The organism is Streptomyces sp. NPDC054765 (genome assembly GCF_053612065.1).
On sequence record NZ_JBSHBP010000016.1, the window covers coordinates 57,679 to 113,270 of the forward strand.

At 71.0% G+C, this 55,592-nt stretch carries 56 protein-coding genes, 2 pseudogenes and 1 riboswitch (1 of these 59 running past the window's edge); of the genes and pseudogenes, 33 read left to right on the forward strand and 25 right to left on the reverse strand.

The window, feature by feature from the left end; all coding sequences use genetic code 11:
* Positions 1–381: 381 nt before the first annotated feature.
* Positions 382–915, reverse strand: coding sequence for a hypothetical protein (locus ACWGJY_RS13205; protein WP_453260885.1), 534 nt, complete (start codon positions 913–915; stop codon positions 382–384).
* Between the two features lie 345 nt (positions 916–1,260).
* Positions 1,261–2,487: an acyl-CoA dehydrogenase family protein gene (locus tag ACWGJY_RS13210; RefSeq protein ID WP_453260886.1), complete on the reverse strand. Its 1,227-nt coding sequence runs from the start codon at positions 2,485–2,487 to the stop codon at positions 1,261–1,263.
* Between the two features lie 162 nt (positions 2,488–2,649).
* Here ACWGJY_RS13210 and ACWGJY_RS13215 point away from each other — a divergent pair, with 162 nt between their 5' ends.
* Complete coding sequence (locus ACWGJY_RS13215) at positions 2,650–3,297, forward strand: TetR family transcriptional regulator (RefSeq protein ID WP_453260887.1); 648 nt, start codon at positions 2,650–2,652, stop codon at positions 3,295–3,297.
* Positions 3,298–3,333: 36 nt separating this feature from the next.
* On the opposite strand, the gene def is transcribed toward ACWGJY_RS13215, so the two are convergent.
* Complete coding sequence (def, locus tag ACWGJY_RS13220; protein WP_453260888.1) at positions 3,334–3,891, reverse strand: peptide deformylase; 558 nt, start codon at positions 3,889–3,891, stop codon at positions 3,334–3,336.
* A gap of 184 nt (positions 3,892–4,075) precedes the next feature.
* Here def and ACWGJY_RS13225 point away from each other — a divergent pair, with 184 nt between their 5' ends.
* The 5 genes from ACWGJY_RS13225 to ACWGJY_RS13245 all read left to right on the forward strand — a co-directional run bounded on the left by ACWGJY_RS13225 (position 4,076) and on the right by ACWGJY_RS13245 (position 8,630).
* Positions 4,076–5,314, forward strand: coding sequence for a MurT ligase domain-containing protein (locus tag ACWGJY_RS13225; RefSeq protein WP_453260889.1), 1,239 nt, complete (start codon positions 4,076–4,078; stop codon positions 5,312–5,314).
* A gap of 38 nt (positions 5,315–5,352) precedes the next feature.
* A complete protein-coding gene (locus ACWGJY_RS13230) occupies positions 5,353–6,081 on the forward strand; it encodes a type 1 glutamine amidotransferase (protein ID WP_453260890.1) in 729 nt (242 codons plus the stop codon).
* Positions 6,082–6,273: 192 nt separating this feature from the next.
* Positions 6,274–7,299: a 6-phosphofructokinase gene (locus ACWGJY_RS13235; protein WP_453260891.1), complete on the forward strand. Its 1,026-nt coding sequence runs from the start codon at positions 6,274–6,276 to the stop codon at positions 7,297–7,299.
* Between the two features lie 107 nt (positions 7,300–7,406).
* The gene (locus ACWGJY_RS13240; RefSeq protein ID WP_453260892.1) at positions 7,407–8,366 is read left to right on the forward strand and encodes a cytochrome c oxidase assembly protein; all 960 of its coding nucleotides are present in this window, start codon (positions 7,407–7,409) and stop codon (positions 8,364–8,366) included.
* Positions 8,367–8,471: 105 nt separating this feature from the next.
* Positions 8,472–8,630, forward strand: coding sequence for a hypothetical protein (locus ACWGJY_RS13245; protein WP_453260893.1), 159 nt, complete (start codon positions 8,472–8,474; stop codon positions 8,628–8,630).
* A gap of 97 nt (positions 8,631–8,727) precedes the next feature.
* Here ACWGJY_RS13245 and ACWGJY_RS13250 read toward each other — a convergent pair whose 3' ends face one another.
* Entirely contained in the window at positions 8,728–9,117 is a 390-nt protein-coding gene (locus ACWGJY_RS13250) for an SSI family serine proteinase inhibitor (protein WP_453260894.1), read from the reverse strand.
* 246 nt (positions 9,118–9,363) lie between these two features.
* Positions 9,364–10,053, reverse strand: coding sequence for a hypothetical protein (locus tag ACWGJY_RS13255; protein WP_453260895.1), 690 nt, complete (start codon positions 10,051–10,053; stop codon positions 9,364–9,366).
* A 155-nt stretch (positions 10,054–10,208) separates the two neighbouring features.
* On the opposite strand from ACWGJY_RS13255, the gene ACWGJY_RS13260 reads away from it, so the two are divergent.
* Complete coding sequence (locus ACWGJY_RS13260; RefSeq protein ID WP_453260896.1) at positions 10,209–10,964, forward strand: type 1 glutamine amidotransferase domain-containing protein; 756 nt, start codon at positions 10,209–10,211, stop codon at positions 10,962–10,964.
* A gap of 261 nt (positions 10,965–11,225) precedes the next feature.
* Positions 11,226–11,957 (forward strand): lysophospholipid acyltransferase family protein, encoded by a 732-nt coding sequence (locus tag ACWGJY_RS13265; RefSeq protein ID WP_453260897.1) that lies wholly within the window; start codon positions 11,226–11,228, stop codon positions 11,955–11,957.
* 496 nt (positions 11,958–12,453) lie between these two features.
* Here ACWGJY_RS13265 and ACWGJY_RS13270 read toward each other — a convergent pair whose 3' ends face one another.
* The gene (locus ACWGJY_RS13270; RefSeq protein WP_453260898.1) at positions 12,454–14,091 is read right to left on the reverse strand and encodes an alpha/beta hydrolase; all 1,638 of its coding nucleotides are present in this window, start codon (positions 14,089–14,091) and stop codon (positions 12,454–12,456) included.
* Between the two features lie 489 nt (positions 14,092–14,580).
* Between ACWGJY_RS13270 and ACWGJY_RS13275 the strand changes: the two genes are divergently transcribed.
* The 4 genes from ACWGJY_RS13275 to ACWGJY_RS13290 all read left to right on the forward strand — a co-directional run bounded on the left by ACWGJY_RS13275 (position 14,581) and on the right by ACWGJY_RS13290 (position 16,841).
* The gene (locus tag ACWGJY_RS13275) at positions 14,581–14,964 is read left to right on the forward strand and encodes a hypothetical protein (protein WP_453260899.1); all 384 of its coding nucleotides are present in this window, start codon (positions 14,581–14,583) and stop codon (positions 14,962–14,964) included.
* Between the two features lie 43 nt (positions 14,965–15,007).
* Positions 15,008–15,856, forward strand: coding sequence for a hypothetical protein (locus ACWGJY_RS13280; protein WP_453260900.1), 849 nt, complete (start codon positions 15,008–15,010; stop codon positions 15,854–15,856).
* A 70-nt stretch (positions 15,857–15,926) separates the two neighbouring features.
* Entirely contained in the window at positions 15,927–16,307 is a 381-nt protein-coding gene (locus tag ACWGJY_RS13285) for a roadblock/LC7 domain-containing protein (protein ID WP_453260901.1), read from the forward strand.
* Between the two features lie 159 nt (positions 16,308–16,466).
* Complete coding sequence (locus ACWGJY_RS13290; protein WP_453260902.1) at positions 16,467–16,841, forward strand: hypothetical protein; 375 nt, start codon at positions 16,467–16,469, stop codon at positions 16,839–16,841.
* 16 nt (positions 16,842–16,857) lie between these two features.
* On the opposite strand, the pseudogene ACWGJY_RS13295 reads toward ACWGJY_RS13290, so the two are convergent.
* Positions 16,858–17,843, reverse strand: a pseudogene (locus ACWGJY_RS13295) (urease subunit gamma).
* Positions 17,844–18,388: 545 nt separating this feature from the next.
* Between ACWGJY_RS13295 and ACWGJY_RS13300 the strand changes: the two are divergent.
* Positions 18,389–19,333 (forward strand): M28 family metallopeptidase, encoded by a 945-nt coding sequence (locus ACWGJY_RS13300; protein ID WP_453260903.1) that lies wholly within the window; start codon positions 18,389–18,391, stop codon positions 19,331–19,333.
* A 39-nt stretch (positions 19,334–19,372) separates the two neighbouring features.
* Here the strand turns inward: ACWGJY_RS13300 and ACWGJY_RS13305 are convergent, their stop codons facing one another.
* Positions 19,373–19,687 carry a type II toxin-antitoxin system Phd/YefM family antitoxin gene (locus tag ACWGJY_RS13305; protein ID WP_453260904.1) on the reverse strand — a complete coding sequence of 105 codons (315 nt, stop codon included), beginning with the start codon at positions 19,685–19,687 and terminating at the stop codon, positions 19,373–19,375.
* Between the two features lie 58 nt (positions 19,688–19,745).
* On the opposite strand from ACWGJY_RS13305, the gene ACWGJY_RS13310 reads away from it, so the two are divergent.
* The 3 genes from ACWGJY_RS13310 (at position 19,746) to ACWGJY_RS13320 (ending at position 21,651) form a co-directional block, all read left to right on the forward strand.
* On the forward strand, positions 19,746–20,381 hold the full coding sequence (locus tag ACWGJY_RS13310; protein WP_453260905.1) for an ATP-dependent Clp protease proteolytic subunit: 636 nt from the start codon (positions 19,746–19,748) through the stop codon (positions 20,379–20,381).
* 5 nt (positions 20,382–20,386) lie between these two features.
* Positions 20,387–20,695 carry a hypothetical protein gene (locus ACWGJY_RS13315; RefSeq protein WP_453260906.1) on the forward strand — a complete coding sequence of 103 codons (309 nt, stop codon included), beginning with the start codon at positions 20,387–20,389 and terminating at the stop codon, positions 20,693–20,695.
* A 291-nt stretch (positions 20,696–20,986) separates the two neighbouring features.
* Positions 20,987–21,173, forward strand: a riboswitch (cyclic di-AMP (ydaO/yuaA leader).
* 4 nt (positions 21,174–21,177) lie between these two features.
* On the forward strand, positions 21,178–21,651 hold the full coding sequence (locus ACWGJY_RS13320; protein WP_453260907.1) for a C40 family peptidase: 474 nt from the start codon (positions 21,178–21,180) through the stop codon (positions 21,649–21,651).
* Positions 21,652–21,687: 36 nt separating this feature from the next.
* On the opposite strand, the gene ACWGJY_RS13325 is transcribed toward ACWGJY_RS13320, so the two are convergent.
* On the reverse strand, positions 21,688–22,437 hold the full coding sequence (locus ACWGJY_RS13325) for a LysE family translocator (protein WP_453260908.1): 750 nt from the start codon (positions 22,435–22,437) through the stop codon (positions 21,688–21,690).
* Between the two features lie 71 nt (positions 22,438–22,508).
* On the opposite strand from ACWGJY_RS13325, the gene ACWGJY_RS13330 reads away from it, so the two are divergent.
* Positions 22,509–23,423, forward strand: a complete 915-nt coding sequence (locus ACWGJY_RS13330) for a LysR family transcriptional regulator (RefSeq protein ID WP_453260909.1) — start codon at positions 22,509–22,511, stop codon at positions 23,421–23,423.
* A gap of 172 nt (positions 23,424–23,595) precedes the next feature.
* On the opposite strand, the gene ACWGJY_RS13335 is transcribed toward ACWGJY_RS13330, so the two are convergent.
* Positions 23,596–24,822: an 8-amino-7-oxononanoate synthase gene (locus ACWGJY_RS13335; protein ID WP_453260910.1), complete on the reverse strand. Its 1,227-nt coding sequence runs from the start codon at positions 24,820–24,822 to the stop codon at positions 23,596–23,598.
* 156 nt (positions 24,823–24,978) lie between these two features.
* Here ACWGJY_RS13335 and bioB point away from each other — a divergent pair, with 156 nt between their 5' ends.
* From bioB to ACWGJY_RS13355, 4 genes are all read left to right on the forward strand, one after another.
* A complete protein-coding gene (gene bioB, locus ACWGJY_RS13340) occupies positions 24,979–26,130 on the forward strand; it encodes a biotin synthase BioB (protein ID WP_453260911.1) in 1,152 nt (383 codons plus the stop codon).
* On the forward strand, positions 26,123–27,427 hold the full coding sequence (locus ACWGJY_RS13345) for an adenosylmethionine--8-amino-7-oxononanoate transaminase (protein ID WP_453260912.1): 1,305 nt from the start codon (positions 26,123–26,125) through the stop codon (positions 27,425–27,427). Before bioB ends, ACWGJY_RS13345 begins: the two co-directional genes overlap by 8 nt.
* Before the next feature lie 212 nt (positions 27,428–27,639).
* Positions 27,640–28,341, forward strand: a complete 702-nt coding sequence (bioD, locus tag ACWGJY_RS13350; RefSeq protein WP_453260913.1) for a dethiobiotin synthase — start codon at positions 27,640–27,642, stop codon at positions 28,339–28,341.
* 321 nt (positions 28,342–28,662) lie between these two features.
* Positions 28,663–29,334 carry a class I SAM-dependent methyltransferase gene (locus ACWGJY_RS13355; protein ID WP_453260914.1) on the forward strand — a complete coding sequence of 224 codons (672 nt, stop codon included), beginning with the start codon at positions 28,663–28,665 and terminating at the stop codon, positions 29,332–29,334.
* 43 nt (positions 29,335–29,377) lie between these two features.
* On the opposite strand, the gene ACWGJY_RS13360 is transcribed toward ACWGJY_RS13355, so the two are convergent.
* Both ACWGJY_RS13360 and ACWGJY_RS13365 read right to left on the reverse strand, forming a co-directional pair.
* Positions 29,378–29,749, reverse strand: coding sequence for a fic family toxin-antitoxin system, toxin component (locus ACWGJY_RS13360; protein WP_453260915.1), 372 nt, complete (start codon positions 29,747–29,749; stop codon positions 29,378–29,380).
* Positions 29,746–30,018, reverse strand: a complete 273-nt coding sequence (locus ACWGJY_RS13365; RefSeq protein WP_453260916.1) for a toxin-antitoxin system HicB family antitoxin — start codon at positions 30,016–30,018, stop codon at positions 29,746–29,748. The genes ACWGJY_RS13360 and ACWGJY_RS13365 overlap by 4 nt, the downstream gene beginning before the upstream one ends.
* Positions 30,019–30,519: 501 nt before the next feature.
* Between ACWGJY_RS13365 and ACWGJY_RS13370 the strand changes: the two genes are divergently transcribed.
* From ACWGJY_RS13370 to ACWGJY_RS13425, 12 genes and pseudogenes are all read left to right on the forward strand, one after another.
* Positions 30,520–31,950 (forward strand): MFS transporter, encoded by a 1,431-nt coding sequence (locus ACWGJY_RS13370; protein WP_453260917.1) that lies wholly within the window; start codon positions 30,520–30,522, stop codon positions 31,948–31,950.
* Positions 31,951–32,096: 146 nt separating this feature from the next.
* Positions 32,097–33,674: an FGGY family carbohydrate kinase gene (locus tag ACWGJY_RS13375; RefSeq protein ID WP_453260918.1), complete on the forward strand. Its 1,578-nt coding sequence runs from the start codon at positions 32,097–32,099 to the stop codon at positions 33,672–33,674.
* Positions 33,675–33,749: 75 nt separating this feature from the next.
* Positions 33,750–35,423: an FAD-dependent oxidoreductase gene (locus ACWGJY_RS13380; protein ID WP_453260919.1), complete on the forward strand. Its 1,674-nt coding sequence runs from the start codon at positions 33,750–33,752 to the stop codon at positions 35,421–35,423.
* Complete coding sequence (locus ACWGJY_RS13385) at positions 35,420–36,973, forward strand: FAD-binding oxidoreductase (protein ID WP_453260920.1); 1,554 nt, start codon at positions 35,420–35,422, stop codon at positions 36,971–36,973. Before ACWGJY_RS13380 ends, ACWGJY_RS13385 begins: the two co-directional genes overlap by 4 nt.
* 42 nt (positions 36,974–37,015) lie before the next feature.
* On the forward strand, positions 37,016–37,678 hold the full coding sequence (locus tag ACWGJY_RS13390) for a glycerol-3-phosphate responsive antiterminator (protein WP_453260921.1): 663 nt from the start codon (positions 37,016–37,018) through the stop codon (positions 37,676–37,678).
* Positions 37,679–37,684: 6 nt separating this feature from the next.
* Positions 37,685–37,987, forward strand: a complete 303-nt coding sequence (locus tag ACWGJY_RS13395) for a putative quinol monooxygenase (RefSeq protein WP_453260922.1) — start codon at positions 37,685–37,687, stop codon at positions 37,985–37,987.
* On the forward strand, positions 37,984–39,123 hold the full coding sequence (locus ACWGJY_RS13400; protein WP_453260923.1) for a zinc-binding dehydrogenase: 1,140 nt from the start codon (positions 37,984–37,986) through the stop codon (positions 39,121–39,123). Before ACWGJY_RS13395 ends, ACWGJY_RS13400 begins: the two co-directional genes overlap by 4 nt.
* Before the next feature lie 178 nt (positions 39,124–39,301).
* Positions 39,302–39,727: a GNAT family N-acetyltransferase gene (locus tag ACWGJY_RS13405; RefSeq protein ID WP_453260966.1), complete on the forward strand. Its 426-nt coding sequence runs from the start codon at positions 39,302–39,304 to the stop codon at positions 39,725–39,727.
* A 213-nt stretch (positions 39,728–39,940) separates the two neighbouring features.
* Positions 39,941–41,284 (forward strand): hemolysin family protein, encoded by a 1,344-nt coding sequence (locus ACWGJY_RS13410; protein ID WP_453260924.1) that lies wholly within the window; start codon positions 39,941–39,943, stop codon positions 41,282–41,284.
* Complete coding sequence (locus ACWGJY_RS13415; RefSeq protein ID WP_453260925.1) at positions 41,281–42,300, forward strand: hemolysin family protein; 1,020 nt, start codon at positions 41,281–41,283, stop codon at positions 42,298–42,300. The genes ACWGJY_RS13410 and ACWGJY_RS13415 overlap by 4 nt, the downstream gene beginning before the upstream one ends.
* Before the next feature lie 248 nt (positions 42,301–42,548).
* Positions 42,549–43,319 (forward strand): SGNH/GDSL hydrolase family protein, encoded by a 771-nt coding sequence (locus ACWGJY_RS13420; RefSeq protein WP_453260926.1) that lies wholly within the window; start codon positions 42,549–42,551, stop codon positions 43,317–43,319.
* A 188-nt stretch (positions 43,320–43,507) separates the two neighbouring features.
* Positions 43,508–43,709, forward strand: a pseudogene (locus ACWGJY_RS13425) (DUF397 domain-containing protein).
* Between the two features lie 91 nt (positions 43,710–43,800).
* Here the strand turns inward: ACWGJY_RS13425 and ACWGJY_RS13430 are convergent.
* From ACWGJY_RS13430 to ACWGJY_RS13490, 13 genes are all read right to left on the reverse strand, one after another.
* A complete protein-coding gene (locus tag ACWGJY_RS13430; protein WP_453260927.1) occupies positions 43,801–45,168 on the reverse strand; it encodes a hypothetical protein in 1,368 nt (455 codons plus the stop codon).
* Positions 45,165–46,223, reverse strand: coding sequence for a tRNA pseudouridine(13) synthase TruD (gene truD, locus ACWGJY_RS13435; protein WP_453260928.1), 1,059 nt, complete (start codon positions 46,221–46,223; stop codon positions 45,165–45,167). The genes ACWGJY_RS13430 and truD overlap by 4 nt, the downstream gene beginning before the upstream one ends.
* A gap of 4 nt (positions 46,224–46,227) precedes the next feature.
* The gene (locus tag ACWGJY_RS13440) at positions 46,228–46,944 is read right to left on the reverse strand and encodes a class I SAM-dependent methyltransferase (protein WP_453260929.1); all 717 of its coding nucleotides are present in this window, start codon (positions 46,942–46,944) and stop codon (positions 46,228–46,230) included.
* A 175-nt stretch (positions 46,945–47,119) separates the two neighbouring features.
* Positions 47,120–48,004 (reverse strand): hypothetical protein, encoded by an 885-nt coding sequence (locus tag ACWGJY_RS13445; protein WP_453260930.1) that lies wholly within the window; start codon positions 48,002–48,004, stop codon positions 47,120–47,122.
* Between the two features lies 1 nt (position 48,005).
* Positions 48,006–48,866: a tyrosine-protein phosphatase gene (locus ACWGJY_RS13450; RefSeq protein ID WP_453260931.1), complete on the reverse strand. Its 861-nt coding sequence runs from the start codon at positions 48,864–48,866 to the stop codon at positions 48,006–48,008.
* Entirely contained in the window at positions 48,863–49,825 is a 963-nt protein-coding gene (locus tag ACWGJY_RS13455; protein ID WP_453260932.1) for an ABC transporter ATP-binding protein, read from the reverse strand. Before ACWGJY_RS13455 ends, ACWGJY_RS13450 begins: the two co-directional genes overlap by 4 nt.
* A complete protein-coding gene (locus ACWGJY_RS13460; protein ID WP_453260933.1) occupies positions 49,826–50,629 on the reverse strand; it encodes an ABC transporter permease in 804 nt (267 codons plus the stop codon). It abuts the gene before it with no gap.
* A gap of 3 nt (positions 50,630–50,632) precedes the next feature.
* On the reverse strand, positions 50,633–51,457 hold the full coding sequence (locus ACWGJY_RS13465) for an ABC transporter permease (protein ID WP_453260934.1): 825 nt from the start codon (positions 51,455–51,457) through the stop codon (positions 50,633–50,635).
* Positions 51,438–53,024 carry a hypothetical protein gene (locus ACWGJY_RS13470; RefSeq protein WP_453260935.1) on the reverse strand — a complete coding sequence of 529 codons (1,587 nt, stop codon included), beginning with the start codon at positions 53,022–53,024 and terminating at the stop codon, positions 51,438–51,440. The genes ACWGJY_RS13465 and ACWGJY_RS13470 overlap by 20 nt, the downstream gene beginning before the upstream one ends.
* Complete coding sequence (locus ACWGJY_RS13475) at positions 53,014–53,607, reverse strand: adenylate kinase (RefSeq protein WP_453260936.1); 594 nt, start codon at positions 53,605–53,607, stop codon at positions 53,014–53,016. The genes ACWGJY_RS13470 and ACWGJY_RS13475 overlap by 11 nt, the downstream gene beginning before the upstream one ends.
* Position 53,608: 1 nt before the next feature.
* Entirely contained in the window at positions 53,609–54,274 is a 666-nt protein-coding gene (locus ACWGJY_RS13480) for a 2OG-Fe(II) oxygenase (protein ID WP_453260937.1), read from the reverse strand.
* A gap of 1 nt (position 54,275) precedes the next feature.
* On the reverse strand, positions 54,276–55,394 hold the full coding sequence (locus ACWGJY_RS13485; RefSeq protein ID WP_453260938.1) for an aminotransferase class I/II-fold pyridoxal phosphate-dependent enzyme: 1,119 nt from the start codon (positions 55,392–55,394) through the stop codon (positions 54,276–54,278).
* On the reverse strand, positions 55,391–55,592 hold the 3' portion of the coding sequence (locus tag ACWGJY_RS13490) for a B12-binding domain-containing radical SAM protein (RefSeq protein WP_453260939.1). Its footprint extends 1,178 nt past the window's final position; 202 of the gene's 1,380 nt are visible here — the last part of the coding sequence; the start codon falls outside the window, past its right edge; it ends in the stop codon at positions 55,391–55,393. Before ACWGJY_RS13490 ends, ACWGJY_RS13485 begins: the two co-directional genes overlap by 4 nt.

The window sequence follows — 55,592 nt, forward strand, 5'->3', positions numbered from 1 at the left end:
GCCGATCGGCTTACCGGTCGTCGTCGGCCTCCGGATCCCGCAGGGGCCGCAGGCCACCGGGCAGATCGGGGGCTGGAAGGAGTACCGGCCTTGCCATGGAAGATCTTCCGTGCGCGCGCGTGGCGGCCCTCCTGGAGGTTGGCCTGCACCTTGATCTTCCGTCGGTAGGCCGGTGGCAGGACACCGGCTGGAGCCTTCTCCCGCACGGACAACGACTCCTCGCCCCCGCCGCCGAGCGCATCTGTCACCACCGGACCAATGGACCACCGGACCACCGGACCACCGGACCAATGGACCACCGGACCACCGGACCACCGGACCACCGACGCCAAGAACAACGTCCCTTGGTCGCCTGCGGCCGTTGAAAACAGACTCATTCCGCTACGGGTGGTAGATCTCCTGCATGGCAGTGATCTGGCTCTGGCCGTTGACGCGGTAATAGAAGTGCGGGCTGTTGGCGAGCTTGTGGTTCACCAGCCACTTCGGGGTGACCTTCACGGTCGTGGTGTCGCTGAGGACCTTGACGGAGGCACCTGACGCGAAGACGAACGACCGGGCCGCTCCACTCGGGGCGTAGACGACGTCCTCGTCGTTCTGCGTGTTCACCTTGCACGTCTCCGGGGTGACGCGCACGACGGTGTTGCCGTGGACGTTCTTGGCGGAGTCCAGCTTGAAGAAGTGCTGGTACCCCGCGGGCAGGTGGCACGGTTCCCAGGCCGTGGCCCCCGTGGTCCTGGCCTGTGCGTGGGTGGCGGTGACCGCACTCGGACCGCGGGTGGCCGAACCGGCCTTGGTGGACACGGCCGTGGTGCTTCCTGCCGCGTTCGGGCTGGCGCTGGAAGACCCGCACGCGGTGCCGAGGAGCGCGGCGGCGGAGGCGAGGACGACGGCGGCCGAGACGTAACGATGATTCATGAACATCCTCTGCTACGAAGGTCTGCTGACGCCAAGAGAGATACCGGACCGCAGGCAGGGGTTTCACCGACCGCCGGCTGTGACAAGACGGTGACAGCCGCGATCCTGGGCCGGCTCGGTGCCTGGGCCGGCTCGGTGCCTGGGCCGGCTCGGTGCCTGGGCCGGCTCGGTGCCTGGGCCGGGGCCAGGGCCGGAGCCCGGCCGGCACCTCGCCCCGCCGGTCAGCAACTCGACGGGGCGAATTGACCAACGGCATCCTTCTCGGGTGGGGTCTACCGCTATGGGCCGAGCTTGGGCCGGCCCGAGGTGTGTCGGCGGCCAATGGGTTCCTGAATCGCTGCCGTCCTAGCGGATCGGCATCCCCGAAACCGTGCGGGCGATCACCAGTCGCTGGATCTCGCTGGTGCCCTCGAAAATGGTGTAAATGGCGGCGTCACGGTGCATCCGCTCGACCGGGTATTCGCGGGTGAAGCCGTTGCCGCCGAGGATCTGTACGGCCTGGGCGGTGACCTTTTTGGCGACCTCGCTGGCGAAGAGCTTCGACATGGAACCCTCGGCGGAGGTGAACGGCTTGCCGGCCACCGCCATCCAGGAGGCGCGCCAGACCAGCAGGCGGGCGGCGTCGATCTGGGTGCGCATATCGGCGAGCTGGAAGGCCACGCCCTGGTTGTCGATGATCGGGCGGCCGAACTGGGAGCGGGTTTTGGCGTACTCCAGGGCCTCTTCATAGGCCGCGCGGGCGGTGCCGACGGCCATCGCGCCGACGGCGGGGCGGGAGGCCTCGAAGGTGGCCATGGCTGCGTTCTTCACGCGCTCGCCACCGCTCCTGGCCTTCTCGCGGGCGCGGGCGAGGCGCTCGTCGAGCTTCTCCTTGCCGCCGAGCAGGCAGTGGCCGGGCACCCGGACGTTTTCCAGGACGACCTCGGCGGTGTGCGAGGCGCGGATGCCGTGCTTCTTGAACTTCTGTCCCTGGGAGAGGCCCGGAGTGCCCGGGGGGACGATGAAGGAGGCATGGCCCTTGGAGCCGAGGCCGGGGTCGACGGCCGCGACGACGACATGGACATTGGCGATGCCGCCGTTGGTGGCCCAGGTCTTGGTGCCGTTGAGCACCCATTCGTCCTTGGCCTCGTCGTAGACGGCGCGGGTACGCATCGCCGCGACATCCGAGCCGGCGTCCGGCTCCGACGAACAGAAGGCGGCGACCTTGACATCGTGGGCGTCGCCGTACATCTGCGGGATCCAGGTGCCGATCTGTTCCTCGGTACCGTTCGCGAGCACGCCGACGGCGGCGAGCCCGGTGCCCACGATCGACAGGCCGATACCGGCGTCGCCCCAGAAGAGTTCCTCCATGGACATGGGGATGCCGAGGCCCGTGGGGTCGAAGAACTGCTGGGCGTAGAAATCCAGCGAGTACAGACCGATCTTGGCGGCTTCCTGGATGACCGGCCAGGGAGTCTCCTCGCGCTCGTCCCATTCGGCAGCGGCGGGGCGCATGACGTCCGCGGCGAAGCCGTGAACCCAGTCACGGACTTCCTTCTGCTCGTCGTTGAGCTCCATGGTGAACTCGGCCACGTCCCCTCCAGTGCTGCGCGCATGACGATGTTACTAGCGGTAACGTGCAGTGTGTTACTCGCCAGTAAGGGATGTCAACTCCCCCGGGGGGCGAATTCATCGCGGAGTACGGGTGTTACGTTGCGCGAGCGCCACAGATTCACAAGGGTGGGGAGCACGACCATGGAAAGCACGGAACACCGAGACCGCCAGCAGACGGCGACCGAGCGCAGACGGCGGGAGCTGCTGGAGGCCGCCGAGCGGATTGTGCTGCGCGACGGCCCGGACGCCTCGATGAACGCCATCGCCGCCGAGGCCGGCATCACCAAGCCGATCCTCTACCGGCACTTCGGCGACAAGGGCGGGCTGTACCGCGCGCTCGCCGTACGGCACACCGATGCCTTGCTGGCGAATCTGGCGACCGCGCTGGACGCGCCGGTCCTGCGCCGGGACCGCGTCGAGGCCACCCTCGACGCCTACCTGCTCGCGATCGAGGCCCGGCCGCAGGTGTACCGCTTCCTGATGCACCCGTCGGACGAGGACAACGCGTCCGAGTCCGGATTCGACGTCGGACGGCACTCCGCGCCGCTGCTGCGCCGGCTCGGTGAGGAGCTGGCCAAGGTGATCACCGACCGGCTCGACCTGGGGCCGGGCGGCGAGCTGAGAGCCCGCGTCTGGGGACACGGCATTGTCGGCATGATGCATGGCGCCGGTGACTGGTGGCTGCGGGAACGCCCTTGTTCGCGCGAGGAGTTGGTCACACAGCTGGCCGATCTGCTCTGGGGCCGGCTGGTCGTGCTCGAGGACCGCGCGGACGGCCCCGGCTTCTGAGCGCCGGAGCCTTCGGCGGCGGGCGGCGCCCGCCGCTCAGCGGCCGGACACCGCCGTCGCGGCCCACGGGGCCTTTGCCGCCGCGCGCAGTGCCCGGCGCCGGCGCAGCCCGGTGAGGTGGTCGATGTACAGCCCGCCGTCGAGGTGATCGCACTCGTGCTGGAGACAGCGGGCGAAGAAACCGGTGCCGGTCACCGTCCTGGGCTCGCCGGTGACACTGACCCCGGTCACGACGGTGTGGTCGTGGCGCGGGGTGCCGGCCTCGATGCCGGGGAGCGAGAGACAGCCCTCGGGCCCGCGGATGACCGGGCCGTCGGCCTCGACGAGCCGGGGGTTGACGAGATGCCCGAGATGACGGCGGTCCTCGTCATCGGGGCAGTCGTAGACGAACACCCGCAGCGGGACGCCGATCTGGTTGGCGGCCAGGCCCACACCGTCCGCGGCGTACATCGTCGCGTACATGTCCTCGACCAGCCGGGCCAGGTCCGCATCGAAGACGGTGACCTCCTGGCAGGACTCGGTCAGGGCCGGATCGCCCAGCAGGCGCAGCGGGCGGACACGGCCGGAAGTGCCGGGGATGGTGCGGGGAGACATGGCCGTAAGCGTACGGTCCGGCGCGCCCCGGATGTCCCGGATGGGTGGCGGGGTTCGGGCCCGGGGCCGGATCTCGATAGGCTGATCCCCGACCGAAGCCTCGGCCGGTCATCGGCTGCGGAGGAAGCGTTCCACCGGCAGCCTCAGGGCAGGCGGGCGCCGGATGCAAGGAGGATCAAAGACCATGGCAGGCAACACGGAGCCGCTGTCGCCGCGGGCCAAGCTGGCCGTGACGGCGGGCAAGGCCGCGGCGGCGGTGTCGCGCGCGGCGGGCCGCGGCAGCGGATCGGTGATCGGTGGCCGGGTGGCGCTCAAGCTCGACCCCGACCTGCTGGCGCGGCTGGCCCGGCACCTGGACGTCATTTTGGTGTCGGCGACCAACGGCAAGACGACCACGACACGGCTGATCGCGGAGGCGCTGCGGGCCAGCGGTCCGGTGGTCTCCAACGCGCTCGGCGCCAACATGCCCGCGGGCATCACTTCCGCGCTGGCCGGTGGATCGGATGCCCGCTTCGGCGTCATCGAGGTCGACGAGAAGTACCTCGCCGGTGTGGCCCGCGATGTGACACCGAAGGCCATAGCGCTGTTGAACCTCTCGCGCGACCAGCTCGACCGCGCCGCGGAGACGCGGATGCTGGCCGAGCACTGGCGCGAGGGTCTGGCGGGTTCCAAGGCGCTGATCATCGCCAACGCGGACGATCCGCTGATCGTGTGGGCGGCCTCGTCGTCCGCGAATGTGGTGTGGGTCGCGGCCGGGCAGGAGTGGAAGGACGACGCCTGGTCCTGCCCCTCGTGCGGTGGTGTGATGCAGCGGCCGGGCGAGGACTGGTTCTGCGCCGAGTGCGGCTTCCGCCGTCCCACGCCCAGCTGGGCACTGTCCGGCGATCATGTTCTCGACCCGCACGGCAGTGCCTGGCCGATCAAGCTGCAGCTGCCGGGGCGCGCCAACAAGGCCAACGCCACCACGTCCGCCGCGGTCGCCGCCGCCTTCGGGGTGCCACCGCAGGTGGCCCTGGAGCGGATGTTCTCGGTGCAGGCGGTGGCCGGCCGCTATGACGTGGTCACCTTCATGGAGCGGGAGCTGCGGCTGCTGCTGGCGAAGAACCCGGCCGGCTGGCTGGAGACGTTCTCGCTGATCGACCCGCCGCCGACCCCGGTGATCATGTCGGTGAACGCACGCGGCGCGGACGGCACGGACACCTCCTGGCTGTGGGACGTCGACTACACCCGGCTCGCCGGGCACCCGATCTTCGTGCTCGGCGACCGCAAGCTGGACCTGGCGGTGCGCCTGGAGGTCGCGGGCCTGGACTTCCATGTCTGCGAGAGCCTCGACGAGGCGGTGGGGATGGCCCCGCCCGGACGGATCGAGGTCATCGCCAACTACACGGCCTTCCAGGACCTGCGCCGGCGTGTGGGCAACTGAGTGTGGTCCAGCGACGTTACGGACAAGGACGAGCAAGCATGAGTGACAACAGCCTGCGCCTGGTGTGGATCTATCCGGACCTGCTGAGCACGTACGGCGACCAGGGCAATGCCCTGGTGGTGGAGCGGCGGGCGCGCCAGCGCGGTCTGGACGTCCAGCGCCTGGACGTACGGTCCGACCAGCAGATCCCCACCTCCGGTGACATCTATCTGATCGGCGGCGGTGAGGACCGCCCGCAGCGGCTGGCCTCCGAGCGGCTGATCCGGGACGGCGGACTGAACCGCGCGGTGTCCAACGGCGCGATCGTCTTCTCGGTCTGCGCCGGCTACCAGATCCTGGGCCATGAGTTCATCAATGACCTCGGGGAGCGGCAGCAGGGCATGGGTCTGCTGGACGTGGTGAGCACCCGCGGCGAGGCCGAGCGCTGTGTCGGCGACGTACTCGCCGATATCGACCCGCAGTTGGGGCTGCCGCCGCTGACCGGATTCGAGAACCACCAGGGCGTGACACATCTGGGCAAGACCGCCCGGCCGTTCGCCAAGGTGCGGTTCGGCAAGGGCAACGGCGTCGGGGACGGCTACGAGGGCGCCTGGAACGACACCGTCTTCGGTACGTACATGCACGGCCCGGTCATGGCGCGCAATCCGCATATCGCCGATCTGCTGATCAAGCTGGCGCTGGATGTCAATGCGCTGCCGCCGGTGGAAGAGCGCTGGTACGAGGCGCTGCGCCAGGAGCGGATCGCCGCGGCGACACAGCCCGCTTGATACCGCACCCGCCCGGATTCAGGTGGTTCGTCGATTTCTGACGTACGCCGGAGTTCACCCCTTTTCGTACGCCCGCAGTCCCGCACTGCGGGCGTACGTGTGCCCGTTGGCCCCGCGCTTGTAGGGTGAGCGGAATCCAACCGGACGACGGGGTCCGGGCCCCCGGTTGAGTTGCAGAGGGTTTTTCGAGCAATGCGTATTGGTGTACTCACCTCCGGCGGCGACTGCCCCGGTCTGAACGCCGTCATCCGCTCCGTCGTCCACCGCGCCACCGCTGATCACGGCGATGAGGTGATCGGCTTCCGCGATGGCTGGAAGGGCCTGCTGGAGTGCGATTACCGCAAGCTCGACCTCGACGCCGTCGGCGGCATCCTGGCGCGCGGCGGCACCATCCTCGGGTCCTCGCGGGTGCAGCCCGCCCATCTGCGGGACGGCGTGGAGCGGGCCCGCGGCCATGTCGCCGAGCTGGGCCTGGACGCGATCATCCCGATCGGCGGCGAGGGCACGCTGAAGGCGGCGCGGCTGCTGTCGGACGCGGGCCTGCCGATCGTCGGCGTACCGAAGACCATCGACAACGACATCGCGGTCACGGACGTGACCTTCGGCTTCGACACCGCGGTGGGCGTGGCCACCGAGGCGCTGGACCGGCTCAAGACCACCGCGGAGTCCCACCAGCGGGTGATGATCGTCGAGGTGATGGGGCGGCACACCGGCTGGATCGCGCTGCACTCGGGCATGGCGGCCGGTGCGCACGCGATTGTGGTGCCGGAGCGGCCCTTCGACATCGACGAGCTCACCGCGCGGGTCGCCGAGCGGTTCGAGGCCGGCAAGAAGTTCGCGATCGTGGTGGTCGCCGAGGGCGCCAAGCCGCGCGAGGGCACCATGTCCTTCGATGCCGGCGGCAAGGACATGTACGGCCATGAGCGGTTCGCCGGAGTCGCCCGGCAGCTGTCCCTGGAGCTGGAGAGCCGCCTCGGCACGGAGGCCCGTCCGGTGATCCTCGGGCATGTCCAGCGCGGCGGTACCCCGACCGCGTACGACCGGGTGCTCGCCACCCGCTTCGGCTGGCACGCCGTCGAGGCCGCGCACCGCGGCGACTTCGGGATGATGACGGCGCTGCGCGGCACCGACATCACCCTGGTGCCGCTGGCCCAGGCCGTGGAAACGCTCAAGACGGTGCCCGTGGAGCGCTACGACGAGGCCGAGTGCGTGCTGTGACCGCGGCACGTTAGTTTGTGCGGCGCGAACCGCCCCCGGCCGATGCCCCGGCCGGGGGCGGTTCTAGTCTTGTCGCCGGAGCATTGGTACGAATCAGGAGCGAGCGGATGGATCACAGCGGGCACGGCATGGACGGCATGAACATGGATCTGCCGCCGTTCACGCTCGCGCGAGGCCTGGAGATCGGTGGTGATCCGTTCTTTCTCGTCGGCTGCCTGCTGGGACTCGGGCTGTACGGCTGGGGGGTGATCCGGCTGCGGCGGCGCGGTGATGCCTGGCCGGTGGGCCGGACCGTCGCCTGGGCCGTGGGCGTACTGACGGTGGCACTGGTGATGTGCACCAAGCTGAACGACTACGGCATGGCGATGTTCAGTGTGCACATGGTCCAGCACATGATCATCAGCATGCTCTCGCCGATCCTGCTGCTCCTCGGGGCGCCGGTGACGCTGGCGCTGCGCGCGCTGCCGGCCGCCGGGCAGGGCCGCAAGGGACCGCGTGAACTGCTGGTGGCACTGCTGCACAGCCGGTACATGCGGATCATCACGCACCCGGCGTTCACCATCCCGCTGTTCATCGCGAGCCTCTATGCGCTCTACTTCTCGCCGCTGTTCGACTTCCTGATGGAGTCGCGGGCCGGGCACATCGGGATGATGGTGCACTTCCTCGCGGTCGGCCTGGTGTTCTTCTGGCCGATCATGGGCGTCGACCCGGGGCCGCACCGGCCCGGTTATGTGATGCGGATGCTGGAGCTGTTCGCGGGCATGCCGTTCCACGCCTTCTTCGGTATCGCGCTGATGATGGCCACCGAGCCGATGGTCAACACCTTCGTGCACCCGCCGGCCTCGCTCGGGATCGAGGCGCTGGCCGACCAGTCGGCCGCCGGCGGCATCGCCTGGGCCTTCAGCGAGATCCCCTCCGTGGTGGTGCTGATCGCCCTGGTCTTCCAGTGGTACAAGTCCGAGGAGCGTCAGTCGCAGCGCACGGACCGGGCCGCCGACCGCAACGGCGACAAGGATCTGGCCGACTACAACGCCTATCTCGCCTCGCTCCACGCACGGGGGCGGTGACGGCAGGCCGCCACTCTGGCGGTACGGGCCGCGGCCGGGGACGATGGTCCCATGGCCGCGGCCCGTGACGTGGGCGTTCCGGGCCGCCGTGAGGAGGTTGCGGGTATGCCCGGATCTGCTAGGACGATGGCCGTGTGCACGGTGGGCGGGCTGGTGATGGCGACCGCGTACACCGCGGCGATGGGCGCCAATGGCTGGCTCTGGTTCTCCTGGGTGGTGCTGGCGCTGGTGACGCTCGGCGTGGTGACGGCGCGGCCGGTCTGAGCGCGCCGGTGCGACGCACGGTGGCGGTGCGCCGCACCGGAAGGCACCGTGGAGGAATGCGCCGCCCCGGTGGGCGCCACCCCCGCAAGGCGCCGCCTCAGAAGCGGAAGAGCGGCCCCGTCGCGGAGTCCATCGTGCAGGCGTTGGGGAACTCCCGGTGCCAGTTCACCGGGATACCGCGCCAGGTGCCGGTCGCACTGGCGGTGACCGGGTCGAACTCCCTGGTGCAGGTGTGCGGCTCGCCGGGCAGCGCGTCGAAGTCGCCGCGCGCCCAGGCCAGCGCGGCGCAGGCGGCGATCGCGTGCGGATGCCTGCCGTGGATGTCCGGGCAGCTGAGCCGCACCCCGCGGGTCCAGGTGTTGCCGGCACCGGACACGGTGAGCAGCAGGCCCTGGTCGGCGGTCGGCGGCTCGTCGGCGTGGGACGGGCCGGCGGAGAGGGTGCCGAGCAGGGCCGCGGACAAGGCGGCAAGCACGCTCACGGTCATGGCGGGGCGGGTCGATCGGCGTCGACGGCTCACGGGCATCGATGTCTCCTGGGAACGCTCGGTGGGATCGCATGCGGGAGCCTGACAAGGACGCGCGGCGCCCGGCGGCCCCAGGCCACCTCGCCGGGCCCCCGCGGGCAAGCGACCACGCCGTGAGGTCGCCCGTACGGCCTGCGACCGCCACCCCGGAGACAAGGGTGGCCGGCAGCGGAGGAGGCGGCTCCGCTGCCGGCCACCGGACCGGGATTACCCCACGCGCTCGATCCGGGCGTGACGGATGAGGAACTTCCCCTCCTCACGTACCTGTTCGAACGCCGCGTTGTTGAGCAGCGCGCAGCTACCCGACGTCGACGTCACGGAGACGGTCGTCGACTTGTTGTTGTCCAGGTTGGTCACCTTCAGTTCGGTGCCGGTGGGGAACTGGTTGCTGGAAGCCGCCTGGGCGCCGCCCTCGCCGGAGAGGGTCACCGTCGAGCCGGCGCAGACCACTTCGCCGCCGGCGGCGGGCGGGTTGTCCGATGCGGGCGGGGCTGCGGAGGCGGAGGGGTCATCGGACGCGGGCGGGGCGTTCGATGCGGGCGGTTCCGCCGATCCGGACGGGGCGCCGGCGGCGGGTGGCTCATCGGCCGCCGGTGGAGCGCCCGCGGCGGCGCCCCCGCCCTCTCCGGGGGAGCAGCCGGCGGCCTTCTGCTTGACCTGGATCTCCTTGATCACGGCCTCGCGGTTGGCGATCCGTGCGGCTGACCGGTCGTCCGGATGGGCCTTCTGGCCGGCGATGAACTTCTCGTTGTTGCTCAGGGCGGAGGCCAGTCCGTCGCACGCCACCGATGCCTGACTGGTGCCCGTGGTGGCGATGGCGATACCGCCGACCAGCGCGGCGGCACTGACGCAGATGATGATCTTCTGGCGCCGGCCGACTCTCTTCTTCCGGGACATCTCTGCACTCCTGTCCTCGGCCTGGACCCTGCGGGCAGGCTCGGTTGCCGGGCAGTACGCCGAGCCAACCCGCCCGCGTTCAAGGCGAGTGGAAAATTATCCGCGGATGTCAAAGCGGATACCGGAAGCAGGCACGGGCCTGAGACGATGTTCCGGTGCGCGTGCTGATGCCGGTCCCCGACCGCGACTTCGATGTCACCGAGGTGGCGGTGCCCTGGCGGCTGCTCACCGACGCCGGCCACCGCGTCGTCTTCGCCACCGAACGGGCCGGCACCCGGCCGGCATGCGACCCGCGGCTGCTGACCGGTGTCCTCTTCGGACAGCTCGGCGCCGCGGAGGAGCCCAGGCGGTTCTACGAAGAGCTCACCCGGAGCGAGGAGTTCACCGCGACCGTCGGCTGGGCGGAGCTGGTACCGGAGGAGTACGACGGGCTGATCCTGCCGGGCGGGCATGCGCCCGGCATGCGGCAGTACCTGGGCTCGCAGGTGCTGCAGCAGCAGGTCGGCAGGTTCTGGGCGCTGGACCGGCCGGTCGGGGCGATCTGCCACGGGGTGCTGGTGGCGGCGCGGGCCCGGGAGGCGTCCACGGGCCGCAGCCTGCTGGCGGACCGGCGGACGACCTGTCTGCCCAAGTACCTGGAACGGACCGCTTATCTGGCCACCGCATGGCGGCTCGGCCGCTACTACCGTACGTATCCGGCGTATGTGGAGGACGAGGTCAGGGCCGCCCTGGAGGACCCGGGTGCCCGTTTCGAGCGGGGACCGAGGGTCCTGGCCACGCGGGGCACCGCGAGCGACGACTCCGCGGCGTTCGCCGTGCAGGACGGCCGCTATCTCTCGGCGCGCTGGCCGGGCGACGCCTATCTCTTCGGGCGCCGCTTTTGCACACTCCTGGAAGCCCCTTCACCCTGACGCCACCATGGGCACCCGGGCCTCTGAGGTGTCCACCGGGTCCCTGCGGCGCGGCGGCCGGTGGTACACACCCTCGCCGCCGTCCCGGCAACCGTGCGGGCACCGGCACCGGCACCGGCACCAAAAGAGTCAGCATCGATCCGGCCGAGGGTGGTTACCCGTGACGGCGCTTGCCCATAAACTCACTGGCCGTCCCGGGGGACCCCGGTGGCCTGGAACGACGTAGCCGACCGGGTGCGCCGACGGAAGGGGAGCTGCCCTGTGCTGTACCAGGTGCTGAAGTACCTGCTTCTCGGGCCGTTGCTGCGGCTGGTGTTCCGGCCGCGGATCGAGGGGCTCGATCATGTGCCGGAGGAGGGCGCGGCGATCATCGCGGGCAATCATCTGTCCTTCGCCGATCACTTCGTGATGCCGGCGATCGTGCCGCGCCGGGTGACCTTCCTGGCCAAGGCGGAGTACTTCACCGGTCCCGGCCTGAAGGGACGGCTGACCGCGGCGTTCTTCCGGGGCGTCGGGCAGATTCCGGTGGACCGCTCCGGGGGCCGCGCCTCGCAGGCGGCGATCTCCTCGGGGCTCTCGGTCCTGCGCAAGGGACGGCTGCTGGGCATCTATCCGGAGGGCACCCGCTCGCATGACGGACGGCTCTACAAGGGGCGTACCGGCGTCGCCTCGATGGCCATCAGAGCCGGGGTGCCGGTGGTGCCGTGCGCGATGATCGGCACGTTCGAGGCGCAGCCGACGGGCCGGCGGCTGCCGCGCGTCATGCGGATCACCATCCGCTTCGGCGCCCCGCTGGAGTTCTCGCGCTATGCGGGGCTGGCGGACGAACGCCTCGCCTTGCGCGCCGTCACCGACGAGATCATGTACGCGATCCTCGCCCTGTCCGGGCAGGAGTACGTCGACACCTACGCGGGCGAGGCCAAGGCCGCGGCGCAGGCCGCGGCGCGGGCACACGGGCGGCGCGGGCCCGGGAAGGGGCCGTCCACGGGCTGAGCGGCCGTGGACTGAGCGGCCAAGCGGACTTCGCGCCCGGCGAGGTCCGCCCGGTGGCGGTGAACCGGGAGGACGATGCGGCGCCGGCCGGGCTGATCGGCGAGGGCTGTGACGTGGTGCTGGACTGTGTGGCGTACGGAGCCGCGCACGCGGCTCAGTTGACCGCGTTGGCGGACCGGATCGGTTCGGCCGTGGTGATCTCCAGTGGCGCGGTGTACGAGGACGACCGCGGGCGCAGTTTCGCCACCCAGGGCGAGCCCGACGGCGCCCCGGCGTATCCGCTGCCGCTGCCGGAGTCCCGGCCGGCCGTGCCGCCCGGCCGGACCGTGCACCGGGGCAGGTGCCGGCGGACCGTGCGGGGAGCGGGGAGCCGCGGGTCGCGCCGATCGCGGGCTGACGACGACAGAGGCGGCCGGGAGGATTTCCGGCCGCCCCTTCATGCCGTCAGCTACGTGTTCATGCCGGTCAGCTACCTGCCGGTTCGTTCACGGCGTCGCTACGGGGCGGCCGGGAGGTCCGAGGCACCCGTGGCGGCGGCCTTGACCGTCGACGTTTTCGGCTGGGGCGTGGCGTGCGGGGCGCAGGTCACGTCCTTGGCATCGGTCTTCCCTTCCAGGAAGTACGCGTCGACCCGGCTGTTGATGCAAGGGTTGACCTGACCGGTGACACCGTGCGAGCCGGCGTCCCGCTCGGTGATCAGGCGCGAGCCCTTGAAGCGGTGGTGCAGTTCGACCGCGCCGGCGTACGGCGTGGCCCCGTCACGGGTGCTCTGCACGATCAGAACGCTCGGCAGGCCCTTGCCGGTCTTGACCTCGACCGGCCGCTGCTGTTTGACCGGCCAGGTGGCGCAGGGGAGGTTCATCCAGGCATTGGACCAGGTCATGAACGGTGCCTGCCGGTGGATGCGGGAGTTGTCGCGGTCCCACTTCTTCCAGCTGGTCGGCCACTTGGTGTCGGTGCACTCGACGGCCGTGTAGACGGCGTTGCCGTTCTCCGCGGTGATGTTGCCGGCGGTGTCCGCCAGGTTCGGCCCGGCGTTCTCGACCAGCGGCTTGGTGTCACCGGAGAGGTACGCGCTCCAGACCTCGGCGACCGAGGCCCACATGGAGTCGTAGTACGGCGCGTTCTGGAAGAAGCCGGTCAGCTCGGCGGGGCCCACGACGCCGCCGATGGGGTTCTTCTTGGCGGTCGCCCGCAGCTTCTCCCACGCCGCCTGGACCTTCTCGGGGGTGGCACCGATGTGGTAGGTGGCGTCGTTCTTGGCCACCCACTTCCGCCAGTCGCCCCAGCGGGTCTCGAAGGCGACATCCTGGTCGAGGTTGGCCTGGTACCAGATGTTCTCGCGGGCCGGGTTGACGACGCTGTCGACGAGCATCCGGCGGACGTGGTCAGGAAAGAGCGTCCCGTAGACGGCGCCGAGGTAGGTGCCGTAGGAAACGCCCAGGTAGTTGAGCTTCTTCTCGCCGAGCGCGGCGCGGATCACATCGAGGTCGCGGGCCGTGTTCGCGGTCGTCATGTACGGCAGGAGACGGCCGCTGCGCTCGGCGCAGCCGTCGGCGTACTCCTTGGCGAGCTTGCGCTGGGCGCGCTTGTCGGCCTCGCTGTCCGGCACCGGGTCGGCCTTCGGGGCCTTGACGAACGCCTGCGGGTCCATGCAGGAGATCGGCGCGGAGTGGCCCACGCCCCGGGGGTCGAAGCCGACGAAGTCGTACGCCGTGGCGGTCTTGGCCCAGAGGGGGTTCTTGGTGGTGATGCGGGTCGGGAACCTCATGCCCGAAGCGCCGGGGCCACCGGGGTTGTAGACGAGGGAGCCCTGTCGCTCCTTCTTGCTGCCGGTGCTGACCGCCCGGTCCACGGCGAGCTTGATCGTACGGCCGTCGGGCCGGGCGTAGTCCACCGGGACGGTGACGTAGCCGCACTGGATGGGCGACTTGAAGCCCCAGTCAGCGGGGCAGTCCTGCCAGTTGATGCCCTTCTTGGCCGCGCGCGCGGCGGCGGTCGCCGCACCGCGCGCTTCGGCCGGACCGCGCTGGTGCTTCTCGCCCGCGCTGGCGGGCGTGGCGGATATCGCTCCGGCGAGGAGCACTCCGGTCACCAGGGTGCCGGCGGCGCCGAGCGCTGCTGTTTTTCTCACGTGATTGATTCCCCCTGCATGGTGTGCCGCTTGTGGCGGCGTTGATCACAGGTCTACGGGGGGATCCTGACGTGTGCCGTCCCCTGTTGAACAGGTTTGGCCCACACTTCTTTACCAACCTGTAGGTTTCCGGCCAATGCCACCGGTCGGCGGCGCCCGGTCCCGCGGCACGCCCGTCGCGCCCCTCGGATCCTCAACTTCGGCCGTATCGAGTGCAGTTGACGAGGTGACAGGACAGTTCACGCCAGGTTCGGACCGTTCGGCCAAGAGGTTCCGGCCATCGCCGACCTGGTGGAGTGCGGTGCGGCGCGATGGCTCCCGGAGGGGCGCGCAGGGGCGAGAATACGTCAATTGCCGTAGACCTGCCCTTCAGGCATGTGCCAGCCGCACAGCTTCAGTAACCTTCCGTGAAGGCTCTCCCACTCACCGCCACAAGGGAGGGCTTCGGCGTTTTCGCGCCCCGTCCGACCGTCGCGAAGGAGATCCGAAGTGCCGGGTATCGATCAGGTGTTGTCCCAAGCGATGGGGATCCCCGGCGTCCGGTGCGCCGGACTGATCGACTGGACCAGTGGTCTGACACTCGGCACGGCAGGGCAGGCACCCCACGGCGATCACGACGCGGCGGCCGCGGACACCGCCGAGGTGGTGCAGGCCGTGACCCGCAACGCCACCTTCGACACCACGGGCGGCGCCGGCCCGGCTCTCGAAGACCTCATCATCACGGCTGCGGGCAGCTACCACCTCATCCGCTTTGTGCACACGGCCTTCGACAGCCAGACCTATCTCTACCTCTGGCTGGACCGCGCACAGGCCAATCTCGCCCTCGCCCGGCTACGGCTGCGCGATCTGGCGGCGGAGCTGGTCGCGCCCTGACGGCGCGCTCCGCCACACCGCACGAACGGTAAGGGAACCAGCCATGGGCCTGCCCATATCTCCTCACCCGCCCGCCCCGGCCGGGCTGCTCGACCGCTTTGCCGCCGAACGCGTCACCGGCGCCCTCAGCGGTCCGCACGGCTGCTTCTACCTTCTCGACGGTGCGGTCTACTGCATCGAGGGCACCGCCGCCCCGGGGCTCGACATACGCCTCACCGCGGCCGGCAAACTGCCGCCGCAGGGCTGGCAGTACGCCGCCGAAACGGCGGGGCCGCAGCAGAGCGGCGGTCAATTCCTGGTCAGCGAGGGCTGGTTGACCCAGGGCGAACTGGAGATATGCCATCTCGCCGCCCTGCTCGACGCCGCGTTCTTCGCCTTGCCGCTGACGCCCGAGACCACCTCCTTCACCCCCGGCACCGGGCATTGGCTGGGTGTCATACGTCCCATCAGCGCCCTCGCCCTCCAGCAGGCGACGGCCCGCCGCCGGCTACTGCTCGACCGGCTGCGCCCCTGGGCGGCGGTCGACTCCTCCCCCGTCGTGCCGGTCCGCCCGCCCGCCCCGGCCCCCACCACCCGCCGCCAACGGCGGCTGCTCGACCGCGCCGACGGCCGCCACACACCTCATGAACTGGCCCGGGTGCTGGGCCAGTCCGCGTTCGGCACGCTCCTGGACATCCGGCGCCTCGCCGCCGCCGGCCTGGTCCATGTCCCCCTGGCACCGGCGCCGCTCCCCCGGCGGCGGCCCGGCGCCTGTCTGAGCGACCCCACCCCCGTCGCCGCAGGAGACCCCGCCGCGACCTGGCAACTACCGGTACCGGACGTCCTCGACCCCACCGATCCGGACATTGCCCTCCTTGTCCGACTGCGTACGGCGTTGGAGGAAAACCTGTGAGCCCTTGCCCACGAAGACCGTGCACCCCATGAGGCGCGTCATCAGAAGGCACGCCGTGAAAAGGAGACTGATGACGATTGAACCCCGGATACGGGAGGAACTGCATACGCTGCGCGATCAAGTGCGCCATTTCCAGGGCGGGATGGTGGCGAGCGTGGACGGCATGGTGATCGCCCATGATCTGCCGGATATCGAACCGGACGGCCTGGCCGCCCTGACCGCCGCGGCGATCGGCGTCGCCAAACGTCTCACCGACGCGACCGGACAGGGCGCCTTCGAGGAATCCCTGACGCGCGGCGCCGACGGCTATATCGCGGCCTACTCGGCCGGACGCCGCGCCGTCCTGACCGCCGTGGCCAGCCCCGACACCAATGTGGGGCGGCTTCATCTACAGGCCAGAAAGGCCGCGGCCCGCATCGGGGACCTCGTGGACGCACACCCCCATCGGTAGGAGAACGTCCCCCACACACCCGCAGCAATGCGGAAACCGGAAAGCCGGGAGACCGGAACGAAGCCGGAAACCCGGGAGACCGGGAGACCGGGAGACCGGGAGACCGGAACCCGGAAACCAAGAAGAACCGTCAAGTAATCCGAAAGGTCTGAACCCCTCATGGCTCAACTGGAATCCGCTCTCGCCAACGCGATGTCGACCATCGAGGGCGCGGTCGGCGTCGCCCTGGTCGACTACACCAGCGGTATGGCCCTGGCCACTCTGGGCGACAACCAGGCTCTGGACCTCAATGTGGCGGCGGCCGGCAACACGGATGTCGTACGCGCCAAGATGCGCACCATGGAGATGCTGGAACTCCAGGGCTCCATCGAGGACATGCTCATCACCCTGACCGCGCAGTACCACATCATCCGCCCGGTCACAGGAAAGAGCGGCAGCGGCCTCTTCCTCTATCTGGTGCTGGACCGCAAGCGCGCCAATCTTGCGCTGGCCCGCCACCGCCTTGCCGCGTTGGAAGCCGATCTGGAGGTGTGAGAGGGCGGCGGCGCGCTCACTCGGCCACGGCCCCCAGGGCGGCGGCCTCCTCCAGAAGCCGCCGCAGCCGTAGCGCGTCCGGGGCCACGGCCGTGGCCAGGGCCCCGGGACCCGCGAGCGGTGCCAGGACGCCCTGCCCCGCCCCGTCGTCCGGCCGCCCGGCCGCCCGGCCGCCGCGCCGCCGAGCAGCCGCACCTCGGCCGGCGCCGCCTCGAACTCCGGCCCGATGAGCAGGAATTGACCGAGGGCGCGGTGCCCGCCCAGGACGGCCGGGGTGTCCCAGCCGGGGACGCCGGGCCCGTACGCCGTCTCCTGGTCGAGCAGGGTCCGGCCGGCCCGGCGGACGGTGAGCCGGCTGCGCAGCGCGCCGGTGTGCTCGCCGCTGCGTCCCAGGACCTGTTCCTCGCGGAGTACCAGGCATGCGGTGGGGGCCAGTTCGACGGTGGTGGTCATCCGCAGGTCGCTGCCCGCCGCGGAGATCAGCGGTTCGGGCAGCCAGTCGAGCCGCGCCCCGTCGCCCACCGTCAACCGCACGTCGTAGCGGGCCTGCTCGCCCGTACGGCCGGGCAGCGCGACGGTCGCGGCGGCGGCCGTGAGGTGCAGCGCGCTGCCCGCCTCGGCGGTGGCCTCGAGGGCCAGCCGGTCGCCGCCGAGCGGGGCGCTCATGGCGCCCACGACGCAGACCCGGGCCTGGTCACCGTGCCCGCGGACGCGGCGCAACGCGAGCGGGCCGTCGCCGTCGGGGAAGGTGGCCTCGACCTGCACGTCGTGGATCATCTCGGGGACGCCGTCCATGACGTCGTCGCGGGTGAGCACCTTGCGGCCGGAGGACATGAGCTCGGCGACGGTCCGGCCGTCCCGCGCGCCTTCGAGGATGTGCACGGTCAGCAGGGCAATCGATTCCGGGTGGTTCAGCTTCACCCCCCGGGAGCGTCGCTTTTCGGCCACATCTGCCGCCACATGAATCATCAAGCGTTCCTGTTCATGCGGGGTCAGTTGCATACGTGCCACCTCACAGTCTTCCCGCCCGGACACATTCACCCAGGTCACAGGCGCGGACACACCCGTGACGATAGATGCACCATGCAGTAATTAAAGGAGGAGCGAACCGGCTTCCAGCACTTGGCCATCAACAACCCCGTCCCGAGGCCAGGTCGGCGGGATTTCGTCGGCGTGACAGCCAGGGACACCTTCGCGTCCCCTCATACACCTGAGGTAACGCGGCCTCATGACCGTCCGTTACGGCACGGCAACCGACTCCCGGGACGGCCTCACCCCCGCGTTCCCGCGGAAGCGCACGGAATCCGATGGCGAAATACGCACCGCGGAGACCGGCGGCACCCAGGGAACGGAGACCTCCCCACGCCGTCAACCACCATGATCACCGCAAAACAGACGCGCCCCCGCTCAGCGAACTCGACTGTCCGATATGCGCTCTTGACGGTTTCCGGAGTGATCGCAATTCTCTTGGGCGCATCAACATGTGCGCGTCAAGCATGTGCGCACCGAAGCAGCTCCGCCCCCCACACAAGTATCGGAGCCACACCGTGACTCGTTCCACACGAATACGCCGGGCCGTGCTGGCCGCGGGCGCCGTCACCGCCCTGGCCGCCACCGTCTTCACCGCGGCCGGCGCCTACGCCGATCCCGCACCGGCGGCCGCCCCGGACATCGACGTCAAGGCCGTCAAGGCGGATCTGGACCAACTGCAGTCCATCGCCGACGCCAACGGCGGCAACCGGGCCCATGGAAAGCCGGGCCACAAGGCTTCCATCGACTTCCTCAAGGAGAAGCTGGACAAGGCCGGATTCACCACCAAGGTCCAGGAGTTCGACAACGGCGGCGCCAAGGGCTACAACCTCGTCGCCGACTGGCCGGGCGGCGACGAGAGCAAGACCGTGATGTCCGGCGCCCACGTGGACTCGGTCCCGGCGGGCCCCGGCATCAATGACGACGGCTCCGGTTCGGCCGGCATCCTCGAGGTGGCGCTCGCCGTCGCCAAGTCGGGCTTCAAGCCCGCCAAGCACCTGCGGTTCGCCTGGTTCGGCGACGAAGAGGACGGCATGGTCGGCTCGCAGCACTACGTCGACAGCCTCGGCGCCGACAAGTCGAAGATCGACTCGTATCTGAACTTCGACATGATCGGATCGCCGAACCCGGGCTACTTCGTCTATGACGACGACACCCGCCTGGAGAAGGTCTTCAAGGACTGGTTCGCCACGAAGAACATCGCCACCGAGAAGGAGACCGAGGGCGACGGGCGCTCCGACCACGCCTCGTTCAAGGACGCGGGCATCCCGGTGGGCGGCCTCTTCTCCGGCGCGGACTACATCAAGACCGACGCACAGGCGAAGGCCTGGGGCGGCACGGCAGGCAAGGCCTTCGACGCCTGCTACCACCAGGCCTGCGACACCTCGAAGAACATCGACGACAAGGCGCTCGACAACAACAGCGACGCCATCGCCCACGCGGTGTGGGAACTCAGCTCCTGAGCCACCCGCCCCACCGCACGGTCAGCGCCTGCTGAACCGTCAGCGCTCGCGACCCGGCCGCCGGCCCCCGGCAGCCGGGTCGCGGTGTTCCGCGGCGATACCGAACCGCCGTCGTTCGCCCGCAGCGGACGGAAGCTGCCGCACGGTGGAGACCGTGCTGATCACCTGCTCGTCCTCCGCGTCCTGTTCGCGCCGCCCCAGCTCTTCAAGTAGCTGCAGGTCAGCGGCGGATACCAGCGCCACCAGCGGTTTGCCGTGGCGGGTGACGACCACCCGCTCACCGCCGTAGACGACTCGGTTGATCAGATCCGCCAGCTCCGCACGAGCTTGCGTCACCGGAATTTCGTAGGCCATGCTCCCATTCTAACGGGATGTACGTCCTGTACATTTCTTACGGAGGAGAGGAGCAGACATGCTGCGACCGACGGCCCGCCATGTCCTTCCGGAGTTCACCGAGCGCACCGCACAGGGGACGCGCACGATGGACCCGTATTCCAAGCTGCTCGGCGAGCGCATCGTCTTCCTGGGCACCCCGATCGACGACGCCTCCGCCAATGACGTGATGGCGCAGTTCATCCACCTCGAACATGCCGCGCCCGAGCAGGACATCTCGCTCTACATCAACTCCCCCGGCGGCTCGTTCACCGCGATGACCGCCATCTACGACACGATGCACTTCGTGTCGTGCGACGTGGAGACCGTCTGCCTGGGCCAGGCCGCCTCCTCCGCCGCGGTGCTGCTGGCCGCCGGCGCGCCAGGGAAGCGGCTGGCACTGCCCGGGGCCCGGATCCTCATCCACCAGCCGTCGTTCAGCGAACCCGTCCAGGGGCAGGCCACCGATCTGCAGATCCAGGCGGCGGAAATGCTGCGCACCCGCGACATGCTGGAGGAGATGCTCGCCCGGCACACCGGACAGACCCGTGAGCGGATCGCCGCCGACATCGAGCGCGACAAGATCTTCGATGCCCACGCCGCCCAGGAGTACGGCCTGATCGACGGGCTCACCCGCAGCCGCAAGCAGTCGGCGCTCCGGCCCGCGGCGCGGTGAGCCCGGTGCTGCCGCCCGAACCGTCGCCGCTGCCCGCGCTGACCCGCGCCGAGGGCGAGCTGATCGACAGCTATCTGGAGGTGATCGACCTGCTGGGCCGGATCAACCCGGGCCGCTGCGGCGGCACCTACAGCGGGCTGCGCGCCGCCCAGGCACTGGTGGGCAAGGCCACCCGCCTACGGGACGCGCTGACGCTGATGCACAGCCGGGGCGAGAGCGAGCTGCACCGCGCGACGCTGACCCGGGCGCTGCGGGTGCTGGACGGTGAACGCCGGGCCGGGCTCGTGACGCTGCCGCCGCCCGGGGAGAACTGACCCGACACACACGCCGGCGCCTGCACATACGGCGTAGCGTCCGCGCCTGTTGCAAGGAGGCGACGAATTGCGCGGGGCGGACACATTCCTCCGACCCCCGATGTTTCGCCCCTGGTCCGCGGGGTGCGACACCCCGGGCCACGGCACCCGAGGGAACAAAACTAACCATTCGGGTCAATTGTGACCCATGTCACACAGGCCCGTTTCAGCTCGGAATTCGGGTCCCGGGTAAGTGACGATCCCTTCGACGACAAGACCCCGCCACAGCGACGGGGCGGTCCGGACGGGCGCCTAATCCCGCCGCCGTGCCGGACGTCCGGTCGACGATGTGGACCGGCGGGAGCGGAGGACCCGAGCAGGACGGGGTCCCGGCCTTCACGGCCGAGGGCTCCTTGGGGTGAAGCCGTACGCACGGCCGGGCATCTTCGCCTGCCCGAACCCGACAGGTCTTCCTTCGCAGGCGGCTGACGAAGGGTTTGCGCATGACCATGCGCATGCATACGCCGAATCTGCTGGTGCGCGCCGGCACCGTCACCGCTCTGACGCTGGTCACCCTCGGCGGGACCACGATCGCCCCGGGGGCGGCCGGGAACGCCGAAGCCGCATCCGTGTCCGCCCATGCGCTGCGGATCGCGGCTTCCAAGAGGGGGGCTCCCTACAAGTACGGCGCCCAAGGGCCGCATGCCTTCGACTGTTCGGGGCTGATGCTGTACTCGTTCAAGCACGCCGGACGGGTCCTGCCACGCACCGCCGCCGCGCAGTACGGCCGTACCCGGCATGTCCCGGCCTCCGCGCGCCGGCGCGGCGACCTGGTCTTCTTCCATTCGCGCAGCGGCATCTACCACGTCGGCATCTACGCGGGCCAGGGCCGGATGTGGCATGCGCCCAAGGCCGGGAGCGTGGTGCGGCTGGAGCGGATCTGGAGCCGCACGGTCTGGTACGGGCGCGTGGGCTGAGCTGCGGACCGGAGGACGCCGTGGGTGCGGCCACCGTCAGGCGAGTACCAGTTCGGCCAGCAGGATGCCTCCCAGGGCCGTGAGCAACGCTCCCGTGGTGACCTCCAGGGCTCGGGCCACCTGCGGGCGGCGCAGCCAGCCGCCCAGCCGGTCGACGAGCAGCGCGACGGCGGGGAACCACACCAGTGCCATGGCCACGACCATGGTCGCGAGCAGCAGCGTACGGGGCAGCGCGGGCCGGCCGGCCGGGACGAACTGCGGGAGCAGGCTGAGGAAGAGTACGGGTGCCTTGGGGTTGAGCGCATTGGTCAGAAAGCCCTGACGCAGGCTCTGCGCGGTGCCCAGGAGAGCGGCGGGCCGACGGCCGCCGGCCGGTGCAGTGCCGGCACGTCCGGCCGTGCGGTCCGGGGTGGCCGTACGGTCCGGAGTGGCCGTGCGGTCCGGGGTGTCCGGGGTGGCCGTGCGGTCCGGGGGCGCCGTACGGTCCGGGCCGGCCACCGGGCGGCGCACGGCCGCGGTCAGGGCGCGGACGCCCAGGTACAACAGGTAGGCACCGCCGAGGAGTTGGACGGCCCCGAAGAGTGCGGGTACGGCGACCAGTACCGCCGCGAGCCCGGCCACCGCCAGGGCGGTGTGCACCAGCAGCCCGCCCGAGACTCCGACGGCGGTCGCCACCCCCGCCCGGCGCGAGTCGAGCGCATTGCGCACCACGACCGCGAAATCCGCGCCCGGCATGGCGACCATGCCCGCGGCGATTCCGGTGAAGGCGATCAGCTGTCCGTCCATGAGAGCAGCTTCGCCCGTCCGAGGCTTTAATAGGTATTGGCAATGTTCTTGGAGAGCCTGAAGAGATCCTTATGTACGACCCCACACGCCTGGCCGCCCTGGTAGCGGTGGCGGAGGCCGGTTCGATCACCCGGGCCGCCACCCGGCTGGGCTACACCGCGCCCGCGCTCTCCCAGCAGCTCGCCAAGCTGGAGCGGGAGGCCGGGACGGCGCTGCTGGTGCGCCACCATCGCGGGGCGCGGCTGACGGCGGCCGGTGAGCTGCTGCTCGTACGGGCCCGGCGGGTCCTCGACGAGCTGGATCAGGCGCGGCACGAGCTGTCCCGGCTGGCGGGGCTGTCCGGCGGCCGGCTGCGGGTCGGCACGTTCATGACCGCCGGCACCCATCTGCTGCCGCCCGCGCTCAGCGCATTCCGGCGGGCGCACCCCGATGTGGAGCTGAGCGTGACGGAGTACGTACCGCCGCAGGCGACCGCGGCGGTGGCGCTGGGCGAGGTCGATCTGGCGCTGACGCATGAGTATGTGCCGGGCGAGGCGATGCCGGCGCCGGAGGGCGTGCGTCTGGAGCCGCTGCTGACCGAGGAGCTGGTGCTCGTCACCGCGCCCGGCCATGCCCTCTCGGCGGGCTCCGGACGACTGCCGCTGGCCGGCCTGGCCGGCCAGCCGCTGGTCAGTATGGCGCCCGCCGACCCCAACCGGCGCGGGGTGGAGGCGGCACTTGCGGCCGCCGGGGCGAGTGAGGCGGTGCGCTGCGAGTCGCCGGGCTATGCGGTGGTGTGTGCGCTGGTGAGCGCGGGGCTCGGGGTGGCGGTGGTCCCGCAGATGGTGGCGGAGGGATCGGTGACCCCGCTGGGGGTCCGCCGGCTGGACCCGCCGGAGCTGCACCGCCGGATCTCGGTGGCCTACCGCCCCGGCGCCACCCCGGCCGCGGAGACGTTCCGGGCCCTGCTGCGCGGAGCCTTCACCCGCCACTCCGCCGCGCCATGACGACGGGGACGGCCGGAGCCGACGGCACCCGCGGCTATCACGGCGACACCTGGCAGCCTCAGCGGCCGGCGGCCGAGGGTGCGCCGGGGACGGTCAGGGCCGACGGCGCCTTCCCCGGACGGCGGCCGGCCACTGGGGGCGGCCGCCCTGCCCGTATGCACAAGGGTCCGCTTCAGGCCGCCGGTGCGGTGGCCACGATCGTGCCGACCGCCCAGTCGAGCTGAGCACCCGTCAGATCCGCGCGGGCGGTGAGCCGCAGCCGGGAGATCCCGTCGGGCACGGACGGCGGCCGGAAGCAGCCGACCGCGAGTCCGGCCGCACGGCAGTCGGCGGCCCAGCGGAGCGCCGCTTCCGGCGAGGGGGCACGGACGGAGACCACCGCCGCGTCCGGGCTTACCGCCGCCAGGCCCGCCGCGCTGAGGCGGTCGTGCAGCCCCCGGGCGATCCGGACGGCCCGGTCGGCGCGCTGTGGTTCGCGGCGCAGCAGCCGGAGCGCGGCGAGGGCACCGCCGGCTGCCGCCGGGGCGAGACCGGTGTCGAAGATGAACGACCGTGCGGTGTTGACCAGATGCTCGATGACCCGGGCCGGGCCGAGCACCGCACCGCCCTGGGAGCCGAGCGACTTGGACAGCGTCACGGTGGTCACCACATCACCGTCCCCGGCGAGCCCGGCCGCCGACAGCGCGCCACGGCCCCCGTCGCCCAACACCCCTAGGCCGTGGGCGTCGTCGACCAGGAGGCCGGCGCCCCGTGCCCGGCAGACCCCGGCCAGCGCGCGGAGCGGCGCGGCGTCCCCGTCGACCGAGAACACCGAGTCGGTCACGGCGAGCGCCCGGCCGTCGTGACCGGTCAGTGCGGCGAGTACGGCCTCCGGATCGGCGTGCGGGACCACTTCGGTACGGGCCCGGGAGAGCCGGCAGCCGTCGATGAGGGAGGCATGGTTGCCCGCGTCGGAGACGATCAGGGTGCCGGGGGCGGTGAGCGCGGTGACGGCGCCGAGATTCGCGGCATACCCGGAGGAGAGCACCAAAGCGGCCTCGAAGCCGCAGAATGCGGCGAGTTCCGTCTCCAGCAGGGCGTGCAGCTCGGTGCTGCCGCTGACCAGCCGGGAGCCGGTCGCGCCGGCGCCCCAGCGGTGTGCGGCCTCGGCCGCACCGCGGGTGACCTCGGGGTGCCGGGCGAGTCCGAGGTAGTCGTTGCCGGCCAGATCGAGCAGCCGGGAGTCGGCCGGGCGCGGACGCAGGGTGCGGACGAGGCCGGCGTGCCGGCGCGCGGCACAGGCGGCATCGAGCCAGTCGAAGGCCGCGTCGTACGCCGGACGGGCGGGCTCGGCGGAGGACTCGGCAGGCCTCGCCGGGGAGGTGTCGCGAAGCGGCGACGGGGCGGAGTCCTGCGGCATCGGCGTCCTTCGTCTGTCGGCCTCGATTGTGGGCTGTCGATAGACGTTAGCGGTCGTTCCGCAGGCTCACGGTGTGGCGATACACACACCTCGATCGCGGCTCGTTGTGGGAATCCTCCTTGGCCGGGGGCGGTGACGTACGCCAGGATCAACGCCATGGACCTGCTGAACACACTGGTGGACAAGGGACTGCGGCGCGAGTTGCCGACCCGCGAAGAGGCGCTGGCCGTACTGGCCACCTCCGATGACGAACTGCTCGATGTCGTGGCCGCGGCCGGAAAGGTACGCCGCCAGTGGTTCGGGCGGCGGGTCAAACTCAACTATCTCGTCAACCTCAAGTCGGGCCTGTGCCCCGAGGACTGCTCCTACTGCTCGCAGCGGCTGGGGTCGAAGGCCGAGATCCTCAAGTACACCTGGCTCAAGCCGGACGACGCCTCCCAGGCCGCCGCCGCCGGGGTGGCCGGCGGTGCCAAGCGCGTCTGTCTGGTGGCCAGCGGCCGCGGCCCCACGGACAAGGACGTGGACCGCGTGTCGGAGACCATCTCCGCCATCAAGGAGCAGAACGAGGGCGTGGAGGTGTGCGCCTGCCTCGGTCTGCTCTCCGACGGCCAGGCCGGCCGGCTGCGCGCGGCGGGCGCCGATGCGTACAACCACAACCTCAACACCTCGGAAGCCACCTACGGCGACATCTGCACCACGCACGACTTCTCGGACCGGGTCTCCACGGTCCAGCAGGCCCAGGCGGCCGGTATGTCCGCCTGCTCCGGGCTGATCGCGGGTATGGGGGAGAGCGACGCCGATCTCGTCGATGTGGTCTTCGCGCTGCGCGAGCTGGACCCGGACTCCGTCCCGGTGAACTTTCTGATTCCGTTCGAGGGCACCCCGCTCGCCAAGGAGTGGAACCTCACCCCGCAGCGCGCGCTGCGCATCCTGGCGATGGTGCGGCTGGTCTGCCCGGACATCGAGGTACGGCTGGCCGGCGGCCGTGAGGTGCATCTGCGCAGCATGCAGCCGCTCGCCCTGCACCTGGTCAACTCCATCTTCCTCGGCGACTATCTGACCAGTGAGGGCCAGGCCGGCCAGGACGACCTCGCGATGATCGCGGACGCCGGCTTCGAGGTGGAGGGCACGGACACCACGACGCTGCCCGAGCACCGCAGGCCGGGTGGCGACACGGTGGCCGACGAGGCCGCCGACGGCACCGAGGCCCCGGCCGCCACCGTCCCGGCACCGTCCGACGAGACCCGCCGCGGTCTGGTCTCGGTACGCCGCCGCGGAGCCGGTACCGAACTGCCCCCCAATGCCTGAGCCGCTCACCCCCGCCGAACTGCTCGCGCTCGACCGGCAGCATGTGTGGCATCCGTACGGGCCGATGCCCGGCCGGACCGCACCGCTGCTGGTGGAGTCGGCGTCCGGGGTCCGGCTCCGGCTGGCCGAACCGGCCGAGGGCCGGGACGAGTTGGTGGACGGCATGTCGTCGTGGTGGTCGGCCGTGCACGGCTACAACCACCCGGTGCTCAATGACGCCGCACGCGGCCAGCTGGACCGGATGAGCCATGTGATGTTCGGCGGGCTCACCCATGAGCCCGCCGTGCGGCTGGCGAAGCGGCTGGTCGACATCAGCCCCGAGCCGCTGCAGCATGTGTTCCTCGCCGACTCCGGATCGGTGTCGGTCGAGGTCGCCGTCAAGATGTGCCTGCAGTACTGGCGCTCGCTGGGGAAGCCGCGCAAACAGCGGCTGTTGACCTGGCGGGGCGGCTATCACGGCGACACCTGGCAGCCGATGTCGGTCTGCGACCCGGACGGCGGCATGCATGAGCTGTGGCAGGGGGTGCTGCCGCGGCAGATCTTCGCCGACGCACCACCGGCCGGCTTCGATGCCGCGCCCGACGCGGCGTACGCGGCGCATCTGCGGGAGCTGATCGGCCGGCACGCCGAGGAACTGGCGGCGGTGATCGTGGAGCCCGTGGTGCAGGGGGCGGGCGGGATGTCGTTCCACTCCCCCGAATATCTGCGGGTGCTGCGGGAGGCCTGCGATGCGCACGGCGTGCTGCTCGTCTTCGACGAGATCGCGACCGGATTCGGCCGTACGGGCGCGCTCTTCGCCGCCGGACACGCGGGCGTGGCGCCCGATGTGATGTGTCTCGGCAAGGCGCTGACCGGCGGATATCTGACCCTGGCGGCGACACTGTGCACGACGGCCGTCGCGGACGGTATCTCCCGTGGCGACCTGCCGGTGCTGGCGCACGGCCCCACTTTCATGGGCAATCCGCTCGCCGCCGCCGTCGCCGACGCCTCGATCGGACTGCTGCTGTCCCAGGACTGGAGGCAGGAGGTCAAGCGGGTCGAGGCCGGGCTGCGGGACGGGCTGGCGCCGGCTGCGGGCATCGCCGGGGTGCGCGAGGTACGCGTACTCGGCGCGATCGGTGTCGTCCAGCTCGACCACGAGGTGGACATGGCGGCCGCGACCCGGGCCGCGGTCCGGGAAGGCGTCTGGCTGCGCCCGTTCCGGGATCTGATCTACACCATGCCGCCGTACATCACGGGTGACGACGAGGTGGCGCGCATCTGCGCCGCGGTGTGCGCGGCGACGCGCGAGGGCTGACCGCACGGGCGGCGGTGACCGGGGGAGGCGCTCCGGCCCGCCACCGCTGCTCCGGCGCTCCGGCACCCCGGCACCCCGGCACAAGGAGGCGCTTCGGCCCGCCACCGCTGCTCCGGCACCCCGGCACAGGAAACGTTCACGCAAGAGTCCTTCACCAGGAACCATTCGCCGTATCCCGCGCGGGATCGGCCGCGCAGAGTCGGAGGAACACCATGTCGGTGCTGTTCGTGACGGGCACGGGCACGGAGATCGGCAAGACCGTGACCACGGCCGCCATCGCCGCGGCGGCGCTCGCCCAGGGACGCTCGGTGGCCGTGCTCAAGCCGGCCCAGACCGGTGTCACGGCGGACGAGACCGGCGACGCGACGGAGGTCGAGCGGCTGGCCGGCCCGGTCACCACCGCCGAACTCGCCCGCTACCCCGACCCGCTGGCACCGTCGACGGCCGCGCTGCGGTCCGGTCTGCCGCCGGTACTCCCCCATGAGATCGCCGAGGCCGCCGCCAAGCTGGACGCCTCCCACGATCTGGTCCTGGTCGAGGGCGCGGGCGGGCTGCTCGTCCGCTTCGACGCGGACGGCCATACCCTCGCCGACGCCGCGCGACTGGCGGACGCCCCCGTCCTGATCGTCGCCCAGCCGGGGCTCGGCACCCTCAACATGACCGCACTGACCGCACTGGCGCTGCGTTCGTACGGACTCGGCTCCCCGGGGGTCGTCGTCGGCAGCTGGCCGGCCGAACCCGATCTGGCATCCCGCTGCAATCTGACCGACCTCCCGGACGCCGCAGGCGCCCCGCTCCTCGGGCTGATCCCGCAGGGCTCGGGCGGGCTGCCGCCGCAGGCCTTCCGCGCCGCGGCCCCTGACTGGCTGGCGCCGGTGCTCGGCGGCTCGGGCACCTTCCGCATTCCCTCGTGACGGCTTCCGTTCATGACGGCATTCCGTTCATGACGGCATTCCCTCGCGCCGGATCCCCTCGTGACGGCGTCCGGGATTGCGTCCTCACCGGCGACGGTGGGCTGCGCAGTGCGCTGACGGCGGTCCGCGTGCGCGCAGCGCCCTGACGGCGGTCCGGCCGGGCTACCCATCCTCCGGAGGGCCGGGGTGCCCCTGGCGCCGCGACGGCCGTCGGCTCGTACAGATTTCCGCACCGCGGAGGATGCTGCGCGGTGCGGCTCGTGGTCCGCGCAGTGGGGAGACTGACAGCAGGAGCGGGCTTCGTCGGCGAAGGGGTCGGTCATGTGGCAGCGCAGGAGAGTTCCGCAAGGCAGCGTCCATCATCCGGTGTTCGCCCGCTTCTACGCGAACTGCTGCGGCCCGGCCGCCGACGCACGGGCGGGCGTGGCCGCGCTCCGGAGGGAGTTGCTCACCGGCGCCACGGGCCGGGTCATCGAGGTCGGTGCGGGCACCGGGCTGAACTTCGCGCACTATCCGGGGACCGTCTCCGAGGTGGTGGCGATCGAACCGGAGCCCACCCTGCGGGAGGTGGCCCGATCGGCGGCGGCGCACGCGGAGGTGCCGGTGGATCTGGTGCCGGGTGTGGCGGAGGCCCTGCCGGTCAAGAGCGAGGCGTTCGATACGGCGGTGGCGTCGCTGGTGCTGTGTTCCGTGCACGAGGTGCAGCGGGCGCTGGTGGAGCTGAGGCGGGTGCTGCGTCCGGGCGGTGAGCTGCGGTTCTTCGAGCACGGGCGGGCCACGGGGCGGGGACTGGCGGCGGTGCAGTGGTCGCTGGACCGGACGGTCTGGCCACTGCTGATGGGGGGCTGTCACACCGGCCGGGATCCGCTGGGCGAGATCCGGACGGCCGGTTTCGAGGTGCTGCGGGTGCGCCGGCTGAAGGTGCCGGAGCGCGGGCCGACGCTGCCGACGTCACCGGCGGTGCTGGGCGCGGCGCGGCGGCCGGCCGGCTGAGCGGTCGCCGCGGGCGGGCGGCCGGCCCGGTCCTCCGCGGCCGTCAGACCGTCCAGGTGCGCAGCTCGTCCGCGATGGTGTGGACATCGGCCGTGCCCTCCTTGACGAGGCGGGCGAGTTCGCGGACCTGCTCGGGAGAGGTGGCGATCTTCAGTCCGCTGGCAACGAGATAGCCATAGGCCACGGCGGTGGCGAACATCGCATTCGAGCGCTCCAACGCCGGCACCTGGAGCAGGAGTTGGAGGAGGCAGGCAGCCCGGTCCTGCGGCTCCGTGTAGACGGGCACGCCGAATATCTCGGCTTCATGGCGGCTGACGGCGGCCACCAGGGCGCCCCAGTCGGTGACCTGGGGGTCACCGGGGGTGTGCTGTTCGGCGATCAGAAGGAGCCAGGCGAGGTCGATACGCAGCGTCACGTGGTGCCCGGCAGCCCTTCGTGGTTGATGGCGGTCGCGGCGCCTTGGCCACTGCCCGGTTCCAGGCCGAATTCCTCGGCGAAGACACGCTCGTACTGCTTCATGAAGTCGGAGGCGGCCTCGACGAAGGTCTGGCCGACCTCGCCCGCGTCCTTGAGGACGAGCTCCTCGATATAGCGATTCATACTCACTCCCCGCTGCAGGGCGCGCTCTCGCGCCGCTTCGGCGGTGGCTTCGTCCACGCGGACGTTCAGCTGTGTCTTCGCCACCCCTCCAAGCTAGCGCGCCACTGCTAGCAGCGGCAAGCGCCCGAGAGTGTGCGCCACCGGCGCCGGGGAGCGGGGCGGCGGCCAAGGAGACCGTCGGCGTGCCGCCCTCCGCGCGCGAGCGGCGCCCGGCCCACCGGCAGGGCCGGCGACCGACCGGAGGACCACGCCGGCCCCGACGTGTCGACATACGGCTGCGACAGCAGTTGGGGCAGCAACGCCAGGGCGACCAGACGGTCCCTTGCCCCCCTGGCCTCCAGCTCCCGCAGGACCCCCTGAGCCCAGCCCGTCACGTTTCGGTAACCTGGCCGAAACCCTTGACGTTCCTCATGGCTCGTTCTTAATCTCACTGCACCGCGTAATTGGCAGTTCCAGCAGTTCACGCGCTGCGGCGTTTTCCGCAGTTTTTTGACAGGCACAGACACAGACCACCTGTCGGTGGCTTCGTCGTGCCTCTTTCTGTGCTCCCCGTGCCGCCGGTAGGTCTTCCTCGAAGGCGGATTCATGGCACAACGTCCGAGCGTCAGAAGCGTCGCCGACGTCGTTGCGCTCATCGATGGGCTGGGAAAGATCACCGGCCGGGCGCAGATTATCTGGTTCCTGGTGTTCGGCGGGCTGTTCCTCGACGCCTACTCGAACGCGGCGCTGAGCGCCGGTCTGGGGCCCATGACGACCCAGATGGAGCTCACCAGCACCCAAGTCTCGATCCTCACGGCCACTGCTCCAGCGCTGGCCATCATCTTCAACCCCCTCGGTGGCTGGCTCGCCACCCGCATCGGCCGCGTCCCCCCGCTGCTCATCGCCAAGGTGTTCGCGATCGCGGGTGCCCTGCTCGCCGCGTTCGCCGGTGGCTTCACCCTCGTGTGGCTCGGCCGGGTCCTGGTGGGTGTCGCGTACGGCATCGACTTCGCGGTCGCCATGGCGCTGCTCGCCGAGTACACGCCCGCGAAGCTGGGCGGCCGGCTGAACCTGTGGCAAGCCGTCTGGTACGTCGCCACCACCAGCAACCTCGCCCTGGCCCTGGTCTTCTTCAACCTGGACGTCGGCGCCGACATCTGGCGCTGGTCGGTCGGCTCGGCCGCGGTCGTCGCCGTCGCGCTGCTGCTGAGCCAGGCGCTGATGCTCAAGGAGAGCCCCACCTGGCTGGCCGGCAAGGGCCGGCTGGACGAGTCCGTCGCCAACCTGGACCGGATCTACGGGATCAAGGCAGTCGTCGGTACGCCCGACGCGATGACCCGCACCGCGGCTGAGGCACCGGTCATCGGGTTCCGCCAGACCGGGCTTTTGTTCAAGGGCGAGTACCTGCCGCGCACGGTCCTCTCCTCGGTGATCTCGCTCGGGCAGTCGATGCAGTACTTCGCGGTCGGCTGGTACCTCCCGCTGATCAGCCTGACGATCTTCGGCGAGAGCTTCGAGAAGGCCACCGTCGGTTCGATGGTCTTCAACGCCTTCGGCATCGCGGGCGGGTTGCTGTCCGCGTACTTCGGCCGCCGGCTCGGACTGCGGCTGAGCTCGGCCGCCGGTTTCGCCGGAGTCTTCGTGGCCCTGGTGGCGATGGGGCTGACCTTCGAGAAGGTCCCCCTGGCCGTGGCGTTCCTACTGCCGGTGCTGTTCATCCTCTGCCACTCGGCGGGCCCCGGGGCCAACGGCAAGTCCATCGCCGCGCTCTCGTACAGCAGTGATGTCCGTGCGCTCGGCACCGGTGTCACCGGGATGGTCGGCAGCTTCGGCAGTGTCGCCGGGCTGTATCTGTTTCCGCAGATCAAGGATTCGCTCGGACTCGCCGACACCTTCCTGATGCTGTCCGTCGTGCCGCTGCTCGGCCTGATCACCTGCCTGGTGATCAAGTGGGACCCGATGAAGGCCGCCTCGCCCGACGAGGTCGCCGGACAGGGCCGTGACGCCACTGCGGCGCTCTCCGTGACTGCGCGCTGACCCGCCGCCGGACCTGGCACACCGCGCGGTGGTCCCCTCCCCTCCGTATCCGTCCCCTCCGTACCCCTTCATCCCTTCCCTCCGTATCCGTCCCCTCCGTATCCCTCCGCACGGCTTGCTCGCGATGCTCGAATGAAAGGGCTGCCATGACCCAGACGTTCCCCGGCGCCTCCCCACGGCGCGGTGTGCTGTCCATCGACGAGGGCACCACGGGCACCCGCGCCGGAGTCGTGCTCGACTCGGGCGCCACCCACGAGGTGTTCTACCGGCCGATCAAGGTCAGCCATCCTAATGACCTCTCGGTCGAGCAGGACCCGATGGAGATCTGGACCGCCACCCTTGAGGTGGCGCGCCGGGCCGTCGGCGGGGCACGCGAGGACGGCATCGAGATCACCTCGGTCGCGCTGTCCACACAGCGTGCCACGGCGATGCTGTGGGACCGGGTCACCGGGCGGCCGCTACTGCCCGCGGTGGTGTGGCAGGACCGCCGGTATGCGCATGAGCTCACCGCCTTCGAGGCGGAGTGGGACGCCCTCCTGCTGGCCCGGCAGGGCCGGCCGGTCGGCGCCCGCGCCCCGTTCCTCTGGGCCGCCCGGCAAATCGCCGCACATCCGGAGGTGGCCGAGGCGCACCGGTCGGGACGGCTGCTCTTCGGCACCGTCGACACCTGGCTGATCTGGCGCCTCACCGGTGGCTCCGTGCACGCCACCACCCCGACCAATGCCGCGTCCACCGGCGGCTACCTGCTTCAGCGACACGCCTGGGACGAGGAATGGATCGACCACCTCGGCTTCCCCCTCGACCTGCTGCCCGAACTACGCTCCGACGACACCGGTTTCGGCACGACCGACCCGGACGCCCTCGGCATCGCCGTCCCGCTGGCCGCCTCCATGGGCGACCAGCACGCCGCACTCGTCGCGCTCGGCGGTCTCGCCGCCGGGCAGGGCATGTGCATGTACGGGACCGGCGCGTTCGTCGACGCGGCGACCGGCACCACGCCCGCCCTGCCCCGGCCGGACATCTCCGGGGTGCTCGCCCAGCCCGGCCGGCGGCAGGGTGACATCAGTCACTACAGCCTGGAGGCGTACACCTCCACCGCGGGGTCGGCGCTGCGCTGGCTCTGTGACGATCTGGGCCTGTTCGCCTCGCCGAAGGAGCTCGGTGAGGAAGCGGGCCGGGTCCCCACCCGGCCGGGCCGCACCCCGCGTTTCGTCCCGGCACTCGCCGGGGTCCGTACGCCGGTCTGGCACCCGGAGGCCACCGCGTCCCTCACCGGACTCACCCTCGCCACCACCCGCGCCGACCTCGCCCGCGCCGTGCTCGACGGGATCGCGCACTCGGTGTGCGACCTGATCGACGGGGTCGCCGACACCATGGGCACCCCGTTCACCCGGCTCCGGGTCGGCGGCGGCGTCTCCGGCAGCGACCCGCTGATACAGATCCAGGCCGACCTGACCGGCCTGCCGCTGGAACGGGTCGCCGACTCCGCCACCGCCAGCCTGCGCGGCACCGCCTATCTGGCCGGGGTCGCCCAGGGCCTGTGGTCCTCGCTCGAAGAGGTCGTCGAGGCGCAGCCGCAGGGCCGGGTCTTCGAACCGTCGATCACGTCGGCCGAGTGCACCGAACTGCGCACCGCCTGGCGCGATGTGCTGATCGCCCATCTGAACGACCCCACGCTGCTCCCCCTGCGGGAGGGCACGCCCGAACCTCACACCCCCCACTGACGGCCCCCCGGCCGTCACACCGGCGGCCCGCACAGGATGCCGGGCCGCCGAACCGAAACACCAGGAGTTGATGTTGTGATCACCATGCCCGCCCGGAAACCGCGGCGCACCGCCGCGGCGACCCGCCGGACACCGCTGCTGTTCGACCGGGCCGCCCTCAAGCGCCGACTGGCCGACGACACGTACGACGTGCTCGTCATCGGCGGCGGCATCACCGGGGCGTATGCCGTGCTCGACGCCGCCTCGCGCGGTCTGCGCGCAGCCTTGGTCGAGAAGGACGACTTCGCCTCCGGCACCTCGTCGAAGTCGTCGAAGATGGTGCACGGCGGCCTGCGCTACATCGAGCAGGGCAACGTCAATCTGGTCCGCCACTCGCTCCTGGAGCGCCACCGCTTCCGGAAGAACGCACCGCACCTGGTGCACCGGCTGCCGTTCCTCTTCCCGATCCTGGAGAAGGAGGGCGCCTTCGACGCCCGCCTGGCCACGGCCTTCGAGGGTCTGCTGTGGACGTACGACCTGGTCGGTGGATGGCGGATCGGCAAGCTCCACCAGCGGCTCACCGTTCCCGAGGTGCTCGCCCAGGCTCCGACGCTGCGCGCCGAGAACCTCAAGGGCGGGCTGATGTACTTCGACGCCCGCACCGACGACGCCCGGCTCGTCCTCACCATCGTCCGCACCGCCGCCGCGCTCGGCGCGACGGTCCTCAACGGTGCCAGGGCGGAAGGTCTGCTGATGCAGAAGGGCAAGGTGTCCGGTGCCCGAATCTCGGCGGACGGCGACACCCTCGACATCCGCGCCCGAGCCGTCGTCAACGCCACCGGGGTGTGGACCGACGAGCTGGACGCGAAGGCGGACGACTGTCACCGGCCGCAGGTCCGGCCCGCCAAGGGCGTCCACATCGTGGTGCCGTGGGACAAGGTGCGGATCAACTGCACGGTCACCGTGCCGATCCCCGGCCGGGCCCGCCGCGCGACTTGCACCCGCTGGGGCAACAACGTCGTGCTGGGCACCACCGACGAGGACTACCAGGGCTCCCCGGACGATGTGCACTGCACCCGTGAGGAGATGGACTTCCTGCTGGAGGGCGCCAACACCGCCTTCGAGGGGAAGCTCACCCCGGACGATGTGGTCGGCTCCATCGGCGGTCTGCGCCCGCTGGTCGGCGCCAAGGAGGGCGCCACCCTCGATATGCGCCGCGACCACCACATCACCGTCGGCCGCACCGGCATGGTGACGGTGACCGGCGGTAAGCTCACCACCAGCCGGCACATGGGCGAGCTCGTCATCGACAAGGCGATGACCGTCCTCGGCCGCAAGGGCAAGAGCCGCACCGCCGACCTCCCACTCCTCGGCGGCGCCGGTTACGACTCCGAGGCCGTCGCCGCGTCCGGTGGCATCGCCGCCCACCTGGGCGAGCGCTTCGGCACCGAGGCCCGCTTCGTCGGCGACCTCATCCAGGACGACCCGTCGCTGGCCGAGCCGATCGTCGCCGGACTTCCGTACACGAAGGCGGAGGTCGTGTACGCGGCCCGTGCCGAGCTGGCCCGGTCGGTTGACGACGTCCTCTCCCGCCGCACCCGCGCCCGGCTGTTCGCCCGGGACGCCTCCATCGACGCCGCCGAAGCCGTCGGCGCGCTCCTCGGCCAGGAACTGAACCTCACCGAGGCGGAGGTCGAGCGCTCGGTCGCCGAGTACCTCGCAGCCGTCCATCACGAAAAGTCCGTACTCCTCGAAGGGACAGCAGCATGATCAGCCGTCAGACCATCACCCACCCGTTCAACCGGGGCAACTACACCGTCGGTGCCCCCAGCCCCGCCAAGTGGGCGCGCGACACCCCGGTCGGCGACGGCGAGGCCGCGCTTCAGGTCAACCCGGTCAAGGTCCCCGATGCCGTCGTCGAGGCGCTGCGCGAGGCCGCGCACGCGGTGCACACTTCCCGCGACGAGGTCGTCACCCGGACCCGCGACTGGTGGGCCGGCTCGATGATCGGCGAGACCGAGGGCCGTCCCGCGGCCCCGGACGCCGTGATCGTCGAGGCCGCCGACGCCGACCAGGTCGCGGCCGTGCTGCGGATCTGCCACGAGGCCGGCATTCCGGTCACCCCCTCCGCGGGCCGCTCCAACGTCACCGGCGCCGCGCTGCCCGTCTTCGGCGGCGTCGTCCTGGACGTGTGCGGACTCAACCGGATCACCGGCTTCGACGCCGAGTCGAACGTCGTGGACGTCCAGGCCGGTATGTTCGGCGACCTGTTCGAAAAGCAGCTCCAGGAGGAGTACGGCGTCACCACCGGCCACTGGCCGTCCGCGTTCGCCGTCTCCACCGTCGGCGGCTGGATCGCCTGCCGCGGCGCCGGTCAGCTCTCCACCCGGTACGGCAAGATCGAGGACATGGTCATCGGCGTCGACGTCGTACACGCCGACGGCACCCGGGCCACGTACGGCGACTACGCCCGCGCCGCGGTCGGCCCGGACCTGCGCCAGCTGTTCGTCGGCTCCGAGGGCACCCTCGGTGTCATCGTCTCGGCCCGGCTGCGCGTCCACCCGCTGCCGGAGTACGCGAGCGCCGTCGCGTACGGCTTCAAGACCTTCGCGGAAGGCCTGGAGGCCTGCCGCAGGATCATGCAGCGCGGCGCCACCCCGGCCGTCCTGCGCCTGTACGACACTCTGGAGTCGGGCAACCACTTCAGCCACCCGGAGACCAACCTCCTGCTCATCGCCGACGAGGGCGACCCGGCCATCGTCGATGCCTCGATCAAGGTGGCGAAAGAGGTCTGCGAGGCGTACGGCCCCGAACTGGACAGCCAGGCCGTCTTCGAGCGCTGGCTGGACGAGCGGATGGTGGTCGGCAAGTCCGCCGAAGGCTTCAAGCCGGGTCCGGGCCTCGTCGCCGACACCCTGGAGATGGCCGCGTCCTGGACCGACCTCCCGGTGATCTACGACGAGGTGGTCGCCGCGATCCAGGCGGTGTACGGCACCCTGGCCGCCTCGGCCCACCAGTCCCACGCATACACCGACGGCGCCTGCGTCTACTTCTCGCTGCGCGGCGATGTGGCGCCCGACTCGCGCCGCGACTGGTACCGCGCGGTGTGGGACGCGGCCAACGCCGTACTGATCAAGCACGCGGCGGCGCTCAGCCACCACCATGGCTGCGGTCTGCTGCGCGGCCCCTACCTGGAGGAATCCCTCGGGGCGGGCTTCGCGACGTTCGTCGCGGTGAAGAAGGCCCTGGACCCGGCCGGCATCCTCAACCCTGGCAAGCTGGGCCTTCCCAGCCGCTTCGGTACGTCTCCGCTGAGCTGACCTCAGCAGCCACAGACCCTCGAACCCAGGTAGGCCCTTGCCATGACTCCTTCGCCGTCCCGGTCCAGTGCCCCACTCGATGCCCGGCTGACCTCCGCGCTGGCCGAGGTCCCGGTCATCGCGTCGGTCGTCACCACCCAGCCGCTGCGGCAGTTCCTGACCGCACCGGCCAAGGTGTGCATCGTCGCGTCGCTCACGGTGGGGCAGCTGCCCCAGGTCGTGCCGGCGCTGGTCCGGGCGGGGAAGACCGTGTTCGTGAACGTGGACAGCAGCCCCGGTCTGGCCCAGGACCGGGGCGCGCTGGAGTTCCTCAAGAACATGGGCGCGCACGGCGTGGTCAGCACCCGCCTCTCGCTGATCGAGAAGGGCCGGCCGCTCGGCCTGCTGACGATGATGAAGGTGTTCGTCACCGACCGGTCCAATCTGCGCCGCTCCACGGACGCGGTCTCGCGCGGGGCGCCGGACCTGGTCGAGATCATGCCCGCCCCGATCGTCGCCCGGATGAGCGAGCAGGCACGGCGCGCGATGTCCCCGTCGGTCGCCGCGGGCTTCGTGGAGACCCCCGCGGACGTGGCGCTCGCGCTGGCCCTCGGGTCCGTTGCCGCCGCCACGTCCAACCCCCGCCTCTGGCACCTGCGCCGGGACCAGCTGCCGCCAGTTCCGCCCGCCGCACTGAAGCGACCTGCCGCACCCACCCAGGAGTAAGCCCCCATGTCATACGTTGTCGTCGCCCGCTACCGCGTCAAGGAGGGCGAGGAGAACACCGTCCTCCCCCTGCTCGACACGATGGCCGCCGCGTCCCGCCAGGAGCCTGGCAACCTCGCCTACCGCGTCCACCAGGGCACCGAGGACCCGCGGGCGATCGTGCTGTACGAGGAGTACGTCTCCGAAGCCGACTTCACCTCGCACTGCGCCACCCCGCACTTCCAGGAGATCGTTCTCGGCAAGGTCGTCCCGCTGCTGGAGAGCCGTGACGTGCTGCGCTGCGCCCCGCGTCCGGAGGTGCGGGCATGAAGACCCGTGCGGTGGTGCTGCGCGGCATATCGACCGCCCGCCCCTACTCCGAGACCCGCCCGGTCGAGGTGGAGGAGCTGGAGCTGGGCGGCCCGCGCGAGGGCGAGGTGCTGGTCCGGATCGCGGCCGCCTCGCTCTGCCACTCGGACCTGTCGGTGGTCAACGGCGACCGGGTCCGCCCGCTGCCGATGGCGCTGGGGCACGAGGCGGTGGGCATCGTGCAGGAGACCGGACCGGGCGTCGCCCGGGTCCGCCCCGGTGACCACGTGGCCCTGGTCTTCGTGCCCAGCTGCGGCTTCTGCGCCGACTGCGCGGCCGGCCGGCCCGCCCTGTGTGCACAGGCCGCCGCGGCGAACGGGTCGGGAGCGCTGCTGCACGGCCCGTCCCTACTGACCGACGCCTCCGGCAACCCGGTCCACCACCAGCTGGGCGTCTCCGCGTTCTCCGAACACGCGGTGCTGGCCCAGGAGTCGGTGGTACCGATACCGCAGGACATCCCGTTCACGGTGGCGTCGATGTTCGGCTGCGCGGTTCTGACCGGCGCCGGTGCCGTCATCAATACGGCGTCCCTGCGCCCCGGCCAGTCGACGGTGGTCTACGGCCTGGGCGGCGTGGGCCTGGCCGCAGTGCTGGGGGCCCGCGCGGCGGGCGCGTACCCGGTCATCGCGGTCGACCCGGTACCGGAGAAGCGCGAGCTGGCCCTCCGGTTGGGCGCAACCCACGCGTACGCCCCCGGCGAGGCGGTCGAGGCGATTCATGACCTCACTTCCGGTGGTGCCGAGCTGGCGGTCGAGGCAGTGGGCAGCCCGAAGGTGATGGCCGAATGCCTGACGGCCGTGGCCCGGGGCGGCATGGCCGTCTCGGTGGGCCTGCCCGCCCCCGACCGGGTGCTGGAGGTCCCGGCGCTGACGTTCGCGGGCGAGGGCAAGTCCCTGCTGGGCTCGTACATGGGCGACGCGGTACCGCGCCGCGACATTCCCCGGTTCCTGGACCTGTGGCGGGCGGGCCAGCTGCCGGTGGAGCGGATGCACACCGACACCCTGCCGCTGACCGGCATCAACACGGCGATGGAGGAGCTGGCCTCGGGCCGGGCGATCCGTCAGGTCATCGACACATCGGGAATGCTGGACGTCTGACCCCACCCGCCGCGCCGTCAGTGCCGAATCCGCAGGTGGTGCGGGGTGTGTGGTGGCTGACACTGCGCTGACGGAGAACGGCGGGCTGCTGCTGGCGGCCGAGCCGGACCGGACGCTCTCGCTTCCAGAGCGCCGAAATCGTTCGCCGAACGGGTCGGCGCTCTGCTTGGCTCGCCCCATGAGCGATCTCCAGATCCGTTGCGCCTACCTGTCAGATGTCGGCGCCGTGTTGCAGTTCTGGCGCGAAGCCGCAGAAGGAACGAGCATCAGCGACGACTACGACGGGGTGGCCAGGCTCATCTCAAGAGACCCCGAAGCCCTGCTTCTCGCAGAGCGTGACGGACTCCTCGTGGGAACCGTCATAGCCGGTTTCGATGGCTGGCGCTGCCATCTCTACCGGCTGGCCGTACACCCCGAATGCCGCAGGCAGGGCATCGGCGGCGCGCTGCTGACGGCCGCCGAGGAGCGGTTTCGCGCGCTGGGCGGCCGGCGCGGCGATGCGATGGTGCTGGACCGCAATGAACCGGCGCGGCAGGCGTGGCGTGCGGCGGGCTATGCGCCCGAGCCGCAGTGGAGCCGCTGGGTCAAGCACCTCGACGGCTGAGCGACGTTTCGACAAGCGCCAAGAGCCCGCTCCGGCCGGTGGCGGGCTCTTGCCCGACCACCAACTTTGCTGACCCTTTACCATGGGAGCCTCCCCTCCCCTGTGAAAGGTGTGTGAGCGTCCAGCCATGGGCGAACCTCCCAGTTGTCGAGCACCCTCCCGACAGAGCGCGAACCTCCCGATCCTGTTCGATCATGGGACGGAGGTGACTCGATGACCGACCTGCTCTTTCTGGGTGTGGCGCTCCTCCTGACCCTGGCCTGTGGTGTCTTCGTCGCCGCCGAGTTCTCCCTGACGACCGTCGAGCGCAGTGACCTCGAACGCGCCGCCGAGCGCGGTGACCGGGGCGCGGACAGCGCCCTGAAGGCGGTGCGCGGCCTCACCTTCCAGCTCTCCGGAGCCCAGCTCGGGATCACCGTCACCGGCCTGGTCATCGGCATGCTGTCCAAACCGGCCATCGCCACCCTGCTGGCGGGACCGCTGGGCTCGATGGGCCTGTCGCATTCCGTGGCCGAGTCGGCGGCCCTGGTCCTCGGTACGGCACTGTCCACGGTCGTCCTGATGGTCGTCGGCGAGCTGGTCCCCAAGAACTGGGCGATCTCCGACCCGCTGGTCATCGCGAAGAAGGTGGCCACCGCCCAGCGCGGCTTCAGCGCCGCCTTCCGGCCGCTGATCCGGCATCTCAACAACGCCGCGAACCGTATGGTCCGCAGGATGGGCCTGGAGCCGGCCGAGGAACTGGCGTCGGCGCGCGGCCCGCAGGAGCTGGTGGCGCTGGCGCGGCACTCCGCCAAGGAGGGCGCGCTGGAGCCGGACACCGCCGAGCTGTTCGTCCGTACCCTCACTCTCGCGGATCTGACCGCGGAGAACGTCATGACGCCGCGGGTGCAGGTGATCGCACTGGACGTGCAGTCCACCGCGGAGGACGTGGCGAACGCGACCCGGGCGACCGGGCTGTCCCGCTTCCCCGTCTACCGCGGCGGCCTGGACGGCGTCGTCGGGGTGGCGCACATCAAGGACGTCCTGGCCGTCCCGGCCGAGCGCCGCCCCCGTTACCCGGTCTCCGAGCTGGTGCGCGAGCCGTTGCTCGTGCCCACGACACTCACCGTGGACCGGCTGCTCGACCGGCTCTCCGGCAAGCGCACGATGGCCGTGGTCATCGACGAATACGGCGGCACGGCCGGCGTGGTGACGCTGGAGGACATCGTCGAGGAAGTGGTCGGCGAGGTCCGCGACGAACACGATCCGATGGAGACCCCCGACCTGGCGCCGGCAGGCACCGACACCGAGGACCGCAGCGTCTACCAGGCCGACGGCGCGGCCCGCACCGACCAGCTGGAACGGATCGGTCTGCGGCTGCCGGAGGGTCCGTACGAGACCCTCGCCGGGCTGATCGCCACCGGACTCGGCCGGATACCGGTCGCCGGCGACACGCTGGAGGTGGCCGGCTGGCACATCGACGTACTCGACGCCTCCGGCCACCGCGCGGCCCGGGTGCTGCTGCACGCCCCGCGCCCCGGCAGCACCGGCGAGCAGGAGAAGGAGGCCCGCCGATGACCGCGCTACAGCTGTTCGTGGGCCTGCTGACGCTGGTCGTCAACGCCTTCTTCGTGGGTGCCGAGTTCGCTCTGATCTCGGTGCGCCGCAGTCAGATCGAACCGTACGCCGAGCGCGGTGACCGCCGGGCGACGAGCGTGCTGTGGGGTCTGCAGCATGTCTCGGCCCTGCTGGCGGCCGCCCAGCTGGGCATCACCCTGTGCACCCTGGTGCTGGGCGCGGTCGCCGAGCCGGCCATCGCGCATCTCCTGGAGCCGGTGTTCCACGCGGTGGGGATCTCGCAGACGCTGATCCACCCGATCTCGTTCGTGATCGCGCTGTCGCTGGCCACCTATCTGCACATGCTCTTCGGCGAGATGGTGCCGAAGAACATCGCGCTGGCCGAACCGGTCCGCAGCGCCCTGATGCTCGGGCCGCCGCTGGTGGCGCTGACCCGCGCGCTGCGCCCGGTGATCTTCGCGATCAACGCCCTCGCCAACGGTCTGCTCAAGCTGCTGCGGGTGGAGACCAGGGACGAGGTCGCCGCGACGTTCTCGGACGACCAGCTGGCGAAGATGGTCGAGGACTCCCGGGCGGCCGGGCTGCTCGACGAACGGGCCCAGGAACGGCTGCGGGACGCCCTGGAACTGGGCCGCCGCCCGGTGCGGGATGTGGTGCTGCCGGTCGAGAAGGTCGTCTCCGCGCGGATGGGGATCACCCCCGAAGAGCTGGAGCAGCTGGCCGCCGAGTCCGGCTTCTCCCGCTTCCCGGTCGTCGACGAGACCCGCCGCATCCTCGGCTACCTGCACGTCAAGGACGCGCTGGACGCCGCCCCCCGCAATGTCCCCTTCCCGGTGTCCGCGCTGCGCCCGATCGCCCGGGTCACGGCCGCGACGCTGCTGGACGACGTCCTGACGGCGATGCGCGGCTCCCGTACGCATCTGGCCGCGGTGATCAGCGACGACGGGCGGCTGGCCGGGCTGGTGACGATGGAGGACGTGCTCCGGGAGCTGGTACTGCAACGGCCCGCGGCCTGACAGCGGGGAGCGGGGAACTGCACAGCGGACGGCGGGCCCCGTTCGGTGAAGGCCGGCGCGTCGGGACCGGCGCCCGGCGCCCGGCGCCCGGCGAGGAGTCATCGCGCGTCCGCCCGTGCCTTTCCTCGCCCTCTCGACGCGGTCGGACCGTACCGGGCGGGAACCGGGCGCACCGGGGGGCACCGGCGGGGCGCCGCGGCGCCCCGGGCCATACCGTGCGGTATGGCGAGCGGTAAGATCTCCCCGCCATGGAAATGAATGCGCACTACACCAGTTTTGTCGCGGTCGGTGACAGCTTCACCGAAGGCATGTCGGACGGCCTGCCGGACGGCTCGTACCGCGGCTGGGCCGATCTCCTCGCCGCCCGCCTGGCGGCCCGTTCACCCGGTTTCCGGTACGCCAATCTCGCGGTGCGCGGCAAGCTCATCGGGCAGATCGCCGACGAGCAGTGCGGGCCGGCCTGCGCGATGGGCGCCGACCTGATGACGCTGGTCGGCGGGCTCAATGACGTCCTGCGGCCCAGGTGCGACGTGGACCAGGTGTGCGCGCGGTTCGAGGACGCAGCCGCGCAACTGGCCCGGGGCGGCGGGCAGCTGGTACTGATGCGCAGTCCGGGACGGCAGGGGCCGGTGCTGGCGCGCTTCCGGCCGCGTATGGAGCAGCTGTTCGCACGGATCGACGAGGTGGCCGCGCGGCACGGTGCGGTGGTTGTCGACCTGTACGCCTCGCGGGCACTGTCCGATCCGCGGCTGTGGGCCGATGACCGGCTGCACCTGAACGCCGAGGGGCACCGCAGGGTGGCGGAGGCCGTCTGGCAGACGCTCGGGCTGCCCGCCGCGGCGGACTGGGACGCGCCGCTGCCGGCCGCCGCACCGCCGGGCTGGGGTGCGCGGCGCACCGCCGATCTGCGCTTCGCGCGCGAGCATCTGGTGCCCTGGATAGGCCGGCGGCTCACCGGCCGCTCCTCGGGCGACGGCCGCCCGCCCAAACGTCCCGAGCTGCTGCCGTACGAGTGCTGACGGCCCGGTCCGCGACGGGTGCCGTACCTCCGGCCGCTGCCTGGACGAACGTACAGCCGGGACCGGGGCGCCGACCTGCGTAAACCGCCAGGAGAATCAGGGCAACGCTGTCACCTGCAGGAACACATCCCGCAGGAGGGTTGCCCCTCCTTAAGCCTGATTCGCAAGATCATGGAGGATCACACCAAATGAGCAGCACGTCCGACCCTCAGCCGATGCAGTGGGTCAAGAGCACCTACAGCGGCGGCGAGGGACAGTGCGTCGAATGGGCGCCCGACCGCGCGCGCAACAGGTGAGTTCCGGGTAGACCCCCGAGTGAACGGCCCTCGCCAAGCGGGGGCCGTTGTCGTGACGGCACGCGGAGCAGCGACCGCCGCACGCCTCGGTTGACCTCCGTGTATGCGCCTCGTATGGGCACGTCAGTAACAGGTGGTTGACGGAAGGGTGAATCCTCCCCTCCCCTCCCCTCGCTTCGCTTCGTTCAGGAACGGGATTCCTGGCTCAGGCTGCCTGACTCGGCCCGGATTTGGGCCCCCAGCCGTACGAGGTCGGCGACCAGGTCCTCGTAGCCACGCACGAGATGTTCGGCCCCGTGCACCCTGACCGGGCCGGGCACCGCGAGGGCGGCGAGCAACAGGGCGGCAGCGGACCGGAGATCACGGCCGACCACGGACTGGCCCGGACGGCGGGGCGGACACCCGCCGCGCACCCGGGCCCGGGCGTCGGTCACCTCGATGTCCGCCCCGAGCCGTCGCAGCTCCGGCACGTGCGTGAAGCGCCGGCGCCAGACCGTTTCCCGGATGTGCGAGACACCCGGCCCGAGCGTCGCCAAGAGCATGAAGAAGGGCTGGCTGTCGCTGTAGATGCCGTGCGAGGCGACCGTGATGTCGACCCCTGCGCTCGGTGGCTCGCCGGTCAGCACGAGCGATTCCGACGTGGGGTGCCACGACAGCCCCATGTCACGGGCCACAGCGATCTCCGGCGCCAGGCCCGCCGCGAGGCGGCCCGGTGTCAGACCGGTCAGCCGGACGCTCCCCCCGGTCAGCGCGGCGACCGTGGCCCAGGTGACCACCTCGATCAGATCGCTGACCAGCACATGCCGCACGGGACGACCGTGCCCACCGTCCGGCCGGCCCTCGATCAGCAGATCGCCCTCGGGCGTATACCGCGCAGGGCGGCCGGTGGCGTCGAGCAGCCGGACCAGATCAGTGACGTCGGGCTTCGGATAGGGGTGCCGCAGCCGGGTCGTGCCCTGCGCCGAGGCTGCGGTGAGGATCGCCATCTTGGTCGCCCCCGAGTACAGCGGGCCGGTGCGCAGTGCCCGGTCCGCCGTCCAGTCGCGCAGGTCCACCTCACAGGCGGTCAACCGGTCGGCGCATACGGTCAAGGAACCGTCCTGGCCCGTGACGACCTCGGCGCCGAACCGTTGCAGCACCTCGGCGTACTGGTGCACCGGGCGGGCCCCGGAGGTGGCGTCGCCGATCCGGCAGCCCCCGGCGGCGGGAAGACGCACCCGGCCGAAGCGGGCCAGGAGCGCGGGCAGCAGGTAGACGGCACCGTGAATGCGGTCGACCAGTTGCGGGTCCAGGGCATGCTCGGTCAGGCCCGAGGGGTCGACCGAGACCGTGCGACCGTCGCCGCGCACCCGGGCCCCGAACGATCGCGCCAGGGCGAGCAACACCCGGGTTTCCTCGATGTCGGGGCAGTTGTCGAGGGTGACCGGCGAGCGCCCGGTCAGCGCCCCGGCCAGCACCGTGACGAACGCGTGCTTGAACCCGGGTACCCGGATATCGCCGCTCAGTTCGTGCCCGCCCTGCACGAGCAGCACCGGCGAGGAGGAGGCGCTCACCGCGCGTCCGCCTGAAGCTGGTGGAAGAACTGGCCGACGGCGGTGGTGCCGTAGGAGCCCGAGCCGAGGAAGAGGCGCAAGGTGCACTTCCATGCCCCCGGGGCACTCTCGTCCTCGGTGACGTCCCCGACGCGGATCTGCGTCTGCACGGCGGCCGGCCGGGCCGAGGCGGACGAGGTCAGCCGCCCGTCCCGCCAGCGCCAGCTGTCGTACGTCAGCCCGAGGCCGTCCCGCAGCACCCCCAGTACCCCGGTGGCCGTGGTGGGGAACAGGTACGGGATGCCTTCTCGCACCTCCCGGACCGATGCGTCATCACAGTTGGTGCGCACCAGCTCGGCCACCTGACGGTTCCAGGCGAAGGAGGCATGGGAGGAGAGGAAGAACGCGACCCGGCGCTGGTCCAGCGCACTGAAGAACCGGGCGGCGGGGCCGGTGAACCGCTGCGCGGCGGCCGCCTCGGGGGAGGCGGACTCGCGGACCAGTTCCAGGGCCCGGCCGTGGTCGCCGTCGAGGAGCGCCTGGCCTATCAGATGGGTGTGCTTGGGTCCCCCGGGCACCCCGAACCGCTGGGTGTCGTAGTAGTTGACGAAATACAGGCTGCGCCGGCCCCGGATGCCGTCGAGCCGCTCGGCCTCGGCCCGGTCGAGATGGCGCACCACGATGAGGAAGCTGTTGCCGTCCAGTTCGCCCACTCCCAGTGCCATGGGGCCGTATCCGTGGTGGCGCAGCAGCAAAAAGGGGGGATCGCCCTGCTGGTGCTCCCCCGCGCCGTGCGTGGTGTTGAAGCGCTCGATGTGTTCGGGCGGCAACGGGCTCGGCAGCGCGATGAGTTGGTCGGTGATCGCGTCTTCGTCCTTGAGTCCCGCGTAGCCGATCTCACGTGCGTCCAGGCCGCAGAAGGCGGATAACGCCTCGATCGCCTCGAAGGTGGTGTAGCCGCGCTTGCGCAGCCGCAGGTAGTGGTGGTGAGCGCCGTCGGCGCCGGGCGCGGTGGTGGGCAGGACCAGACTCTCCGAGACCAGGAAGTCGGCCGGGAACTTCTTCAGCAACACCATCGGGTCACCTCCCTCCCCAGGCAGGGTCGGTTGGTCCCGCCCCCGCACGGGGACAGCGCCAGAACATCGCGTAACCATTGGGGGCCTCCTCGAACCGGGCGCCGTCGAAGACCGCGCCGTGGACGCGCCTGAACGCCTCCCGCGACAGGAAGCGATCACCGGCACGGTGCACCAGCCACCCGCCGGTCCGCAGCCGGAAGACCCTCCAGGTCCTGGCGGTGTTCCGCGGGCTGCGGGCCAGCCCGGCGAGCAGGCGCCGCACCTCTTTCGCGTACAGCCGCAGGCGCGAGGGCGGCCGGCCCTCGCAGAGGCCGTCGTGGAGCACCACCAGGCCGCCCGGAGCGACCCGGCGCCGGATGCGGGCGAGTACGGCCGGGAGGTCGTCGACGTGGTGCAGCGTCGACACGCTCAGGATGAGGTCGTAGACCGGAGATTCGGGCAGTTCGGCGAGGTGGCACGCGAGATAGCGGATGTTGTCCCGGGACCGGGAGACGGCGGCGATCCACATCATGGCGGGTGAGACGTCCAGTGCGTCGACCCGTGCGAAGCGCTCCGCGAGGAGCACCGCGTGGCGTCCCGTCCCGCACCCGAAGTCCAGGGCCGTTCCGCCGTGTGCGGGCAGGCGCTCGGCCAGCCACTCGCCGACCGGGTCCCCGGTCAGCTCGTGCAGAAGCTCGAATTCCTCGGCTAATTCATCGAAGGACCTGGCCCGAGGCTGCACAGTCCGACCTCCTTGTCGAAGCGCTTGTCGATGGGTCACGTTTCGGGAAATCCGGCACCGAACGACGGGGAAACGCCGTGCGGGCGCGGTGCGTGTCGTGGCAGGCGGGCGTGGTGCGGTCGGTAGCCGGGCAGGGCGCCCCCGTAGTGGTGGCTGCCCGGTCCGGGTGTCCCCCTCAGGCGGCGCCATGGCGGACCTCCAGTGCGGTCTCGTACGCCAGCAGCAGTTCGTCGGTGATGAAGTCCCGCACGTGGTAGTGGAAAGGGGCGCCGATACGGATTCCGTCAATCTGCAACTGCAAGTCGTCCTCGAACCCGTAGCTGACGTAGGGGCGCCACTCGCGGGCCGATTCCGGCACTCCGGGCCAGCCCTGGACACAGGCCTTCATGTGGACGAAATGTGGTGTCCCGGGGCGGGGGCCGCCGGCGATGTCTTCGAGGCCGTTGTCCCGGATGGCCAGCAGGAGGGCGGAGTCGGAGGAGAACGGCACGTCCGGGCGTCCGAAGTGCCGTACGCAGGTCCCTTCCCAGTCCTTGAGATAACCCGACATCGTGGCGAACAGCCGCTCGGCCACCGGTCCGCGCCGGAAGTAGAAGAACCCGTTGTGCAGGTCGGGCAGCCCGATCCGGTAGAGCTCCTTGCGCAGCGGGTTGTTCTCGATCGCCTCCCCTCGGTAGGTCACCGCGGTTCCGCCCACGATGTCCGCCGCCGCCATCACGTCCCACCACGCAGAGACATCGTCAAAGAACAGTGTGTCGGCGTCCACCGTCACGGTTTCCTCGTACGGGCTCAGGTCGTCCATCCGCACGTAGTTGTCCACCCGCCAGGCCTTGTCGACGAACTCCGGCCGGACGTCCTCGATCGCGATGACATGATCGAAGACCTCCCGGTAACGCGTGGGCAGGTGTGGGGATTGCGGCACGATGACGCTCAGCGCGGTGACGGTGGACTGCGTCAGGCGCAGCGACAGCGCCAGGCAGTAGGCCATCCGCAGGTAGTCTGCGCCGCTGTGGTTGAAGGCGTGGGTGAGGTAGCCACGCCCGGTGCGTTGTGGGGTCACATCAGCTCCTGTTGTTCTCGGGTTGGGGGTGGCCGCCACCGGTGACGGCCGTACGGGTATCACCGAGGACGACGGCGCGGGCCCGGCGCACGGTGTCCGGTCGCAGCCCGTGGTCCATGAGGAGCCGCCGGACGGAGCCGTGCTCGCGCTCCAGATCCGACACCAGCGTCCGCACGATGTACCCGGGAGTGGCGGTGCGCACGGCCAGTTCGCGTGGGCCGAGGCCGCGCGCCCACGGCAGCAGCCGTGCCGCGGCCGGATCCCGGCGATACAGCCGGCCGGTCAGGTCGTGGTCGCGGACCAGGTCCGCCAGGCGTACTCCCAGGGCGCGCAGGGCGAGCACGCACACCACGGAGGTACGGTCCTTGCCGGCCGAGCAGCACACCATGAGCGGCAGCCGCCCCGGCTCCGCGAGCACGCCGACCAGTTCGGCGACGACGGGCGCGGCCAGCCGGGCCAGCCGGCGGTAGTAGGCGAGATAGTGCGAGGGCTGAGGCGGGCCGGCAGTTTTGATCACCGACCGGTCCGCCACCAGCGGCCGGGACAGCACCGTGACGTCCGCTGGTGGATACCCCCCGGCGATCTCGCGGCCGTCACGCAGGTCGACGACGAGTCGCAGACCGACCCGGTCGGTCAGTGGGCCGATGGCGGCCCCGGCTCCCCGGTACATCAGACCGGACCTGACGCACAGTCCCGAGCCGGCCCGCAGGCCCGCCAGATCCCGGGTGTTCGGCGCGCCGGGGATGATCCGGGAGCCCCTCGCCGGACTGGGCAGCGGGCTGGACACGGTCGGGCCCGCGCGGCGCGCCACCGGCCGGTCGGGGGCCTGAGCAGGGGTGGTGGGACGGTGCTGGTGGTTCATCGGTGCTCCCTCTCATGCAGCGCCCGGACCAGGTCTTCGACGTCGGGCTCATTGATGGTGAGGTCGACGATGCGGGCCTGCTTCGTGATCTCCGCGATCAGTCGGTCCGGCGACAGGGACCGGCTGGAGAAGCTCACCCACTGGCGCGGCCCGTCGACCTTGCTGACCCTGGCGCCAGGTACCCGTAGTGGCGGGCCGGAGTCGGCCAGGTCGACCACGAGGGTGCGTTCGAGGCCGTGCGCCACCAGCAGCCTGCTGATGGAGTCGTCGCAGATCAGCCGGCCCTGGGAGAGCAGCAGCAGCCGGGAGCACATCTGCTCCAGGTCGGCCATGTCGTGGGTGGTCAGCAGGATGGTGACCCCCTGTTTGCGGTTGAGGGTGGTGAGGAAATCGCGGATGCGCTGCTTGGCGATGACGTCGAGGCCGATCGTGGGCTCGTCGAGGAAGAGCACGTCCGGGGAGTGCAGCACCGACGCGGCCAACTCGCCACGGATCCGCTGGCCGAGGCTGAGCTGCCGCACCGGAACGGGCAGCAGGTCGGCGAGATGCAGTACGTCGATGAGTTCGTCGAGGCGGGCACGGTAGTCGGCGGCGCCGACCCGGTAGATGTACCGCAGCTGCTCGAAGGAGTCCCGCAGCGGCAGATCCCACCACAGCTGGACCCGCCCGGCGGACATGGTCCCGATGCGGTGAGCGGTCTTCGCCCGTTCGTCGAAGGGGTCATGGCCGAGCACCCGGACCCGGCCGGCCGTCGGTGCCAGCACGCCGGTCAGCAGTTTGATCGAGGTGGACTTGCCCGCACCGTTGGCGCCCAGGTAGCCGACGAATTCCCCGGCGGGGACCGCGAAACTGAGGTCGTCCACCGCGGTCACCGCGCGCCGCGTCCGGCGGAACCTGCCGGTCTTCGTGCGCACCGTGAAGGTGCGGGTGACACAGTGCATCTCGATGGCGTCTGTCACTCAGCCTCCTGTGCTCCGGTAGCGTCGGACGGACGTTCGCCAGACGAGTGCGGCGGCGCCCGCGGTCGCCGCGGCGACCAGGGGTGCGGCCAGCCGGACCGCGTCGGGCAGTCCGGCCGCGTCCGGCTTGCCGAGCACCCAGCACACGGGCAGGTACGAGACGAACCCGACCGGGATGACGAACAGGACGAAGGACCTCAGCCAGGCCGCGTAGAGGTCGAGCGGGTATTGGACGAGGAAGCTCGTACCCGCGGAGAAGACGCCCACGAGCCCCTCGGCGTCGTTGACCCAGAACGAGACGGACGCAGCCGTGATCCACAGCGCACCCATGATCACCGCACCGCTGACCACCGACGACACCAGCACCAGCACCTTCCCGGTGGTCCAGAGCGTCGAGGAGAACCGGATCATGATCACCGCCAGTACGATCGCCGCCTGGAGCAGACGTCCCGCGCGACGCAGCAGGAAGTCCGCCGCGAGCAGATGGACGAAGGTCGAGCCGGGCCGGACGAGCAGCGTGTCGAACGAGCCGTCACGGATCATCGCCGGAAGCTGGTCCAGGCTTCCCAGCGCGATGTCGCACAGCGCGTAGGACATCGACGAGACCGCGTAGAGCAGTGCCACTTGGCCGGCGCTCCAGCCACCGAGGCGGGAGATGTCGCCGAAGAGGATGACGATCGCGGCGAAGTCCAGTGCGGTGAAGGCGAAGTTACCGGCCAACGAGAGGACGAAGCTGGTCCGGTATTGCATCTGTGACCGCACCTGCACGCCGGCCAGCCGGAGAAAGAGCCTGATGGTGAACACCGCTCAACCGCCCTGGACCACGACGTGCCGGCGGGCGACGGCGAGCAGCCACCGGCCGGCCACCAGGAGGAGCACCGCCCACAGCGCCTGCCCGGCCAGCGCCGAGGCGGCCGCTGCGCCCGTGACGTGACCGGTGAAGACGTCCACGGGCACCTGGACGATCGACGGGAACGGGGTGGCCGCGGCCACCGTTCGCAGCCAGCCCGGGAAGAATCCGGTCGGCATGACGAAGCCGGACAGCAGATTGACCAGAATGACCGCGATCAGCGCCACCCCCCGGTAGTCCAGCAGCCAGAACGAGGACAGGCTGTAGAGGAAGCGGAACAGCGTGCTCACCACGACCGCGAGCCAGACGCTGGTGACGAACGCCAGCCAGGTCAGCGGGCCCGTCGGTCCGGTCAGCCCGAAGAACGCCCAGCCGACCACCACCGGCGGCACGCCGCGGTGCAGCACGTGGTACCAGGCCCGGCCCAAATCGGCAGCCAGGTAAGCCGTTTGGAGCGGCACCGGCCGCACCAGATCTGCCACCACCTGCCCGTTGCGCACGCGGGTGGCGAACTCGGTGTCGCCGTAGATCCGGACCACGGTCATCAGCCCCTGCACCAGCCACACATAGGTGATGGCCTGGGCCACGTGGTAGCCGCCGACCTGCCGGGGGCCGGCGTAGATGCCCTGCATGACCGCCGAGCGGAGCACCCCGAACAGCACGGTGGTGCCCAGGCCGATCAGCGAGGCCTTGGCGTAGGTGGCGTAGCGTCGGTATCCGTAGCGGGCCAGTTCGGCGTGCGCGCGCAGGGACCCGACGGGGCTATCCGTGCGTGCGCTCATAGACCTTGACGGTGGCCCGTCGGAAGTACTGGTGAATCTCGTTCCGCGTCGCCCGGCCGGTGAGCATCGCGTCGAGGGCCTGCCCGAAGGTCTGCCGCTGCCCGGACAGCGCCATGTCCTCGGCGGGATCGAGGAGGCGCCCCGCGTGGTCGGCGAATTCCGCGTTGTCGCGCAGCCAGCGCTCGATCGGCTTGTGCTCATTGGTGGTCGGGACGCCGATGCGACCGGGCGCGAGTCGCGGCTGGTGGCGCTCCAGGAGGGTGTCGTAGAAGCGGTTACCGACGCGCCACGCGTTGGGAAGGTCCAGTGCGGACTCGAACACGTCGAGGTCTTCGAATACCGAGTAATGGGGGATCTTCCCGAGGGTGTGGAACAGCCCGCACTGCTTGACGGACATGCTCATGCTGTGGAAGTTGAAGCCGCGTCTGCGCTGGACGCCCGAGCCGCCCAGGTCGGACAGCTCCTGGGTGATGTCCGCGATGATCCGCTCGGTGGTGGCCGGGTCCGTCGCTTCCTTGGCGAGCTCGCGGAACACGTCGGTGGCGATCCCGTCATCATCCTGCGGACCGTCTTCGGGCTGGTGCCCCTTCTCGCTGAAGAGGTGGTCGCCGAGCCGGCCCGACAGCAGCGCGCCGGAGTCGGCCACGAGGCTGTCACGTCCGGGCAGGTACTTGCACCACTCCAGGTCCGCCATCGGCTGGTGGCGCAACGATGCGTCGAAGTACCGGGGCAGTTCGCGGTTGCGGCCGGCGAAGTCCAGCGGCACGTCGAGGGTCCGGGCGACGTGACCGGCCGCCCGCCCGGCGGCGCTGCGACGTTCGCCGAAGAAGTAGCCGATCACTTCCAGGCCGGCCGCGACGCAGGCGGCGCCGGTCACCCGCGAGTCGTGTCCGCCGCTGATCCCGAGCAGCGCAGGCCCGCCCTGCTGCGTTCCCGCCGCGATCCGCCGTCCCGCCCGCTCGATCAGCTGCCAGCAGGTGTCCAGGGCCTCGTCCCGGTCGCGTGCCGTCGGCTCAAAGCGGTAGCGCCAGCTGCGTTCCCTGCGCACCGTGCCGCCGTCGAGGGTCAACAGTGTGCCCGGAGGCTGCCGGCGGACTCCCCGCGCGAAGGTCCGGCCGTTCACCGTGGCGCCGAGTACGCGGAAGGCATCCGCCGCGTACGTGTCGAGGCGTCTGGCCGATGCGGGTGCCCACGGCAGCAGCGCGGCGAAGTCGTTGCCGACGGCGAAGCGGCGCACCGCTCGGTCCGCGCCGTCGATCCAGGCGTACAGGTCGCTCACGCCCAGGTGGTCGTGGAAGGCCAGCAGCCGTGTTCCACCCGGCCCCGCGCGTAGGTAGGCCCCGGCGTACCGGCCCTTCACCGGCGCCCAGTCGGCGGCCGTGCCCGCCCCCGCGGTGCGCCGCAGCAGCTGCAGGAGCCGCTCCGGAGTCAGGCCGCTGTCCGGGTGGAGCACTCCGTCGAAGACGAGGAGATCGTGTCCGGTGCGGCCGAGCACCGCTACCCGGTCGTCCGTCACCACCCGCAGTCCCGGCAGGCCCTGCTCGTCGGCCGACTCGTCACTGGCCACTACGAACATCGTTCCCCCTGACGTCGTTCCGCTCGCCACTGCCGCCGTGCGCTGCCCGGTGTTCGGGGCCGGTCCCCCGCACCCCGGCGAGGTACGCCGCGACCTCGGCCGGGGTGCGCAGCTGCACCACGGTGCCGTCGAACCGGGCCAGCAGCTGCCGCTCCTGCTCCCGGCGGGTACGGAAGTCGAGCAGCACCTTCATCGCCGGGTGCCGGCGGCTCAGCAGGCCCCGCCAGCTCTCGCGGTTGCCCGCCCACAGCGACTGGCCCGCCAGTAGTCGGCGCGTGGTCCGGCGCAGTACCCGGCCCAGCACCACGCCCCGGCTCAGCTTCAGCCAGATCGCGGTGTCCGCCCCGGCCCACAGCCGCGGCAGCACTTCGGGGTAGGCGGTCGAGTCGGCCACCCAGCCGTCGGTCGCGGTCACCCTGGCGACGTCGTCGGCGAAGGACGGCCGCACACCCCACTGCGGGCCGTGTCGCAGTGCGTCGAGTTCGAGGTGCCGCAGGCCCAGGTGCCGGGCAAGCGCCGCGGCCAGGGTCGACTTGCCCGCCCCGCAGATACCCACGATGACGATGTTTCGCATCTCACCTCTGCTCCGGGCCCGCGGCCGCTTCGACGGGCCGGACGAAGTGCACCAGCAGCGTCTTCCGGTCGTGCGGGCCGGCGCCGGTGACCGGTGGCACCGCGTGCCAGGCGCGCTCCGTGCGGACCATCAGCACCGAGGTCCCGGCGAGCGGGAACACCTCATCGCTCCAGTCGTCGATGTCCGCGGAGCGCAGTACCCGCAGCGCACCCGACCACTGCGGGCGCCAGGTGGCGTTGAGGTAGAACAGATGGGTCACCACCTTGTCCGGCCGGTCGACGTGGGGTTCGATCCAGCAGCCCTCCGCATAGCGGACCAGCCGGACGTCCAGTACGGTCCCGGTGAGGTCGGTCGCCGTCGCGGCGCTGACCGCGGTGCGGTAGGCGGTGCTCGACAGGTCGTCGAGGAGCAGCTGCCAACGCCGGGACAACTGGCCGATGTTCTGCCGGTCCGGCACCCCGAACTTGATCAGTTGGTAGTTGTACGTCCGGTAGCGTTTGCGGCCCGCTTCGGCGGAGTCCCGGACGTCGTAGTGGAAGCCCTCGGTGGGGAACTCCCCCACCAGTGCGTCCTGTTCGCCGGCGAAGCTGTCGTGCAGCACGGCGTGCGGATAGGGCTCCGTCGACAGCGGCGCGGAGTCGATGGCCGAGAGGTTGAGCAGGGACATATCAGCTCCTCCTCTGCGCGGGAAGGCCGGCCAGGGCGTCCAGCACCTGCCGGACCGCGGACATGCTCGGGGTGGCCACCCGCCACCCTCCGAAGAAGCCGGGCAGTCCGCTCAGCAGCCTGGTCCGGATACCGCGTTCGAGCAGCGCCGTGTACACCCGTTCGGCGTCGTCGCGCTCCGCGTCGAAGGCCACGAAATTCGCCTGCGTGGCACGGGCCGACCAGCCCGGAAGCGCCTGCTCGACACCGCGAGCCAGCGCCGCCCTCGCCGTCCGCGCCTCCGCCCGCGCCGAGCGGAACACCGCGGGATCGGCCAGGGCGCGCTCCAGCAGCGCCAGACTCACGTGTGACAGCATGCCGTCGGGCGCCCATCGGCCCAAGTAGTCAATGGCCGAGGTCGGCCCGAGAATCGCGCCGACCCGGGCGCCGGCCAGCCCGTGGCTCTTGGAGAAGCTGTTGATCCGCAGGACGTTGTCCCACTCCGCCAGGTCCTGGACGGTGGCGTCGCCGTCCTCGGCGTAGGCCAGATAGCAGGTGTCGACCACGACGACGCTGCCGTGGCGGTGGGCCACCGACGCAGCCCGGGTGATCTGCTCGCGGGTGTAGAGCTGGCCGGTGATGCTGTCCGGCTGGGTGATCACCAGTACCGAGGGCGGCCCGGACAGCAGCCGCTCGATCAGCGGTTCGACGTCCATCGCTGCCCGGTGCGGCATGTCGACGCCGTCGAGACGGAAGCCGAAGCGAGCGGCGCACCGGGTCCAGCTGTCGAAGTGCGGCCGGGCGATGACCAGGCGCCCGGCCGGCCCGGCCAGTGCCTCCGCGACCATGTGGAGGGCGTGGTCGGAGCCCGGGGTGAGCAGCACGCGCGCCGGATCTTGACCGAAATGGGCGGCGACGGCGTCGCAGTAGGGAGCTGTCAGGGGGTACTCGACGACGGTGGCGGGGGTGAGCCGGCCGAGCTGGTCGGCGTGCCACTGTGCCACTGCGGGGTGCAGCAACTCGCAGCTCTTGAGGTTGAGCTGCCCGGCCACGTGGTGGCGACGGCGGGGTTCGAGGCCCCACATGACGGCCGTGGTCGGGAACCAGTCCGCCAGCGCGCGCCCCGGTGTCCGCGCCGTCACGACCGGGAGCCCGCCGCCGAGCCGGCTTCGCGGCGCTCCCGGACCAGCTCGCCGGCCCGGGTCAGCTGCCGTTCACGGCCGAAGACGAGGTCGTAGGCCCGCTGTCGATCGGCCGGGTCCAAGAAGGTGTCGTCGGGCAGGATCTGCCGGTTGTGCAGCGAGAGGGCGTCCACGGACATCCCCGGGTGCAGCAGTTCG

Bases quoted from the DNA above. Each gene is read 5' to 3' on its own strand.
- ACWGJY_RS13245 (WP_453260893.1), top strand. From the start codon at position 8,472: ATGCCCGGATCTGCTAGGACGATGGCCGTGTGCACGGTGGGCGGGCTG.
- ACWGJY_RS13330 (WP_453260909.1), top strand. From the start codon at position 22,509: ATGTACGACCCCACACGCCTGGCCGCCCTGGTAGCGGTGGCGGAGGCC.
- ACWGJY_RS13415 (WP_453260925.1), top strand. From the start codon at position 41,281: ATGACCGCGCTACAGCTGTTCGTGGGCCTGCTGACGCTGGTCGTCAAC.
- ACWGJY_RS13475 (WP_453260936.1), bottom strand. From the start codon at position 53,607: ATGCGAAACATCGTCATCGTGGGTATCTGCGGGGCGGGCAAGTCGACC.
- ACWGJY_RS13450 (WP_453260931.1), bottom strand. From the start codon at position 48,866: ATGAACCACCAGCACCGTCCCACCACCCCTGCTCAGGCCCCCGACCGG.
- ACWGJY_RS13215 (WP_453260887.1), top strand. From the start codon at position 2,650: ATGGAAAGCACGGAACACCGAGACCGCCAGCAGACGGCGACCGAGCGC.
- ACWGJY_RS13305 (WP_453260904.1), bottom strand. From the start codon at position 19,687: ATGGCCTACGAAATTCCGGTGACGCAAGCTCGTGCGGAGCTGGCGGAT.
- ACWGJY_RS13480 (WP_453260937.1), bottom strand. From the start codon at position 54,274: ATGTCCCTGCTCAACCTCTCGGCCATCGACTCCGCGCCGCTGTCGACG.
- def (WP_453260888.1), bottom strand. From the start codon at position 3,891: ATGTCTCCCCGCACCATCCCCGGCACTTCCGGCCGTGTCCGCCCGCTG.
- ACWGJY_RS13225 (WP_453260889.1), top strand. From the start codon at position 4,076: ATGGCAGGCAACACGGAGCCGCTGTCGCCGCGGGCCAAGCTGGCCGTG.
- ACWGJY_RS13235 (WP_453260891.1), top strand. From the start codon at position 6,274: ATGCGTATTGGTGTACTCACCTCCGGCGGCGACTGCCCCGGTCTGAAC.
- ACWGJY_RS13375 (WP_453260918.1), top strand. From the start codon at position 32,097: ATGACCCAGACGTTCCCCGGCGCCTCCCCACGGCGCGGTGTGCTGTCC.
- ACWGJY_RS13280 (WP_453260900.1), top strand. From the start codon at position 15,008: ATGGGCCTGCCCATATCTCCTCACCCGCCCGCCCCGGCCGGGCTGCTC.
- ACWGJY_RS13405 (WP_453260966.1), top strand. From the start codon at position 39,302: ATGAGCGATCTCCAGATCCGTTGCGCCTACCTGTCAGATGTCGGCGCC.
- ACWGJY_RS13250 (WP_453260894.1), bottom strand. From the start codon at position 9,117: ATGACCGTGAGCGTGCTTGCCGCCTTGTCCGCGGCCCTGCTCGGCACC.
- ACWGJY_RS13385 (WP_453260920.1), top strand. From the start codon at position 35,420: ATGATCAGCCGTCAGACCATCACCCACCCGTTCAACCGGGGCAACTAC.
- bioB (WP_453260911.1), top strand. From the start codon at position 24,979: ATGGACCTGCTGAACACACTGGTGGACAAGGGACTGCGGCGCGAGTTG.
- ACWGJY_RS13285 (WP_453260901.1), top strand. From the start codon at position 15,927: ATGACGATTGAACCCCGGATACGGGAGGAACTGCATACGCTGCGCGAT.
- ACWGJY_RS13310 (WP_453260905.1), top strand. From the start codon at position 19,746: ATGCTGCGACCGACGGCCCGCCATGTCCTTCCGGAGTTCACCGAGCGC.
- ACWGJY_RS13465 (WP_453260934.1), bottom strand. From the start codon at position 51,457: ATGAGCGCACGCACGGATAGCCCCGTCGGGTCCCTGCGCGCGCACGCC.
- ACWGJY_RS13230 (WP_453260890.1), top strand. From the start codon at position 5,353: ATGAGTGACAACAGCCTGCGCCTGGTGTGGATCTATCCGGACCTGCTG.
- ACWGJY_RS13255 (WP_453260895.1), bottom strand. From the start codon at position 10,053: ATGTCCCGGAAGAAGAGAGTCGGCCGGCGCCAGAAGATCATCATCTGC.
- ACWGJY_RS13400 (WP_453260923.1), top strand. From the start codon at position 37,984: ATGAAGACCCGTGCGGTGGTGCTGCGCGGCATATCGACCGCCCGCCCC.
- ACWGJY_RS13290 (WP_453260902.1), top strand. From the start codon at position 16,467: ATGGCTCAACTGGAATCCGCTCTCGCCAACGCGATGTCGACCATCGAG.
- ACWGJY_RS13355 (WP_453260914.1), top strand. From the start codon at position 28,663: ATGTGGCAGCGCAGGAGAGTTCCGCAAGGCAGCGTCCATCATCCGGTG.
- ACWGJY_RS13320 (WP_453260907.1), top strand. From the start codon at position 21,178: ATGACCATGCGCATGCATACGCCGAATCTGCTGGTGCGCGCCGGCACC.
- truD (WP_453260928.1), bottom strand. From the start codon at position 46,223: ATGGTGTTGCTGAAGAAGTTCCCGGCCGACTTCCTGGTCTCGGAGAGT.
- ACWGJY_RS13335 (WP_453260910.1), bottom strand. From the start codon at position 24,822: ATGCCGCAGGACTCCGCCCCGTCGCCGCTTCGCGACACCTCCCCGGCG.
- ACWGJY_RS13345 (WP_453260912.1), top strand. From the start codon at position 26,123: ATGCCTGAGCCGCTCACCCCCGCCGAACTGCTCGCGCTCGACCGGCAG.
- ACWGJY_RS13370 (WP_453260917.1), top strand. From the start codon at position 30,520: ATGGCACAACGTCCGAGCGTCAGAAGCGTCGCCGACGTCGTTGCGCTC.
- ACWGJY_RS13205 (WP_453260885.1), bottom strand. From the start codon at position 915: ATGAATCATCGTTACGTCTCGGCCGCCGTCGTCCTCGCCTCCGCCGCC.
- ACWGJY_RS13420 (WP_453260926.1), top strand. From the start codon at position 42,549: ATGGAAATGAATGCGCACTACACCAGTTTTGTCGCGGTCGGTGACAGC.
- bioD (WP_453260913.1), top strand. From the start codon at position 27,640: ATGTCGGTGCTGTTCGTGACGGGCACGGGCACGGAGATCGGCAAGACC.
- ACWGJY_RS13390 (WP_453260921.1), top strand. From the start codon at position 37,016: ATGACTCCTTCGCCGTCCCGGTCCAGTGCCCCACTCGATGCCCGGCTG.
- ACWGJY_RS13240 (WP_453260892.1), top strand. From the start codon at position 7,407: ATGGATCACAGCGGGCACGGCATGGACGGCATGAACATGGATCTGCCG.
- ACWGJY_RS13325 (WP_453260908.1), bottom strand. From the start codon at position 22,437: ATGGACGGACAGCTGATCGCCTTCACCGGAATCGCCGCGGGCATGGTC.
- ACWGJY_RS13410 (WP_453260924.1), top strand. From the start codon at position 39,941: ATGACCGACCTGCTCTTTCTGGGTGTGGCGCTCCTCCTGACCCTGGCC.
- ACWGJY_RS13395 (WP_453260922.1), top strand. From the start codon at position 37,685: ATGTCATACGTTGTCGTCGCCCGCTACCGCGTCAAGGAGGGCGAGGAG.